Source organism: Halopenitus sp. H-Gu1 (genome assembly GCF_041821145.1).
In the GTDB taxonomy this organism is placed as follows: domain Archaea; phylum Halobacteriota; class Halobacteria; order Halobacteriales; family Haloferacaceae; genus Halopenitus.
Genome location: NZ_JBGUBC010000005.1, coordinates 1 through 54,986 on the forward strand (window position 1 = coordinate 1; position 54,986 = coordinate 54,986).

The 54,986-nt window shown below is 56.9% G+C and carries 57 protein-coding genes, 2 tRNA genes and 3 pseudogenes (1 of these 62 running past the window's edge); 28 read left to right on the plus strand and 34 right to left on the minus strand.

Features of this window, described 5'->3' with window-relative positions; translation table 11 throughout:
* Positions 1–312 precede the first annotated feature (312 nt).
* The 3 genes from ACERIT_RS05070 to ACERIT_RS05080 form a co-directional block, all read right to left on the minus strand.
* Positions 313–1,494: a hypothetical protein gene (locus tag ACERIT_RS05070; protein WP_373673752.1), complete on the minus strand. Its 1,182-nt coding sequence runs from the start codon at positions 1,492–1,494 to the stop codon at positions 313–315.
* Positions 1,495–1,613: 119 nt separating this feature from the next.
* Positions 1,614–1,970 (minus strand): hypothetical protein, encoded by a 357-nt coding sequence (locus ACERIT_RS05075; protein ID WP_373673753.1) that lies wholly within the window; start codon positions 1,968–1,970, stop codon positions 1,614–1,616.
* A gap of 76 nt (positions 1,971–2,046) precedes the next feature.
* Complete coding sequence (locus ACERIT_RS05080; RefSeq protein WP_373673754.1) at positions 2,047–2,784, minus strand: TrmB family transcriptional regulator; 738 nt, start codon at positions 2,782–2,784, stop codon at positions 2,047–2,049.
* A 131-nt stretch (positions 2,785–2,915) separates the two neighbouring features.
* Here ACERIT_RS05080 and ACERIT_RS05085 point away from each other — a divergent pair, with 131 nt between their 5' ends.
* The 5 genes from ACERIT_RS05085 to ACERIT_RS05105 are packed head-to-tail and all read left to right on the plus strand — an operon-like array spanning position 2,916 to position 6,642.
* The gene (locus ACERIT_RS05085; RefSeq protein ID WP_373673755.1) at positions 2,916–3,173 is read left to right on the plus strand and encodes an EsaB/YukD family protein; all 258 of its coding nucleotides are present in this window, start codon (positions 2,916–2,918) and stop codon (positions 3,171–3,173) included.
* Between the two features lie 20 nt (positions 3,174–3,193).
* A complete protein-coding gene (locus ACERIT_RS05090; RefSeq protein WP_373673756.1) occupies positions 3,194–3,568 on the plus strand; it encodes a hypothetical protein in 375 nt (124 codons plus the stop codon).
* Positions 3,565–4,194, plus strand: coding sequence for a hypothetical protein (locus ACERIT_RS05095; protein WP_373673757.1), 630 nt, complete (start codon positions 3,565–3,567; stop codon positions 4,192–4,194). Before ACERIT_RS05090 ends, ACERIT_RS05095 begins: the two co-directional genes overlap by 4 nt.
* Before the next feature lie 3 nt (positions 4,195–4,197).
* On the plus strand, positions 4,198–6,378 hold the full coding sequence (locus ACERIT_RS05100) for a ThiF family adenylyltransferase (protein WP_373673758.1): 2,181 nt from the start codon (positions 4,198–4,200) through the stop codon (positions 6,376–6,378).
* Positions 6,379–6,642 (plus strand): hypothetical protein, encoded by a 264-nt coding sequence (locus tag ACERIT_RS05105; protein WP_373673759.1) that lies wholly within the window; start codon positions 6,379–6,381, stop codon positions 6,640–6,642.
* Positions 6,643–6,778: 136 nt separating this feature from the next.
* Here the strand turns inward: ACERIT_RS05105 and ACERIT_RS05110 are convergent, their stop codons facing one another.
* Together ACERIT_RS05110 and ACERIT_RS05115 are read right to left on the minus strand one after the other, a co-directional pair.
* Positions 6,779–7,615, minus strand: coding sequence for a SprT-like domain-containing protein (locus ACERIT_RS05110; RefSeq protein WP_373673760.1), 837 nt, complete (start codon positions 7,613–7,615; stop codon positions 6,779–6,781).
* A gap of 298 nt (positions 7,616–7,913) precedes the next feature.
* Positions 7,914–8,672 (minus strand): helix-turn-helix domain-containing protein, encoded by a 759-nt coding sequence (locus ACERIT_RS05115; RefSeq protein WP_373673762.1) that lies wholly within the window; start codon positions 8,670–8,672, stop codon positions 7,914–7,916.
* A 103-nt stretch (positions 8,673–8,775) separates the two neighbouring features.
* On the opposite strand from ACERIT_RS05115, the gene ACERIT_RS05120 reads away from it, so the two are divergent.
* Complete coding sequence (locus tag ACERIT_RS05120; protein WP_373673763.1) at positions 8,776–9,387, plus strand: hypothetical protein; 612 nt, start codon at positions 8,776–8,778, stop codon at positions 9,385–9,387.
* Between the two features lie 209 nt (positions 9,388–9,596).
* On the opposite strand, the gene ACERIT_RS05125 is transcribed toward ACERIT_RS05120, so the two are convergent.
* Together ACERIT_RS05125 and ACERIT_RS05130 are read right to left on the minus strand one after the other, a co-directional pair.
* Positions 9,597–10,370 (minus strand): CBS domain-containing protein, encoded by a 774-nt coding sequence (locus tag ACERIT_RS05125; RefSeq protein ID WP_373673764.1) that lies wholly within the window; start codon positions 10,368–10,370, stop codon positions 9,597–9,599.
* Between the two features lie 263 nt (positions 10,371–10,633).
* Positions 10,634–11,791 carry a hypothetical protein gene (locus ACERIT_RS05130; RefSeq protein ID WP_373673765.1) on the minus strand — a complete coding sequence of 386 codons (1,158 nt, stop codon included), beginning with the start codon at positions 11,789–11,791 and terminating at the stop codon, positions 10,634–10,636.
* A 200-nt stretch (positions 11,792–11,991) separates the two neighbouring features.
* Here ACERIT_RS05130 and ACERIT_RS05135 point away from each other — a divergent pair, with 200 nt between their 5' ends.
* On the plus strand, positions 11,992–12,492 hold the full coding sequence (locus ACERIT_RS05135; RefSeq protein ID WP_373673766.1) for a hypothetical protein: 501 nt from the start codon (positions 11,992–11,994) through the stop codon (positions 12,490–12,492).
* 209 nt (positions 12,493–12,701) lie between these two features.
* Positions 12,702–12,965, plus strand: a pseudogene (locus tag ACERIT_RS05140) (DUF234 domain-containing protein); the annotation flags it as partial.
* A 98-nt stretch (positions 12,966–13,063) separates the two neighbouring features.
* Here ACERIT_RS05140 and ACERIT_RS05145 read toward each other — a convergent pair.
* Positions 13,064–13,945: a hypothetical protein gene (locus ACERIT_RS05145; protein WP_373673767.1), complete on the minus strand. Its 882-nt coding sequence runs from the start codon at positions 13,943–13,945 to the stop codon at positions 13,064–13,066.
* A gap of 72 nt (positions 13,946–14,017) precedes the next feature.
* Positions 14,018–14,347, minus strand: a complete 330-nt coding sequence (locus ACERIT_RS05150) for a YbjQ family protein (protein ID WP_373673768.1) — start codon at positions 14,345–14,347, stop codon at positions 14,018–14,020.
* A 208-nt stretch (positions 14,348–14,555) separates the two neighbouring features.
* Here ACERIT_RS05150 and ACERIT_RS05155 point away from each other — a divergent pair, with 208 nt between their 5' ends.
* From ACERIT_RS05155 to ACERIT_RS05165, 3 genes are all read left to right on the plus strand, one after another.
* Positions 14,556–14,993, plus strand: a complete 438-nt coding sequence (locus tag ACERIT_RS05155; protein ID WP_373673769.1) for a hypothetical protein — start codon at positions 14,556–14,558, stop codon at positions 14,991–14,993.
* A gap of 105 nt (positions 14,994–15,098) precedes the next feature.
* On the plus strand, positions 15,099–15,266 hold the full coding sequence (locus ACERIT_RS05160; RefSeq protein ID WP_373673770.1) for a DUF1931 domain-containing protein: 168 nt from the start codon (positions 15,099–15,101) through the stop codon (positions 15,264–15,266).
* A 102-nt stretch (positions 15,267–15,368) separates the two neighbouring features.
* Positions 15,369–15,752, plus strand: a complete 384-nt coding sequence (locus tag ACERIT_RS05165; protein WP_373673771.1) for a hypothetical protein — start codon at positions 15,369–15,371, stop codon at positions 15,750–15,752.
* Between the two features lie 537 nt (positions 15,753–16,289).
* Here ACERIT_RS05165 and ACERIT_RS05170 read toward each other — a convergent pair.
* Positions 16,290–16,514 carry a zinc ribbon domain-containing protein gene (locus ACERIT_RS05170; RefSeq protein ID WP_373673772.1) on the minus strand — a complete coding sequence of 75 codons (225 nt, stop codon included), beginning with the start codon at positions 16,512–16,514 and terminating at the stop codon, positions 16,290–16,292.
* A 358-nt stretch (positions 16,515–16,872) separates the two neighbouring features.
* Complete coding sequence (locus tag ACERIT_RS05175) at positions 16,873–17,031, minus strand: pyridoxamine 5'-phosphate oxidase family protein (RefSeq protein WP_373673773.1); 159 nt, start codon at positions 17,029–17,031, stop codon at positions 16,873–16,875.
* 256 nt (positions 17,032–17,287) lie between these two features.
* Here ACERIT_RS05175 and ACERIT_RS05180 point away from each other — a divergent pair, with 256 nt between their 5' ends.
* On the plus strand, positions 17,288–17,542 hold the full coding sequence (locus ACERIT_RS05180) for a hypothetical protein (RefSeq protein ID WP_373673774.1): 255 nt from the start codon (positions 17,288–17,290) through the stop codon (positions 17,540–17,542).
* On the opposite strand, the gene ACERIT_RS05185 is transcribed toward ACERIT_RS05180, so the two are convergent.
* Entirely contained in the window at positions 17,539–18,393 is an 855-nt protein-coding gene (locus ACERIT_RS05185) for a hypothetical protein (RefSeq protein ID WP_373673775.1), read from the minus strand. The two genes, ACERIT_RS05180 and ACERIT_RS05185, sit on opposite strands and share 4 nt — an antisense overlap.
* 255 nt (positions 18,394–18,648) lie before the next feature.
* Between ACERIT_RS05185 and ACERIT_RS05190 the strand changes: the two genes are divergently transcribed.
* Complete coding sequence (locus ACERIT_RS05190) at positions 18,649–19,485, plus strand: hypothetical protein (RefSeq protein WP_373673776.1); 837 nt, start codon at positions 18,649–18,651, stop codon at positions 19,483–19,485.
* Between the two features lie 108 nt (positions 19,486–19,593).
* Here the strand turns inward: ACERIT_RS05190 and ACERIT_RS05195 are convergent, their stop codons facing one another.
* The 3 genes and pseudogenes from ACERIT_RS05195 to ACERIT_RS05205 all read right to left on the minus strand — a co-directional run.
* A complete protein-coding gene (locus ACERIT_RS05195) occupies positions 19,594–20,769 on the minus strand; it encodes a PQQ-binding-like beta-propeller repeat protein (protein WP_373673777.1) in 1,176 nt (391 codons plus the stop codon).
* A gap of 158 nt (positions 20,770–20,927) precedes the next feature.
* Entirely contained in the window at positions 20,928–22,127 is a 1,200-nt protein-coding gene (locus ACERIT_RS05200) for a PQQ-binding-like beta-propeller repeat protein (RefSeq protein ID WP_373673778.1), read from the minus strand.
* A gap of 114 nt (positions 22,128–22,241) precedes the next feature.
* A pseudogene (locus ACERIT_RS05205) lies at positions 22,242–22,405 on the minus strand (RNA-guided endonuclease TnpB family protein); the annotation flags it as partial.
* A gap of 317 nt (positions 22,406–22,722) precedes the next feature.
* Between ACERIT_RS05205 and ACERIT_RS05210 the strand changes: the two are divergent.
* From ACERIT_RS05210 to ACERIT_RS05235, 6 genes and pseudogenes are all read left to right on the plus strand, one after another.
* Entirely contained in the window at positions 22,723–23,670 is a 948-nt protein-coding gene (locus tag ACERIT_RS05210) for a hypothetical protein (RefSeq protein ID WP_373673779.1), read from the plus strand.
* Entirely contained in the window at positions 23,670–25,952 is a 2,283-nt protein-coding gene (locus ACERIT_RS05215; RefSeq protein ID WP_373673780.1) for an Eco57I restriction-modification methylase domain-containing protein, read from the plus strand. The genes ACERIT_RS05210 and ACERIT_RS05215 overlap by 1 nt, the downstream gene beginning before the upstream one ends.
* 73 nt (positions 25,953–26,025) lie before the next feature.
* Positions 26,026–26,571 carry a winged helix-turn-helix domain-containing protein gene (locus tag ACERIT_RS05220; RefSeq protein WP_373673781.1) on the plus strand — a complete coding sequence of 182 codons (546 nt, stop codon included), beginning with the start codon at positions 26,026–26,028 and terminating at the stop codon, positions 26,569–26,571.
* A gap of 420 nt (positions 26,572–26,991) precedes the next feature.
* Positions 26,992–27,393, plus strand: a complete 402-nt coding sequence (locus ACERIT_RS05225; protein WP_373673782.1) for a hypothetical protein — start codon at positions 26,992–26,994, stop codon at positions 27,391–27,393.
* Positions 27,394–27,439: 46 nt separating this feature from the next.
* Positions 27,440–27,664, plus strand: a pseudogene (locus tag ACERIT_RS05230) (IS5/IS1182 family transposase); the annotation flags it as partial.
* Between the two features lie 77 nt (positions 27,665–27,741).
* Positions 27,742–28,140 carry a hypothetical protein gene (locus ACERIT_RS05235; RefSeq protein ID WP_373673783.1) on the plus strand — a complete coding sequence of 133 codons (399 nt, stop codon included), beginning with the start codon at positions 27,742–27,744 and terminating at the stop codon, positions 28,138–28,140.
* Positions 28,141–28,173: 33 nt separating this feature from the next.
* On the opposite strand, the gene ACERIT_RS05240 is transcribed toward ACERIT_RS05235, so the two are convergent.
* Entirely contained in the window at positions 28,174–29,628 is a 1,455-nt protein-coding gene (locus ACERIT_RS05240) for an amidohydrolase family protein (protein WP_373673784.1), read from the minus strand.
* A gap of 224 nt (positions 29,629–29,852) precedes the next feature.
* On the opposite strand from ACERIT_RS05240, the gene ACERIT_RS05245 reads away from it, so the two are divergent.
* The gene (locus ACERIT_RS05245; protein WP_373673785.1) at positions 29,853–30,767 is read left to right on the plus strand and encodes a CPBP family intramembrane glutamic endopeptidase; all 915 of its coding nucleotides are present in this window, start codon (positions 29,853–29,855) and stop codon (positions 30,765–30,767) included.
* 523 nt (positions 30,768–31,290) lie between these two features.
* On the opposite strand, the gene ACERIT_RS05250 is transcribed toward ACERIT_RS05245, so the two are convergent.
* Positions 31,291–31,743: a DUF5518 domain-containing protein gene (locus ACERIT_RS05250; RefSeq protein WP_373673786.1), complete on the minus strand. Its 453-nt coding sequence runs from the start codon at positions 31,741–31,743 to the stop codon at positions 31,291–31,293.
* A 104-nt stretch (positions 31,744–31,847) separates the two neighbouring features.
* Between ACERIT_RS05250 and ACERIT_RS05255 the strand changes: the two genes are divergently transcribed.
* The 3 genes from ACERIT_RS05255 (at position 31,848) to ACERIT_RS05265 (ending at position 33,721) form a co-directional block, all read left to right on the plus strand.
* A complete protein-coding gene (locus ACERIT_RS05255; RefSeq protein ID WP_373673787.1) occupies positions 31,848–32,306 on the plus strand; it encodes an RDD family protein in 459 nt (152 codons plus the stop codon).
* 93 nt (positions 32,307–32,399) lie between these two features.
* Positions 32,400–32,843, plus strand: a complete 444-nt coding sequence (locus tag ACERIT_RS05260; protein ID WP_373673788.1) for a DUF5518 domain-containing protein — start codon at positions 32,400–32,402, stop codon at positions 32,841–32,843.
* A 197-nt stretch (positions 32,844–33,040) separates the two neighbouring features.
* On the plus strand, positions 33,041–33,721 hold the full coding sequence (locus ACERIT_RS05265; RefSeq protein WP_373673789.1) for a DUF5518 domain-containing protein: 681 nt from the start codon (positions 33,041–33,043) through the stop codon (positions 33,719–33,721).
* A gap of 102 nt (positions 33,722–33,823) precedes the next feature.
* Here ACERIT_RS05265 and ACERIT_RS05270 read toward each other — a convergent pair whose 3' ends face one another.
* Together ACERIT_RS05270 and ACERIT_RS05275 are read right to left on the minus strand one after the other, a co-directional pair.
* Positions 33,824–35,476: an ATP-binding protein gene (locus tag ACERIT_RS05270; RefSeq protein ID WP_373673790.1), complete on the minus strand. Its 1,653-nt coding sequence runs from the start codon at positions 35,474–35,476 to the stop codon at positions 33,824–33,826.
* Positions 35,477–35,812: 336 nt separating this feature from the next.
* Positions 35,813–36,166 (minus strand): ArsR/SmtB family transcription factor, encoded by a 354-nt coding sequence (locus ACERIT_RS05275; RefSeq protein WP_373673791.1) that lies wholly within the window; start codon positions 36,164–36,166, stop codon positions 35,813–35,815.
* A gap of 152 nt (positions 36,167–36,318) precedes the next feature.
* Here ACERIT_RS05275 and ACERIT_RS05280 point away from each other — a divergent pair, with 152 nt between their 5' ends.
* Complete coding sequence (locus ACERIT_RS05280) at positions 36,319–36,897, plus strand: response regulator transcription factor (RefSeq protein WP_373673792.1); 579 nt, start codon at positions 36,319–36,321, stop codon at positions 36,895–36,897.
* A 43-nt stretch (positions 36,898–36,940) separates the two neighbouring features.
* On the opposite strand, the gene ACERIT_RS05285 is transcribed toward ACERIT_RS05280, so the two are convergent.
* From ACERIT_RS05285 to ACERIT_RS05295, 3 genes are all read right to left on the minus strand, one after another.
* Positions 36,941–37,396 (minus strand): hypothetical protein, encoded by a 456-nt coding sequence (locus ACERIT_RS05285; protein ID WP_373673793.1) that lies wholly within the window; start codon positions 37,394–37,396, stop codon positions 36,941–36,943.
* 111 nt (positions 37,397–37,507) lie between these two features.
* The gene (locus ACERIT_RS05290; protein ID WP_373673794.1) at positions 37,508–38,890 is read right to left on the minus strand and encodes a bacterio-opsin activator domain-containing protein; all 1,383 of its coding nucleotides are present in this window, start codon (positions 38,888–38,890) and stop codon (positions 37,508–37,510) included.
* Between the two features lie 234 nt (positions 38,891–39,124).
* Positions 39,125–40,129, minus strand: coding sequence for a sensor histidine kinase (locus ACERIT_RS05295; RefSeq protein WP_373673795.1), 1,005 nt, complete (start codon positions 40,127–40,129; stop codon positions 39,125–39,127).
* A gap of 224 nt (positions 40,130–40,353) precedes the next feature.
* Between ACERIT_RS05295 and ACERIT_RS05300 the strand changes: the two genes are divergently transcribed.
* Positions 40,354–41,019, plus strand: a complete 666-nt coding sequence (locus tag ACERIT_RS05300) for an AIM24 family protein (RefSeq protein WP_373673796.1) — start codon at positions 40,354–40,356, stop codon at positions 41,017–41,019.
* Between the two features lie 539 nt (positions 41,020–41,558).
* Here the strand turns inward: ACERIT_RS05300 and ACERIT_RS05305 are convergent.
* Both ACERIT_RS05305 and ACERIT_RS05310 read right to left on the minus strand, forming a co-directional pair.
* A complete protein-coding gene (locus tag ACERIT_RS05305) occupies positions 41,559–43,184 on the minus strand; it encodes an ATP-binding protein (protein ID WP_373673797.1) in 1,626 nt (541 codons plus the stop codon).
* Positions 43,185–43,283: 99 nt separating this feature from the next.
* Entirely contained in the window at positions 43,284–43,757 is a 474-nt protein-coding gene (locus ACERIT_RS05310) for a DUF3592 domain-containing protein (protein WP_373673798.1), read from the minus strand.
* Positions 43,758–44,158: 401 nt separating this feature from the next.
* Here ACERIT_RS05310 and ACERIT_RS05315 point away from each other — a divergent pair, with 401 nt between their 5' ends.
* Positions 44,159–44,713: a type II CAAX prenyl endopeptidase Rce1 family protein gene (locus ACERIT_RS05315; protein ID WP_373673799.1), complete on the plus strand. Its 555-nt coding sequence runs from the start codon at positions 44,159–44,161 to the stop codon at positions 44,711–44,713.
* A gap of 45 nt (positions 44,714–44,758) precedes the next feature.
* On the opposite strand, the gene ACERIT_RS05320 is transcribed toward ACERIT_RS05315, so the two are convergent.
* The 8 genes from ACERIT_RS05320 to ACERIT_RS05355 form a co-directional block, all read right to left on the minus strand.
* On the minus strand, positions 44,759–46,324 hold the full coding sequence (locus ACERIT_RS05320) for an ABC transporter permease (RefSeq protein ID WP_373673800.1): 1,566 nt from the start codon (positions 46,322–46,324) through the stop codon (positions 44,759–44,761).
* Positions 46,321–47,211, minus strand: a complete 891-nt coding sequence (locus ACERIT_RS05325; protein WP_373673801.1) for an ABC transporter ATP-binding protein — start codon at positions 47,209–47,211, stop codon at positions 46,321–46,323. The genes ACERIT_RS05320 and ACERIT_RS05325 overlap by 4 nt, the downstream gene beginning before the upstream one ends.
* A gap of 395 nt (positions 47,212–47,606) precedes the next feature.
* A complete protein-coding gene (locus tag ACERIT_RS05330) occupies positions 47,607–47,840 on the minus strand; it encodes a hypothetical protein (RefSeq protein WP_373673802.1) in 234 nt (77 codons plus the stop codon).
* 77 nt (positions 47,841–47,917) lie between these two features.
* Entirely contained in the window at positions 47,918–48,325 is a 408-nt protein-coding gene (locus ACERIT_RS05335) for a lysostaphin resistance A-like protein (protein ID WP_373673803.1), read from the minus strand.
* Between the two features lie 364 nt (positions 48,326–48,689).
* A complete protein-coding gene (locus tag ACERIT_RS05340; RefSeq protein ID WP_373673804.1) occupies positions 48,690–49,040 on the minus strand; it encodes a hypothetical protein in 351 nt (116 codons plus the stop codon).
* A 313-nt stretch (positions 49,041–49,353) separates the two neighbouring features.
* A tRNA-Phe gene (locus ACERIT_RS05345) sits at positions 49,354–49,427 on the minus strand.
* A gap of 224 nt (positions 49,428–49,651) precedes the next feature.
* Positions 49,652–49,724, minus strand: a tRNA-Pro gene (locus ACERIT_RS05350).
* A gap of 74 nt (positions 49,725–49,798) precedes the next feature.
* A complete protein-coding gene (locus tag ACERIT_RS05355; protein ID WP_373673805.1) occupies positions 49,799–51,877 on the minus strand; it encodes a DEAD/DEAH box helicase in 2,079 nt (692 codons plus the stop codon).
* Between the two features lie 135 nt (positions 51,878–52,012).
* Here ACERIT_RS05355 and ACERIT_RS05360 point away from each other — a divergent pair, with 135 nt between their 5' ends.
* Complete coding sequence (locus ACERIT_RS05360; RefSeq protein ID WP_373673806.1) at positions 52,013–53,104, plus strand: geranylgeranyl reductase family protein; 1,092 nt, start codon at positions 52,013–52,015, stop codon at positions 53,102–53,104.
* Between the two features lie 45 nt (positions 53,105–53,149).
* On the opposite strand, the gene ACERIT_RS05365 is transcribed toward ACERIT_RS05360, so the two are convergent.
* Positions 53,150–54,286: an aminomethyltransferase family protein gene (locus tag ACERIT_RS05365; RefSeq protein ID WP_373673807.1), complete on the minus strand. Its 1,137-nt coding sequence runs from the start codon at positions 54,284–54,286 to the stop codon at positions 53,150–53,152.
* 60 nt (positions 54,287–54,346) lie between these two features.
* Positions 54,347–54,643 carry a DUF6432 family protein gene (locus ACERIT_RS05370; protein WP_373673808.1) on the minus strand — a complete coding sequence of 99 codons (297 nt, stop codon included), beginning with the start codon at positions 54,641–54,643 and terminating at the stop codon, positions 54,347–54,349.
* Positions 54,644–54,769: 126 nt separating this feature from the next.
* On the opposite strand from ACERIT_RS05370, the gene ACERIT_RS05375 reads away from it, so the two are divergent.
* Positions 54,770–54,986 carry the 5' portion of a dihydroneopterin aldolase family protein gene (locus ACERIT_RS05375; RefSeq protein WP_373673809.1) on the plus strand. Its footprint extends 125 nt past the window's final position, so the window shows 217 of its 342 coding nt (coding positions 1–217); the start codon lies at positions 54,770–54,772; its stop codon lies off the right edge, out of view.

Here is a 54,986-nt window from a genome sequence, read left to right on the forward strand (position 1 = left end):
AAAAAATACTACCCGGCAATTCTACCGTACAGGGTAAAACCGGTATCACTGACGTAGAATCTGAAGAAGACGCTTTTGACGTAGCTGATGGGAGTGAAAAATCTGAACGCAGTGTTCCCGAAGAAAGGAAATACAACTTTATGACACCGAAGACAAATCCTATTCGGTAGTGTCGCGTCGAACAAAGCGTCAACAAAACCTAGCTTGGAAACTGTCGTAGCTATAGCCCCAATAGATCCGGACTGTCGTTTAGGTGAACAAGTTCTCTCTCTCTCTCATGAATCGGAGGTTAACCAAATCAGTGTTGCACAGCTAATGTGCATGGCCACCCCAATCCAACAATATCCACGGTTTCTCCTCGGCGCTGTACTCACTGATCGCGCCGCTGTGACTGCGGGTTTCCGAGGCGAGGATGCCGATGTGTTTGAGCTGCTGGACGAAGTTGAAGAGGACGTTTGTTCGGATGATGTCTTTCCAGACGCGTTCTCCGGTGTAGATGCGTTCGGTCTGCCCAGTTTCGATGTGTTCCCGAGCCGTGGCGCGGCCGGATCGGGTGCAGAAGGCGTTGAGGAAGACGTTCGGGTACTCGTGGACGAGCCGCTCTAGCAAATCGGGGAAGTGAATCTCGGGGCCTTCTTTGCGGAGTGCGTCGAGAAGGAGTCGGAACTCGGGGTGGCGTTCGAAGCAGTTTCGCAGCAGGATGGCGAGCGGGTGGTGTTCTGCTGCGACGGTGGAGCCGCGTACTTCCGTTTTTGCTTCGTCGAGGTCGGATAGCTCGTGGATGTGGTGCCCATGAAGCACGGCTGCTGCGAGTGCTCCCTGGTCGGTTCGTTCGTATCGATCATCGCCCCTGAGTTCGACGAGTCCGAGAGATGTTGCACCGTCGAGTGTGCCGTCGCCAGCGCCGAACGCGTACTCGGTGGCAAGTACGTTGATGAGTTCGTCGTGTGTGAGCGGACCGTGCTCTGTGATCGCCAGCACGGGGGCGAGATAGTTCAGCGGTTGGGCCAATGAAAGGGAGGCGATGTCGCCGGAGATGTCGCTTCGGCGGAAGCGAACGGAGAGTAGCCCTTCGATATCGACGACCTGTTCGTGCGATTCGACGGTTGGTGGGTGCGCCCACCGCGTGATTCCGGTCGTGTTTGTACCGATCACGCCAACGCCTTTCGACCGGAGCAAGTCGGTGTGCTGGTCAACCGTGTCCTCTGCAGCCGCCAGGTACGAAACGTGCGCGCCTTGTTGATACGTGAGTGCCTGCCCGATCCCACGGAGGATGCCGCTCGATCCTTTGACTTCGATAGCGAACACGCGATCAGTATTCGTGAAGCCCAACACGTCGGGATAGCGACCACCAATCGTGATCGAATGCGGCTCGCACTTATCGAGGACATCTTCGTACGTCTCCCGATGCGAGCCCGGAACGTGAACGAGCGGTTGGTATTCGCGCTCGTGTAGTTCGTCTACGACGTGTTCGAAGACGGCCGATTCGTCCATTACGCTCGTTTTCTAAGCTGCCGGTATTGAAACTATGCCACGGTTTTCCACGACCGTATTGATCACCCTGTAATTTTAACCGTGAACTGACAGCCTTGGTGTGGTGGTTGAATGGAGCATTAGAGCACGCTGTTTTCGGCGTACTCTGGATATTCGCTGTAGACGTAGTCCAGAAGGCTCGGTAGGGGTACTTCGTTGAACTGGTCCTTGATGTGCTCGGCCATATCCAGGACGCGGTCGACCTCGTCCGAAGACCAGTTATTCAGGTATTCGTCCGCATTCTGACCAAGAGAATAGTAATAGACGACCTTGTCGTCCATTGTAACGCGGTTTTCAGTGATGACACCGCGTTCTTCGAGGAAGTCAAGATCGTCGTACAGCTTCTTGGCAAACGGGCCGTAGTCGTAAGGGATGTAACTGTACTCGCCGGGGAGCTCGTCCGTGTCGCCGAATTGCTGCTGGATGAGGAATACCATCTTCTGAAGACGGGTACGCCCTCGGATATTTTGTTCCTCGCTAGCGCGTAGCAAGGCTAGCGGCAGCAGTTGTCGATCAATCATCGGTGGACACCTCGGATGCCTCCTTAAATGTTTCTTCGAAGTCCCGGCTTATAATTGTTGCAATGTCGGCATCTTCGACCATGACGGCCACGTCACCGCTCGATAACCGCATCAGGGCCTTGTCTCCGTCAACGATGTAGTAGGAGGAGCGGGTGAGTTCGGTCAATTCTCGTGCGTCGATACCAGCGCGTTGCAGCAGTTCCAACCGGGTGAGGGCCTGCGACCCACTGACGAGTCGGATGTCGATCTCCTCGGCACGTTTTTCCAGCGTGTCAATGACATCCCGAGAGACATGCGCAAACCGGTTGTCGAACGCATCGATGGATTCCTCGGCGTCATCGAAGAGCCGACTAAGTTCCATGCTCGCACCGTCGCGTCCTTTGACGACCCAGGCGTGGTCGTCGTCGGAGCCGAGTTCCTCCTGAATCTCCCATGCTTCTTGCAGCTTTTCGAGGACTTGCTTCGACTCCTGCTCGAACTGCTGGCGTTCCAGTTCCATCACGTACCGCGGGTTCTGTGCGGAGTACACCTTCGGGTTGTCGTCCGTAACCTTCACGAAGCCGTCCTCTTCCAGTCGGTTCAGTGGTTCGTACACCTTCGATTTCCGGATATCGGTCTCCGAGGCCACACGGCTCGCCTTCATCGCGCCGAAGCGGACCAGCGCGGCGTAGCAGGCCGCCTCGTAGTTCGTCCATCCGAACTTCGCCAGTTCATCACGAAGTTGTCCCATGGGATGTCAACTCAATTGTGGTAGTAAGGTACTCCATACTCAGAGTAGTCACCCACTACTTCTGAATTGTAGTTGTTAGAACGAGCTTAAATACCTATCGGACCAACTGTCTCGCGTACGGTGACAAACAGATGAGCGGAAACAACAACAAGGTCACGTTGACCATCGTCAGCAGTAGCGGCGATATCGAGGACGACTTCCCATCAAACCAGAAAGTAAAGGCACTGAAGACGTCGGTCATGGGCCGGCTGGACATCGACCCGTCGAAGGCGAAACAGTACCAGCTCGTCTACGACGGCGACCCCCTGCCGGGGAACAAGACCCTCGCCGAACTTGGCATCGGCGACGGTGCGGAGCTCGTGCTGGAACCCGAACCCGAGGTCATCTAACTCCGGAGGTGGCGGATTCCATGGACGACGAACTTTCGAAGGCGAAGATGGCGGATCAGGTCGAGCGGTTGGAGGCCACGTCGCTCGTCGAGCGGAACGGGTGGGCGGTCGAGGTCGACGACATGGACGTGTTCGTCGACATGCCGGTGGATGGCACGGAGTACACCCTGGCGGTGAATTTCGACAATTTCCCGCAGCAGGCCCCGTCGTACCAGTTCGACGGGGAGTGGCCGGACCACGCCCGTGGAATCCGTAGCGACAAGGGCATCTGCATCGACGGCACCCGGGAGTGCTACACCAACTACAACCATGACGAGCGGGAGGACGACTGGGATCCGGAAAAGTACGACCTCCCGAGCATGGTGCACAAGATCCACGGGATGATCCGCTCATGACTGGGGTTATCGCGTGGCTCCGCGACCGGTTCGGACGGGCCCCGCCGGAGCCGAACGACGACGAAGAGGAGGACGGGGGCCGGGCGCGGCTCTCGCGGCCGTATGTCTCCCCCGGGAACAGCCGGCGGACACGTGGTATCTCGGGTCCCATCGAGAAATTCTACGTCCCGACAGCGGTCCTCCGCGAGACGCAACGGTTCATCGAGGCCCACGGTGCCGAGGAGACGGAAGCGTACGTATTCTGGGCGGGTGCGGTCACCGACGGTGAGGCGTACATCACCACGTGCGTCTACCCGACCGCGAACGCGCGACACGGCGGCGTGAAGGTGCCGTTGCGGAAGATGACCGAGATCAACCTGGAGCTCCGGGACCGCGACCAGCTCGTCCTGGCACAGGTGCACTCCCATCCCGGGGTCGCGCGACATTCGCCGGTGGACGAGGAGAAGGCCGTCAGCTTCCACGAGGGTTTCGTCTCCATCGTCGTCCCGGATTTTGGGGAAACGCCGGTGTACGACCTGCGGGACTGCGGGGTGTACGTCTACACCGCGACCGAGGGGTGGCGGCTGCTGGACGACGGAGAGATCGAGGACCAGTTCGTTATCGAGGAGACCGTCTTGGAGGTCTAATATATGGCTAGCGAGACACCATCCTGGAACTCGGATCGAACGGAGACCGCGCTCGCGTCCTTCGTGGACGGCGGCCCGGATGAGGGCGTCGCCGCGGTCGCGGACCGGCACGTGACGGTCAGCGTCGCGGAGCCAGCGAATGAGAACTGCCAGCACGCCCTGTTCACGACGGTCAACCTGCTTGCGCGTCTGCACCCCATCGTCGACGAAGTCACAGTGGCACTCCCGCGTGATGCGGACCGCGAGGTCCACGTGCCAGGCGTCGACGCAGGCACGGTCGGCGAGGCGATCGCGGACCTCGCTACACTCATTGACTCGCCGGTCACGGTCCGGCAGACCGTGGATCCCGATGAGGCCGATGCCACGCTGCACTTAGGCGCGGGGGCGGAGGACGCGACGGTGTCGGTCGGGTCGAACGGGTGGCTCGTCCACGTCACGACGGACGGGTCGCCGACGCCGTTCAGCGGTCAAGTAAACCCGGTCGGCAGTTACACGGCTGCCTGCATGGGTGTGGCCGAGGTGTTCAAGACGATGCTCCGCGAGTCTGTCGGCGCAGAGAACGTCCGAGGACGAGTGACCCCGGTCGAGTCGGTGACGTTCTCGACGTACGACTACACCGTCGATCGGGCCGACCCGGCGAACCCCGAGCTGCCGGACGTCGTCAACCTTCACAATCTGAACGTGGTCGGCGTGGGTGCCGGTGGTGGTGCCCTCGTGCAGACGTTGAGCGCGTTGGACGCGGTAAGGGGGACTATCCGGCTGGTGGACAGCGACGAGGTGTCGGCGTCGAACCTGAACCGGTACATCTGGGCGTACCGGCGGGACGTGGGGTCGATGAAGGCGGAGGTCGGGAAGCGGGTCGTGGTCGAGGCGCACCCGGCGTTGACGTTCTCGGTTCAGGCCCATCCCGAGCCGTACATCCAGTTTTCTGACCAGGTCGATGCGGACTCGTTGGAGCTGGTAGTGTCGGCGGTGGACACGGTGCGCGCGAGGAAGCAGATCCAGTGGGATTTCCCGGAGACGATCCTGGATGCGGCGACGAACCAGCAGGGCGACTACGTTGTGCTGCGCGTGGCGTTCGGCGAGGGGCAGTGCCTAGCGTGCAAGCACCAAGGCCGGCAGGACGGAGTGACACGCGAGATGTCCGTGTTGTCTGACCAGATCGGGCTGGAAACGGAGACGCTCGTCGAGATGAACACGGACAATGCGGCGTTCACCCGGGAGCAGGTGGACCAAGTCGCGGCGTACGTCGACGGCGACAACGATATCACGGTGCCGGAGCCGGGGGAGCGGTTCAGTGACTGGTTCCGGCTGCACTGTGGCCACATAGATCTCGGCGGGGCGGACATGGAGGTGCCGGTGCCGTTCCTCCCGGTCACTGCGGGGGTGCTACTCGCGGGCGAGGTCATCAAACAGCGCCACTTCCCTGAGGCGATGGTCGACAACCGGTTCACCCACAATATGCTGGGGGTGCCTGTGGAGAGGATGCACCGGTTCACGAACCCGCATCCCGACTGCGAGGTATGTGGCGACCCGGACGCAGTGGCGCGGTACGAGGAGAAGTGGGAGGCAGCGGGGAAGCCGGCCGTCATCAACTTCATCAACGAGGAGTATCCTGCGAACCGGAGCGCCGAGGGGCAGGCCGATATCGTGGCGTACCTGTATAGGCAGGACGCGTTGCCGGGGACCGACCCGGAGGTCAGGACACGACAGATCCTTGAGGGCGTGCCGACGGCCACACGGAACCACATCGACAACCTGGCGAACGAGGTGGGACTGGTCGAACAGCACGAGCCACAGGGCGGCCGGTCGTTCATCTTCCACGAGCGGACGGAAGAACGGCTCTACGACGAGGACCTCGGCCCCATTGTGGACGAGGAGATTGAGCGTCTCATAGCTCACGTTGAGGATGATGCGGAGGTCCGGCAGTTCGTCGCCGCCCTGCTGGACATCGACACGACGGACCTAGAGCCGGAGGAGGTTGTGGAGGCTATTCGTGACCAGCTCTTCGCGGTTGGCGACGAGGAGGATCGGATGGACCTGTTCGACGAGATTGCGCAGGAGATCGAGGCCGCGGACGTCGAAAAGGACGACCACGACTACGCGCCGATCGGGTGGCGGCGGACCTCGAACCGGTACACGCTGACGCAACGAGCGGTCGACCTATACGAGGGTGAACGATAGATGGGGTACATCACAGGACTTCTGAAGTATTGGTTGAAAGGGCCGTTCAAGAACCCAATCGCGTTCTACATCTACGGTGCGGGCCTGCTGGCACTGCTCAACTCGGCCCCGCACCTCGTACAGGGCGAGTTCATCCAGATGACGTTGGAGTATTTCGTCACGAAGTACCTGCCGCCGACCTCGGTGGGACAAGTGATTGGACAGGTGCTGATCGGGACGTTCGTGGCCGGCGTCAAGTGGTTCGTGTTCACGCCGCGGCGATAGGACTCCGAACGTTCGGACTTCCTAACCGCGTGGAACAAACTTAACGGTATAACCACCAGACCGCAATCAGCATCTACCTAACGGCTGTTCCAGCGGGAACGTTGAACGACAATAGGTTTTCAACAGAACCAAAGGCTCAGATAGTGGGTTTCAATCGCTGTTCGACCCGCTGAAGTTCTCGGTACAGCCTCCGGAAGCGTCGAGGGAGTTCACCGGTACAGTTCACCAAAGACTCATTGATCTCCCCGTTTTCTATCTGGAGTCGGAACTGCACCGACAGAACTGGTTCAGGTGGCAGATCGGTGCGTCTCAGTGGATCATCTGCCTCGAGATCATGCGCCAGTAAATGATTCGAGTCGGCTCCACAGAAGTCACAGCGAGCCTCCGTTTCCACTACCGTGCGGACGTCCTCACAGAGGCACGCATATGTCTTGACGCGTCCACAATGATCGCATTCGATCATGTACCGGCTATCCGTCACAGCGGGGCCTCCTTTCCTGATGTCGAGCACATCCATCCACTGCTCGAATGACGGATGGTCGTGGATGTCGGTCTCAGTGGGCTTCTCTCGGTACACCTGTTCTTGTTGCCATGCGTGAACCAGTTCGTGGCGAACCGTTTCCATGAGTTTTGCCCATCCATTTCTCTGCAGGCTCAACATCGAGAGCGTGATGACGTGACGCCCGTCACCCGCTGAATACGTACCGTGGGATGAGTTCATTGTTGAGTCTGCTTTCCAGACGACTCTGTTGAGCTCAACTGCTAATTCAGTTCGAGAGAGGACCTGTCTGGCGTGGATTTTTGCAATTCGACAGAGTTCCTCTCCTGATGCTACGTCCTTTCTGTACCGAATATACGGTTGGATCAGTTCGAACCAGTCGTGTGTGCCAGAGCTGACGAAAACACGAAGATCGAGTTGCTGGCTGCTCGGTGTTTCAGACCCGATCGGTGGGTGGCTTGTTCGTGTCGACATACGGTGGTTTTCCTGGTCTTGATAATACTCTTTGTGATCGTCAATATCAGCTCGAATTTGGCTTCATAATTTTCTAAAAGACAATCTAATCCTCGAAATTATATCGCTCTGCAGAATGATTCAACATCTTTCGTGTAGACCTTGAGATGGGATACGATAGTTAAGAAATCGGATTGTAGGATCGGTTGTCCACCTCTTCTTCATCCCCCGTCCTATCCCGAGCTTCTACTTAGCTCTGGTAACCAGCTCCACGGCTAACTAGAAATCAGGAGAGGTTCTAATCAGGGGAGGCAGTCGGTTAAATCCACTCGGGAGTTGGTCGATGCTCCCACTCTTCGATCTGCTGGATATCGTCTGGGCGGTCGAGAGATGAGTAGAGTTGGTAAAGCATCCCGAGATTGTCCCAGAGCCCGATTTGTTTGAGCAGTTCGATTGCGAGTGGGGATGCAGCGTAGAACGTTCTGGGCATCTCATTGGGGATCGTGTCTACGTCTGGCTCAAGCTTCTCGACGAACCCTTGGTCTGTAAGGGTGCGGAGATGATCGCGGACGGTTGACTCAGAGATGACGCCTCTGTTGCGGAATGCGACTTCTTTTGGGCTTAATGCGCCGGTTTCAGATGCTAACAACTGCTGGACAATCCGGAGATTATGCTCCTCAAGCAGTTCGCGCATAGCTGCAAGCCGATCCTCATCGTAGAGGTCCGCGATCGTCTCGGCTACGTCCTCGGGTTCTTGAACGAGTTCCGTTTGCTCGGTGGACTCTTGGGTGTTATTGATCCGGGTAATCGCCTCCACTACCTCTGGATCAATTGCCTCGTCGAACTCCTCGATTTCAGCCTCTTCTAACGCATTGACAGCGCTCTGAATCCCTTCGATCTGGTCAGTGACAGCCGCTATTTGGCTGAGTTCTCCGGCAGATGCTTTACTGATCGCTTGCAGGGCACCAGTGTCGAGTACCTCGTTGAGCGCGCGGATACTGTCGCTGAATTCTGCGACAGCCTCCCCCGCTGTCTCAAGGTCTTCCAAGTCCTCGTCCGCTGGTGCCTCTTGACCCATACGTGTTCTTTGCCGGGTGCGACAATAAGTATTGCGACGGATATCGCAACAGATCCGGAGAGATGTGATAATTGTTAAAATAGCGCGTATTCGGTACTCACACATGGGAGACCAGTTGCCACCACATCTACAGGGCCTACCGAAAGTTCGGGACTGGGATTTGCTCACAGAGGCATATAGCGACGCTGAACTCATTGAATTCCATCACAAGGGGAACAACCTCTTACGAAGTAATGGGCTGACAGATGATCCCGTTGCTCCGAGTTACCTGCTGTTGGGGAATTATGATGCAGGGCCCAGTACGAGAGATGGGCCTAAGGATCGACTCGAAACCGTCAGACAAATTATTAATTTGAATCAGGTCACGAATTTCGCTATCTTGCTTGAGGATCTCGACCCAGCAAATGACAGGTGGGATAATTGGTACCTGAAATTCCAATTTACTCTCCTTTCCACAGACTACAACATACTCATTGCCGAAGATAATGACGGTGGGCACGAACTGGAACTCGGGGAAATCCCGCTTGAAGAGACGTACGTAGCAAAGCGGGAATATACGCATGCATCTCTCGACAAAGACCTTGAATACGAGAAATTCGATGGCATGATGGCAACCCTCTTCGACTTTTTAGACCGAGCCGGGCACTTGTATCGGTGGCAGGATACAACCGAACTTGCTGACGCTACCGTTCAAATCTGTATCGAAACGTCCTGAATGCACAGGTATCCCGGGTATTCCTGCTTCGGTCTCTACACTACCGGCTCCGTGCTTGAACTGAGATTGATGTCAATGCTTGAGAGTCTCATAACGCAACTCGTGAGAGTGCTGAAAAGCGATCAAGCTCCACTCGGTGGCTCGATGAATTATTCTAAGTAAATGGGTGAAATCTCCCAAGGTGGGACTGTCCGTCCAAGGACAATGAGCTACGCGGTGCTGGCGATGCCGGTGAAGTATCCGTGGGCCATGTCTAGTTGGTCGCGGTCAACTTCATCGGCCTCGGCGCGGAAATGGAAGAGTGCATTCCGTGTCTCGCGGATGTCCTCAAGCAGGCTTTCGATCATGTCTCGTTCCTGCGAGAGACGTGGCGGAAGCTGATCGAGGTTTCGCATCATGAACATCCGATACTCGTCGAAGGAGAAGTCCTCCAGCCGTTCAGGAGGCTCGTAGCTCTCGTCATGCTCGGCGCGGTCGGCGAACGTGTCCTTGATCCGCTGATCCAAGTCATTACAGGAGGCACGGAACAGGTAGCGGAGACTTTCCTCGATTCCGGCGATTTTGAGGAACGGTTCGACTTGGTGTTCGAGGAAGTAGAAGACGTCGTACCGGGTTAGGATCCCTTCCAGTTGCTCCCGATCTCGATCACCGATCAGGACGTAGTCGTCTTTTGCGAGTGTATCGAATAGCTCGAAGAGATCGTGATCGCGGGTGACGAATTCGGGATTGGTGTTCAGGGCGATTTTGACCGATGTGTCCTCGACGCGGGGTTCCTCAATCGATTTCACGTATTTTGCGACCGATTTGTATGTAACGGCCCCCTCAACGCCATGATCGCTCACCACGGGGAGCTGGTCAAAATCGTTCTCCAGCATAAGTTCCAAGGCCTTCTGGATCGAGTCATCAAGGTGGACGGTCACCGGGTCATCTGGTGTTGCTGCTGTACTGTGACTGAGGACATCGTCTGCAGTGAAGAACTCCATACTACGGTAAGGTAGTACGAGTTCTTTTAGATTCGGGGATAGCGTCGAAACAACGGTAAGACAAAGTGCGTCCGGTCTGCTGATGGGGTAGGGAGTAACGGTTATTCGAGCAACAGACTCTGGAACAGGGATGACCGGCCATGGAACGGCAACCGGAACTCTTGTCGTATCAGGTGTGTGGCTGGAACAATCACGATCGGCGGATCCCGGGAATAGATGGCCGAACGTATGCTGAGGAGCTACTTACCTAATTTGTGCCGTCGCTATAGATCTGTCTTGAGATTCTGTTGGATGAGGTCTGCAAATTCGCTCTCGGGTTGCTCTTGGGTGAGGAAATTAGCCATTGTGTCATAGACTTGCCCCCTTTTGTGTTCGTCAAATAGGCAGTGTCCGACGAGATCACCGAACGGAGTTGTCTCCCACTGACGTCCGCGTCTGCCAGCAGCGGTTTCTTCGACGAGTGGATGTTCAGTCCATAATGCGTTGTCTTTCCCACCAGCCAACGTCTCAAGCAGAAATGACACGAGTCCCTTGCTAGAGCCGATAATCGTGGAAATGTCGTCCGAACTCTGCTGACCCTCTGCATTGTATAGCGCGCGGAACGCGTCTGTAGCAGCTACTTTTTTGCGATGCGTTGCATTGACTTCGCGGACGCTTCTATGGATCCGTTCGGTCAATTCGGCAATAGCACGTATCTCGTTCGGTGAAGCAGTGATGACCTTGTCTAATAATTGGAAGAAGTCAGGGTGATCCGTATTGGTGGAACGGTGTTTATATCGTGTTCTGGCTTCTTCTGCGGCTTCGCTGAATTCTTGGATGACGCTGTTCTCCGAGAGAGTTTGAGAATCATATGCTTGCGTGATCTCCCGTTCAAGTCGTGCTTTTTCGCTCGATATGCTTTGCTCCGCCGCTGCATTTTTGCGCTCTGAAAATCGCCGGTTGAGGCCGTTCAGAATGTCGGTGATGTTTCGGTGTTCGATTTTGTATGCACCTTGTGGTTGACCAGCGGTTCCGAGGAGGAACCCCCAGTTTAGTCTCTCTGGAAAGTAACTTGGGCCAAGATTGGAGATCAGGTCCCGAGTGAATTGTCCGACGACGAATCCAATTTGGGTGTGGCCAGTCAGCTCTGTTTGCGGGAGCCAGACTGGCGCGTCTTGGAACTCCCGATCCACCTCTACGTTCTGTAGTTGGTGCCAACCGTCTTCCCAGCAGTCTGGTGTGAGGAAATCCTTGTTGGTGAGCAGTGTTACGTCGTCCAGTAGATGCTGTATTCGCGTTGCAAGTAGAGGAAGTCGGTCGTTCGTAATGCGGTTTCGAATTTGACCTTCCGTGTATGATCCAGTATCGCCCGCGTATAGGTATGTTCTCTCGGTCTCTTGAAGGTGGTATTTCTGTGGATTTCGGGACGCAGTGGGGTCCATGTATGTATGACACCCCCAGATTCGACCCATATATACTCATCGCTCACCCCGGGGTTGGGAGAGCGTCGAAGAAGGTCATAGACTAACCTGAATGTGTGGTTCGAATAACCAGCCAACGCCCGGGTCCCCGGGTCAAAATGCCCGTGCACCAGCGTACGAACAACCGATCGCATTCCCAAACCCTGTAGAGGAATCTGCCCATGAACAATCAAATAACGCAAAACCCATACGAACCTGATGAAGAACTTGCAACCCTTCTCATAGAGGTGTTAGATGGCACAGAGGTCCGATACGACGATTCGGCCCTCAAGACGGATTCCAAGGGGCAAATGTTCACGCAACGCTCGTACACAGCTGAACTTGGAGAAACGGAACTGGCCGGATTTGAAACTGTCAGTCCTGTAGGAGTATCCCTCAGTCTGCGTGGCGACTTCGGGTTCGCGTCGACGATCGTATTGGGGCACGCGATGCACCTCGGAACCGTAACGCTAGCATACATAGATGAAATTGAGGTACTGTCACTCGATGTGAAATCATACCGAGATCTGACTGCAGAATGGAACCCACCGGCAGTAGTTGAAAACGGGTTTCACGAGGAACGATTAGAGAACCGTACTGTTGAGTACGAGACCGAAGTCCTTGATCTCGCTGAACTCGAAAAGCGTGCTCAAATGTGGCTTTCGGAGAGACTTGACCAGTAGGACCACTCTTGTGAAGCAGATCGTTCGTCGTGACGGTGAAGGATGAGCTGAGATGATCTTCGGTCCGGGTCAATCCGAAGCAACTGAGTTCTGGATTCTGAAGAGTGTTTGTAGGTCACTCCTGGTCTCAGAGATTAGAAGAGGTCGGTTGTATCGAACGTCGGATCTTGGTGGTACTGGATGACAGTGATAAGCGCTTCGAGGTACTCGACTTTGAACCGCACTCGGAGGTCGGCCGCTGGTGGTACGGTGAAGACGAGATCGATATTGTCGGTCTCGCGCCGAACGACGACCGGATCCTGTTCGCCGAGTGCAAGTAGACGTCGGATCCAGTCGGTGCCACACTCTTCGAGAACCTGTGAGAAAAAGCAGCGAACGTCGGATGGGGGCCAACTGATCGGGACGAGTACTTCGCGCTGTTCTCGAAGAGTGGCATCGACGAGGAACTCGAAGGCCAGATCGACGAAACCTGATCGCTGCGTAGCCTTGTAGAGATGGACGATTTCCTCGCACCGTCCGGAAGGGTGCTGATCGTAGAGTGCCTCGTATTCGGGTACGTAATGGCCGGTTGCTAGCTACTCGCATTCCGCAGTCGCGGAGCCGTTGTCTGTCCGAACGAAAGCCCGTCAGTCGCTGCGAGGGCTTCGTCTACCCAGTCAGGACGGGGGATGTCCGTCGTTCCGAGTTCCCGGTATCGAACGCTGGCTTGATCGCGGAAGTGAGCGATCGGTCGGCCGTTCGATCTGATCGAGTCGTTCGCGGCTACGGGCAGCGGACGATCACCGGAAACGGTCGTGTTGAGCGACGACACAAGACCATCCTCACGGATGGTTGCCGTGGCAGTGCGTCTCGTCGTGAGGTTCACGGCCGTCCCGTTTGATGCCTGCCAGCGGCGTGTCTCCGATGTATTAGCGTGAACGCGGCGGTATGCGGTGCCCGATTCGTTCCATGTAGTTGTGACGAGTGCTCCGCGGAGTGCTCTCGAAACATCGTTGTGTGTCGCGTTGGCTGCCGAGTACGGTTCGGGTGGCCGGTAGCGCGTATACGTGACCGATCCATTCCGGACGTTAATCGTCCGCGTTACGGCGATACTGCCGTTGGCCCAGACGCCGTCGATATGCTCCGAGGGATGTTCGCCGCCGGTGACGACGCCGCGGTGGTGATAGAGGAACGAGCCGTCCGCGCCAACCCACACGCGAGTGTCGTGGTTGACCGCGTAGTGATACCCTTCGGTATCGACTCGCTGGGTGTAGTTACGGACGTATGTATAGGAGGTGTTCTGCAGGATTGCGCGGTTGGCTGCCGCGAGGGTTGCTGCATCCGTGACGCGTTCGTTCGACACGCCTGGTGCGAACGTGGACGGTTCCTGGGCGGTCGGTCCGAAGATACCGCTACAGCCAGCGAGCGGTATCAGAATAACCAGCGCGAGAACAGCAGCAGAAACGAGTCGCATACCGTCTCAGTCCTCCGTCAGGCAAAAGGGGTTCTGGCTTGTCGGCGTTACAGAATCCCTCGGCACGAGACGTTATTCACTCCGCGTTTTAACTGCAGTTCCAGAGAGATTGACCCAGAGCATCCCCTCGGCCATCTCTTCGTAATCGAATGAGGCTCCAATAACAGCGTCCGCGCCGAGGTCTGCCGCTTCAGCTTCGAGATCGTTGATCGCTTCTCGTCGTCCCGTCTCGATTTTCTTCTCGTAGGAGCCGCTCCGTCCGCCGACAACGTCCCGGATTCCGGCTGCGATATCGCTGACGACATTCGCGCCGATGACTGCTTCGCCGGATACGACACCGAGATACTCGGTAACAGAGTGACCCTCAAGACTATCCGTGGTCGTGATGATGAGTTCTGCCATCATCTCTGGATTCGATGCAGACAACCTTCAACACACCTATGACTCATATGGGGATTTTAGCCACTTGCTTGCCGGTCAACCAGTATCAAAGATCGTTTTCATCAAGGATTGATTTAAACGGGACCGTGAGGCGACTGACGTTCGGTCAGATGGGACAGTCGCTGACCGCGACACACCTTTTTCACCTCGTCAGGCGAACGTCGACAGGATGCCTTCCGAGACGCTCCCGAATGCAGATGCGTTGGTCCGACCACGTGTCTTTCTCTATCCGCTCGGCCTGTGGCTGCTAATGGCGGTCGTCGCCGTGGCGAACGGCGTGTTCCGGGAAACAGTCATCATCCCCCGAATCGGCGACTACCCGGGACACGTCGTCAGCACCGTCATCCTCGTCGCCGCTATCCTCGTCATCGCCTTCCTCTACTTCACGAACACAGGAATCGCCTACACACGGGCGGAACTGTTGCTTGTCGGCCTCGGCTGGGCAGTACTGACTGTCGGGTTCGAATTTCTGGTCGGCTACCTAGAGGACACTCCGGTCTCCGTCACGCTCGGTCAGTACAACGTCTTCGCCGGCCAGGTCTGGATTCTCGTCCCACTGACGCTCTTCGTCTCTCCGTTGCTATTCGGCTGGTATCTCACCAGCTGAGGGCGCGACTCTACCAAGCACCATACTCGGAATGAGCAAGTTTGACGCTCTACCCGACTATTTCAGCAATTCTTTATAGCCGAGGCAGAGAACCAAGGAACTGTCATGACGGACCTGATCGTGAAATCCGCAGTGAAGGATGCGCTCGAAGGAAACAACGTCTCGGCCGACTTCTACGATGCGCTTGACGCGGAAGTCGAAGAGCTGCTAGAGGATGCAGCACGTCGAGCTGAGGCGAACGACCGTCGAACCGTCCAGCCCCGCGACCTGTAACCCCGACTAATTCACCATTATTGGGGTTAGATGAAGGAAGAATCGCATGACTGCGGTTAACTGTTAGACCGCTTTTATACGTGGACGTATAACGATAGGGAGATGAGTAGAAGTAACAGACAGGGGTTGCTCAAAGAACGGTATCACGTGCATGAGCACCCCTTTGAACCGTACGAGGAGGCGCTACGCCGATCCGACCAGTCGAAGATGGACGTGCCGAAGACCGAGGTTCCGTCGCTGCCGGCACGGTTCAAGGAGCATTACCCCGCGAACGGGATGCAAGACGAGAATGCACAGGCTTCCTACCGTGATGACCGGAAGGAAGACAGCACCCACGTCATCGAATACTCGGACCAGTGGGAGATCCACATCGACGATTCCAACCCACGGTTCCCAGACCAACGGTTCGACCACCTGGTGAATGACGCACCCGTCACCCTTGTCCTCCTCGTAGCTGTCATCGTCCTCAGCTACCACTACAACTGACAGCCGCCATCACAGAAGCGAAATTCGGTCCGTCTCAGCTGATTCACTTGGAACTCCGATGAGTTTCGACGTAACGGATTCGTTTGAGATGCCGTGTTCCACTGGCCTGTGAGCTGTTCACCCCCGTATGGTGGCAGCGATCCCACGTTCTTTGTTTTCGTTCTGGTGCAGTCATAATGTTGCCCGCTTGTTTCATGGTGCTGCGACCGGCCGAGTGGATGCAGTAGTAGCGGATCTTTTTATATATAAATTCGCTATTCTTGCACAGTACGATGCTGACCGAAGCCGATCTCCGCATTCTCGCTGCGCTGGTTCCATTCGGCGTCGTGTAGCCGGAGGAGTGTATACGGATCGCACTTATTGTTCGTCATCGGAGGTATCCCGGCGAGCGGTTCGTTCCGCTTGGTCTCGCTGCATCACTTGACGATCATCGTGTTCGCTTCGAACGAGTACATACAGGAGGAGACCACCACCGATTCCGATGAGTACGAACAAGACGACAAGAAACATACCTGCGGCCATTCGTATCGCCGAGGATTACCCCAGGAAGATATCTACAATATCACTGGTCCCGGGCGTGTCGTCACGGTAGAGTTCCGAATAGCCGCAGTTCGTACACGAGACGACTTTGAACTGATTCGTTTGAATATCGAACATCTTACTGAGACCGCCACCGGTCGTTGAGATGGTTCCAACGTCGGTTTCTGTGTGGCCGCATTTCGGACATCCTCGATCGTCACGGGTGGATTCGGATGTTTCCATAGTCGTCAAGTAAACAGGTTTCATAAGAAATGTACCGATAAGTCAAAACCCGCCTGTAATTACGCGCTGCTGCCAGCTTTTTCGATTGTTTGGTCGCTTACGTGCCTCACACCATTATTGAGGGGCAGTCTGTGAAATGTGTCTGGACAACTTCGACGGATCGGTCGCCGAGCGCAAACGTCAGTCACTCGTAGACGTTCCACTACGCAGAGCCGATGGTGACTTCAACGAGTGCATAGTCTGTTTCCGGATCGTCTGACTCGCCGCCATCTGACTGTGCACCGTCGTCAGAATCGATTGTGTCGTCGTCATTACCGTCGTCTCCCACTACTTCTTCGTCATCATACTTGTCGTAGATTCACTCGGACGCCCAGTCGATTCGACCGGGATCCTCATGGACCGTGGCCCGGCCGAGTAGCGTGACGTTCCACTTGACATCACCACCGCGAGCATCCTCGATCGAGACAGCAACTCGGGGATTACGGCGAACGTTTTCGAGCTTTTTCCCACCTGTCATGAAGTACAGCCCCCGTCTCAATGGCCATACCAGACGGGTGCGACATAGGGTCGGTCGTGGACGGTGGTACCGAGATGGACACTCACGGGGGAATTTGCGATAAGGGACTCAACTTCAGCGGGAACGGCCATACAGCTCGTACGGGCCGTATGTAGATAAGTCGTCAAGGAGAAATTGAACAAGCAATCCTTGTGGAAATGCTTATCTACCGTATCCTTATCTGGCCACCTTGCAACCGTGTATCAGAGATGAAGCGATGAGTGATGAGTTCCAGATCGAAGGTGTGGTCGGAACAATAGGCGGCGGGATGTTCCTTGTTCTTGGCCATTCGCTAAATTTCATTGGGAATACTCCAGCAGGAACCACCCCCGGAAAGGCGCTTGTTTTCGCTGGCCACGTTGTTCTCGTTTTCGGGTTCATCAGCCTGTCATTCCATAATTTGGTTGCCGCCTCTCTGAGTTCACCCATAGTCATTATCGTGATGGAGGACCGCTTCGCTGCTCTGTACTAGTCCGCCTGTTCGTCTACTTCATTCTCCCACGAGAGAGCGATTACCGATCCAGAGTCGATGTCCGCCACGAAACGCATCGTCGTAAGATTCGCTGTTAGGCCAAGGATCCCGCCTCCGATGATTCCAATCGGAAGACCGAGAACTGGGATGTTCACGACTAGTGCGGTTGCGATCGGTGATACGCCGAGGGCAAATAATGCAAATCCAACCGCGTATGCGAAATATGGTCTGCACTGGATTGCAAGTCCGTAGGAACGCCGAGCGGCGTCGACGATGCCTTCCTCTCGGAGGACGATCAGATACGGTGTGGCGTAGAACAGGTAGCCTGCAATCAGGAAGCCAACCAGCGCGACGAGGAGGAGTACGATACTCACCGCGCCGAAGCCACCGGTTAGAACACTTGCTCCGAAGACTCCCAGCGCGACTGGCAGCAGGAAGAGGAATGGCAAGACCGTAATGATGAGAAACGGAATGAAATACCGCCTGCAACTTGCCACGAACCCGTATGGTTCGTTATTGAGAACGTTTCGAATACTTCCGAAGTACCCGGCCGTCAGTACTGCCTGTACAACCAGCAACACCGGGACTGTGACGATTGCGATCGGCAGCATGTCCAATGGAATCCCCGTGTTCACGGCGACACCAGAATTTGGAACACTCACGAATAGCCAGATCGTGACAACGGAAATCGGGAGACCAAGTCTGAATCCGATGTGACCGCCGTCGAATTGGAGAATGGCGAGAATCTTGTTCGTATCAAACAGCGCGAGTACGATGGGGACTAGCGCTAATGAGAGGTGTGCCCAAGCACGGTGCCATCCGTCTGCGAGTCGTGTCGTGAACCCTGGCATTAGAGATTCCCGATTGATGTCACACTATTGTCGGGATATGTGCCTGCCCCACGAGATCTCGTGGATAGTTCGTTTCTTGGAACAATCTGTGCAACGACTATTCTCTCGAATTGAGGGACCATGGGTATCTTCGATACAACTTCACTGGTGGAAAAAGCTGACTTTAGCTACAATAGCAAGTGATGTCTCTCCTCGTCTGATGTTCTGCAATCAACAAGTCAGAAAGTACTTGTTCTCTAGTAGGTGAGGTTCGCCATGGACCGCCGTGCCCTCCTCTCCACACTTGGCGGCGTCGGGCTATTAACCCTCGCAGGCTGTGCTGATAGTGACTCTCCTGCACGAGCGTCGACAACAACTGGTCAACTGAATTCCGATCAACAGTACCCCGACGGGGTAGGACCGAACCATATCAACTTCTCCAAGCTCGACGCGGACGACAACACGCTGTTGCACACCCCCCGAACACACTGGGATTCATATGCGATCATCTTCACTGAACCACCCAACCGTCGACGTGTCGAAGGAGACTACTACATCAACTCTTCCACCGGAGCGGTGATCTCTGATCTCTGGTACGGTGCGAAGGACTATCGCAATGGGGATACGTACGCATACGTCCAGCCTGCAGACCAGATTCCAAATGACCACCAACGCGAAGAGTTGGAATCAGACCCAGCGTTCGTCTACGACAACGCTACCAACGCGTACTATCGGTATGACCGTCAATACGGTCAGATCGCTCCCACAAATATTGGTCGGCATACGGAGATCCTCAGATACTACGACTGGGAAGCGACTAACACGACGACACACCACGGTGTCTCCGTCATTACCTACCAACTTGCCGATACAGTGCCGAACGACTCCCGTGCCCCGTCAGCGATCACAGGATCGCTCCAACTCGGCGTCGAAAACGGAATCATCTATGCGTTCAACATCACACTTGACGATGACGAGGGGGAGGCTCGCTACACCTACAGCGTGCGTCCAGCCCCATTCCCGGAACACAGTTGGGTAGAGACGGCCCGAACGGTCGCCGCCGCGAACACTACCGATGACAGTACTGAATCCAAACGCCTGCAGGCGACGTAGTCTTTCCCTCCTGATTGGTACGTCGTTCAGCCAGCCTCTCACTGTTCGATTACCGCAGCAAGACACGGTTCGACAGAGAACGTGAGTTGGCATCGAGATTTGATGCCGTTACCGGAGCAAAGCGAGTCCGGATGTCGTGCCCCCGCGGATGATGAAGCCATCTTCGACTGGAACGAGACCGCTGATCGTTCCAAGATCGTATGTTTCGCGCGACCAGGTAGTCCGGTGGTCGCCGGTTTTTCGGTCGTAGACTGAGACACCGGTGTTCGTTCTGCCCAGCGCGATCCAAGCATCTCCAATCAAGGGACGACCGGTGACGATTCCGGTCTCGACGCTCCACCGTGTTTCACCTGAGCCAGCGTCAAGAACGAGGCTCGTCTCGCCGGTCCCAGCGGGTACGACGACGTCCTGCCCGTGGACCGCGAGTCCTGAGTGAATCTTGCTGACGCCGTCAAGTGCGCGTGACCAGTGCGTCTCCCCGGTCAACGCGTCGATCGCGTATACTGTACTGTGAGTATCCGCGACGAACACCGTTCCGTCGTAGACTGAGGCTGACCCCACGATTTTGCCGAGCGCGAGATGCCAACGTTCCTTGCCGTCAAGGTCGTGTGCGAAGATACCGCCAGTGCCATTGACGTTCTGCGTCGTGTAGACGCCGTCGGTGTCCAGAGCAAGCGTATCGCCACCGCTGGCGTTCCATTTGACATCACCAGTACGGATGTCGAGAGAGGTGGGCGTGACGCCAGCGACGTAGACCGTTTCGTCGAGAGCGGCGACGGTCGTCTCGCCGTGCCCGCCGACGTCAGCCTGCCAGTACGTCTCCCCCGTCCCAGGATCGAGCGCAGTCAGCTTGTTCAAGCTGGGGACGAGGACGGCGCCACAGGCGAGTGCGGGGACTGTAGCGTCGTCGTCGAGATCGTGAGTCCAGAGCGGATCCTCCGTGGGGGCATCGTAATCGAGGGCGACGATTCCCCCGCTTGCGGGGACGTACGCGGTGCCGTCCGCGACGACAGGGAGTGAAGAGGCGAGCCGTTGGCGGCCATCGGTACGGGCTCCAGCGAGGACGTTCACGACATCCGCATCAGGGTTGGGTGGAGCGGTGTCCGTCCATCCAGTTCGGCCCGGATCACCACCGGCGGTGGGCCACTGTCCTGTTGAATCGTCACAGGGACCTTCGACAGGCGGCTTGTTGGAGAACACGTCGGAGGCACGACCAGCACAGCCGGCGACGCCGGCGGTCGTGGCAGCAGTCAGAGCGGAAAGGAGGGCTCTGCGGGAGGGCATCGTCTAGACCACAGACGTTCCGAGTAAGAAGATGTCGTTGGATGAAACGGTAGTGACTGGTTTCCGGTTCCTCAACGAACAGCCAAAACCACCGGCGAGTAGTCGGGAAGAACGCATCCTACTCACAGCCAATCGACACGGGAACCACTTTTCGAATGTCAGGCAGACTCCAACGCATACACCCGCGACGGCGACTCGTCTAACCCCTGTGTGACCGCGAAGACGGCTCCATCAGCGACAGCCAGCCCCTCCATGACCGCGCTTTCGACCGGGAAACGCCATCGCCGACCACCAAACGTCAGCGGGTCGATCCCGGTTCCGCCCGAGAGAGCGTAGGCTTCGACGAACCCGTTTCCATTTTCGCCTTTCTCACCACCCCCAATATAGACTGTATCACCAGCGATAGCAGGGGCCGCGTCGTAGCGCCCCTCTCGTTCCCAATCAATACTGCCGGTGCGTGCGTCAAACGTCTGGAGCCCGCCGCCGTAACTTCCGACGACGTGCCGTCCAGTCGCCGCGAGATGTGTGGGTCCGTGTTCGACTTCCCACTGGCTGGATCCCACATCCGCACCGTCCTGCAGGCGATAGACGGGCCCGCCGAAGGTTCCGACGTAGATGTCGCCGTTATGGGTGGTGATGGTGGTCACCCATCCGTCGACTTTCCGACGCCAGAGACCTGTGAACCCCTCGTGGTGCACGAACAACTCGTACACCTCACCGCTCTCAGTCCCGACCAGGAGTGAGCGGCCCTGTGCGAGCGCCGTCACGGGTCCGAATACCTCACCGCGAAGCGTGACGTCGCCAGTCGTTGCGTCAATCCGGTAGATGCGGCCCGTATCGTCACCGAGGAAGAGTGTGTCATAATTATGATCGAAGGTGGGAGCGGCTTTGATGCTTCCGCGCGTTTCGAGACGCCATTGCTCGTCGCCAGTTTCGACATCTAACGCAACAAAAGCGCGTTCGTCCGCGAATCCGACGTAGACAGTACCATTCCTGACGGCAGGAGCGCTCGACCACGGTTGCTCTTGACCGTGCCGCCAACGTTCTTCTCCTGTTTCGAGATCGAGCGCCACGAGTGCGCCGGACGTGGGGACCAGTACACGGCCAGCTGCGACGACAGGGCGAGCGGACGGTCCAAGACCGGACAGTTCGGTTGCCCAGCGTTCAGTCACCTCGTCACGAGGTGCCGCGGCATCTGGATTGTAGGCGGAGAACCCGCGGTCGTAGGCCGGCATCGGCCATTCTGTCGTATCATCCGTTCCGGGCGAATACTTCGACCCGCCGATACCGGTGCATCCGGCGAACCCAGCTGTACTGGCTACACCCAGGGTTGTCAGGAAACGTCGTCTGGAGGGCATGATGTAGGGGTCGTGTGACGAGTCGCAAAATCTTTCCGACAGTCATATCTCGTGCCAACTACCCCTCCCTGACGCTCGTTTTGCTCGCGTCTGAGAATGGGGCTTGTCCGTGAGCTAGACCTCGAACCCATCGAAGTAGACGTGAACCGCCTCGGGGTCATTATTCCAGACTACAGAGTCAGCTGACTGGCACCCATCAGCATAGACGACTGATGGCCTCGACAAACATACCGTAGTCCGATGTTCTTCGCCAAGTTATAATCCGCGTTCACGCTGGAGAGCAGAAGTATCAGAATAGAATCTCTTTGGTCTGAATGGATTATTAGGAAGTCCCAGACCATACTTTCTTCACCAATCTCTAAATTACTCTCAAATGTCTGAATAAGGCAGTAGAGGCGCTGAGAGAGCTATTTTCCGCCACTAACCTTTAAACGTGGAACGCTCATAGACCGGTTGCCGAACATATGACAGGGATACAGAACCACGTGAACGATTCGGTTGGTCCCAGGACCACCGTTCAAGCGCGTGAGGTCATCACCTGCGTTGGTGACGTTGGACCTCGACCGGCGCAAAAACCAAACAAGAGGCAAAGCAAATGGTGACGAATATCGACAGCGGACTACGATCCGCACGCGAGCACTTGAATCAGATCGCAGCGCACCGCCAAGGAGAAGCCGAATGCTCAGTCAACGAGTGGCAAGCGGACGTACGGGATTACGGGCAGATCCTTCATCGAAGACTCGAAGATCAGATTCGCACGTATAGCGAGAACACGTCGCTCACCCAACTCGAAGCGGAAGTTTGGGTGCTGCACAGAGCAGATAACGAGGAGACGAATTTCCTGACGTTCGCCGCCATTTCGCTCCTCTATTCGACCCCCGGAACGGGATTCGAGACAAATCGGCTAGCCGATGATGAGGCTAGTGCCGTTGATAGCGAGGATGTAAAGTGCATCTACAGTGATGCGAGAAAGAAATACAGAGAAGGGAACAACTTCGTCGAGGAAGTGTTCTCTTCGGAAAACGACCATGAGATCGACCTTCCAAGGAAAGTGTGGCTAGGGCTGTTCACGCTCAAGCGCCTAGAGAAGCGTCGCCAGCCCGGAGAACAAACAGTTGAGGAAATCGTCACGCGGCTCCTCGCTGAAAGTCGAACTCGTCGCCCATTAGACGAATTCATCGAAGAGTACATTCAGGCCCGAGGCCGGGAGAATGTCCTTGAGATTACGATCGAGCTGCACGACTTCGTATTCGGAGAGATCTGGATTAAGTCGTACACGAGTGTTGACGATGAGTTGCCGGATGTCGTGCTGGATACGGATGTCGTCACGATCGAAGGCCATCCGCACTTGCTCCAATTCGAAGAGGAGCCCTCAACTGACGTGGACCTCAGTCACTGGAAGTTGTACGTGTCAGATCGCGTTCTCGGTAGGGATAGCGTCGAGTTGGAAACCGGGATCGCGGCGATGGAAGATCACGTGCGCACCTTGATGGATGAGGAATCAATCATCAGCCAGGCCGAAAAGCAAATCGAGATCTCCTAATGGCGACCGATCTCGGGCCCACGAATCTCCTCCGCCGCCACACTGGAGATTCTGATTTGAGAACGCCGTGCATTGAGAGCCAAACGATCCCGGGGGTGGATGATATCGCCGCCGAGTCGCCTATCACCGTTGAACAACCCCAGTACTCGTCAAACGGTGAAGGGAGCGCTATTCCCTACCAGACGTGCTCCATTGTCGACGAAGAAACCATTGATACCATCACAACGACAGCCGAGACGGTAGCACCCGTCATCGCTGACTTGCCTGATCCGATGCGAACCCGAATCGAGGGATGGTGTGATCTTCACGGGTTCAATACCGAGGGTGGGCTTCCAGAGACGACCCTTGCTCGACAAGCGGTTTATTACATCTTGCTAAAGATCACTCTCTACGAGTGGCATCACCGATACGGGCACCTTCCGGAACTTCCGGAGAACATGCGGGACGGACTTCGTACTGCCGGAACGCAGACAGGTAATCCGGCATTCGAGGAGTGCGTCCTTGACGACCTCATTTGGCTCGCCGGAGAGACTGCTGTTGAAGGTGTTGTCGAGATCCGCGATCGATTACTGGAGTCCACACAACCCGCGGAGGACATTGGGGCGCTCTATGAAGCAATCCTATCCAACGAAGTGCGGCGGCCTCTCGGTCAGTTCAGAACGCCACCCGCCATCGGGAAGACTATGCGTACCTGGGCGGCCAACGAGGACGACACCGTCCTTGACCCTGGAGTAGGAGCAGGTGGACTTTCAACTCCAGCTCATCATCCACAGTGGAGTGTCAACACAGATCCAACTTATGTCAGCGGGATTGATCGCAGTCCTCTGTCGCTCCTTATGGGTTCAACAGCGTTGACACTCGCTCGACAGTCTCACGATCCGCACAGAGCAGATTTTCTCTCCATCTCTCCAGAGGATTTGTCGGAAGATGTGGATTCGATCGTCTGTAACCCACCGTACACCCGGCACCAAGCGCTCCCTGCAGACTACAAAGAATCAATTAATTTGCAAGCAGAACAGGAGACTGGACTTGAGATCAGTACAGCGACCCCGCTGTACGCCTACTTCATATATCATACGAGGGACTTCCTCACGGAGGGAAATTGGGCAGCGTTTCTGATACCACCCAATTTTCTTGCTGCTGACTACGGTGACGCGCTGAAGCAGTTTTTACTGGCGGAATTCGACATCAAGGCTCTGCTCTTGTTCGATTTGGCTGACGGGCCGGTCTTTGACGATGCACTCACAACGGTTCTCATCGCGTTCCTAGAAGTGTCAGATGAAACGGCGGAATCCGAAACGCGATTCATTCGCGTCGAGGATCAATGGGAGAAGATCCCGATTCAGGAAATCGTACGCGACGGGAAACAGGGACGCAGAGACTGGGGGTTCGTAAACTGTGTTCCGCAGGAGAGTCTCACGCCTGCGGAAAACTGGCGGTCGCTCTTCGAGCCACTCGATTTTGATACAAGCTTGCTTACGCCGTTTTCGGAGATTGCGGAGATCCATCGCGGAATCATGACGGGCGAAAACGACTTTTTTAGACTCTCACAAGCCGACATCGACGAGGTCAGGATCAAGGAACGATATCTGTCGCAGTTAGCTCCGAGTCCGAGAGTCGTCCACGGGTTGGATTTCCGTCAGGAGGACTGGGAACGGCATCGTGACAACGGGGAAGCTGTGTGGCTGCTCTATCATCTTGACGCTATCGACGGAGTTCCACGAACAATCGAAGCCGTCGAAAACGGCTGCTCTGAGGGTATCCTTACGCCGGAGGCAGCCTCGTCACCATCGCTTGTCGCGTACTTACAGTCAGGCCTGGTTGAACACCCAACCCTGGCCAGTCGATACACTATCCGAACCCGGTCACCGTGGTATCGTGTTGATCGACGAGATCCACCCCCGATCCTCATCCCGTATATGTACCGATCCGGATTCCGCGCCTTGCTCAACGAGACCGACGCCCGGTACGTGAACAACTATCTCGGGGTCTATCCTGATGGCTCGCTCAGTCGAACACAAGTTAAGGCGCTGCTGGCCTATCTGAACAGTTCGCTGGCGGATAAGGTCGTTCGTCGAGATGCCCGCCTCTACGGAGGGATGGACAAACTCGAACCTGGTGATCTCGCAGATGTTCCAGTGCTTGATCCACAATCGGTCACTGAGGAGACCGTCACAGCTCTCGCCAACCAATTCGATGAACTGCGAGAAACTGCGCGCCGTAACGGCTCCTGTACAGCAGTCGTCAGCCGTATCGATGCCATTCTCGAACAGGAACTGTGACTGTGCCGGTTGCGGAAACCGCAATAATTTGCAGTGGAGTAGAATTATTGTGCTAAACTGGGTATGACAGCATATGCCGCCCGGAAACGCGTCCGACGACGAGCCCGAGTGGGTGGAGACGTGGGAGGAGCACACGTCGGCGTTCGATCGGGTGACGTCAGTCACGATGACGCTTTCGGAGTTTCAGTCCGCCTCATGGATCGCCGAGGAGGCGGCCGTCTCCCCGAATACGGCGCGGAACCATCTAGACCGGCTCATTGATCTCGGCGTCGTGACGACGAGTGAGCAGGACGGAACTCGCCACTACTATCCGGATCCACTGTACACTCGTCTCCGAGATATTCAGGAGCTACTTGAAGACTCGTCGAAACAGGAACTCTCGGAGCAGGCCACCGCGTTGAAAGACGATATAGAGGCCTGGAAAGGCAAGTACGACGCCGACTCACCGGACATGCTCCGAGAACGAGCGGCCGTCGATGGCGTTTCCGCCGAGCAAGCGTACGAACTCACACAGGCCGCGAGCGACTGGGACCTCACCCGGTATCGACTCTCTCTTGTGCGGGACGCCATTAGGAACTACGACACCTGGCCATCCGACAGGTCGTCGAATACAGTGTAACCGGCGAACGGACCCCGTCGAGAAAACCCTCTAACATAACGGTCACCGACACGCTTCTCCCTGGCTCCTCCCGAGAACGTGTCCGCTCCAATGGGGGTACTGATCCGGGTTGTGATTTCAGATGTGGAGACAACGTCCTGTACTTTACCACTCAGTTCCACTTTCACCGCGCTTGGCCGAAGTTTATGGATCTTACCGCTAGAATAGAAGACGAGGGCTGCTCCCCCCACCCTCAGTGTCACACGTTCCCCGGTTATCACCCATGAGCATCCATACTCAACCGATCGGCTCATGTCCGCATTGCAGGACACAGATCCCGGGATCTCGATTGCTGATCGAGTACGAAACGGCTTCCGGATCGGCAGTATACGCGGAATGTCCGGACTGCAAAGATGTCGTCCATCCCGAATAGGCCAACCGATGCCTCAGTTCGATGTTGATGCTGAACGGATCAATCTTTTCGAGATTGACGGTCAGTATCTGTTCAAGCAGTACTTCGAACGAACCGATCTTTTCGAAGAGTTCCGTGAGTACTATAACGATGATGCCTACCGATTCGAAATTCCACAAGACGACCTCGATGTAGTACGCGAGCGGCTGACCGAGGCATACTTCGAACCCGTGATCGTCGACGATCTGGAATCGTTCTGCGTTGTCAAGGAAAAGTACACCGAGCACGCCGAAATTCTCAAACATTCGGTCACGCATTGGGAACGCCGCGGCCACCTGTTCTTCATTATGAAGGACGAACTCGCTGTCAAAGAAGCAGTTGAACGGGGTGCTGACCAGCTTGAAGAGACAGAGTTCGTTCTCGGACTCTGAGCAGGCACTTTAGCATTCAAATCCTGACGATACTCCCGATTGACAACAGCCAGTAATCAAATACCGGGAGTTCTTTTTGCTGGATATGGCGCATAACGCCCGCCATAACGACGATACCTATCACCGGAGGTCAATCGTAGAGGCCGTGTTCTTCGCCCTCAAGCAGCGGTACGGTGGCACGCTGCGGGAACGAACATTGTGCGGACAATTTCGAGAACTTGTTCTGAAAGCGTCAGTGAGAAATGTTGAGCTTGCCCCCTATTTCGGTTAGTGGAGATAGTAGCACAGGTATATGGCCGGTTGAGCGTCCGACATCAATATAAATCATCCAACCTGGATAGTACCCACATGAAGCGGCGTGCCCTCCTCTTACTCGGTGTGACTTCGCTGTTCGGCGGCTGTCTTGGAATTGGCGAGAACCAGCCCCAACCTCAGCTCGCATGGATTTGGTTACAGAACGACCGTGAGGAAGAGTACGAAGTTGACGTGGTCGTCGAAGAGGACGGTGAGTCGGTGTTTTCCGAAACGTACCCGTTGGGAGCGACGTCGGATACTGCAAACATCAACGTGGACAACCCTGTCGATGAGCCAGGACACTACGTCGTTCGGGCCACGATGGGTGGCGAAACGCGCGAGGTCGATATAGCTGAGTTCGTTGACGGCGATGAGAACTGCGTCGGAGTTCGATTCTCGTTACTCAACAATGGGAGTGTAGATTACTGGACGAAGTCTATGCAACAATGTTAGGATGTGAACCCGGACGTTCGTACGAGGTTCTGATCACCAGAAGTGTTGGTTGACAACGCCGCGCCCGTATTGTTTCATCGCGCGCAGCAATGGTCGTGTGGAGACGCGCCGAAGGATCGATTTCTCGGGCGGTGCACTGCCTGCAAGTGACGTTTCCCAGCCGGTATGTGTCTGTAAGCGTTCTCGCTCCCGTGTTGCGGCTGCGCGGACGCTCTCGACATCCATTGATTCGACCGACCGTTCCTCCATCAGGACCTCACCGTCGACGACGACTGTCTCGATATCGCCTGCAGTCACCGAGTTCATCAGCACCGACGGGAGATTGCTGTATGGCTTGTGGCGCGGGGTGTTAACGTCAGCAACGATGAAGTCGGCGCGCTTCCCGGGTTCGAGGCTCCCGACGTGGTCGTCGAGTCCGAGTGCACGTGCGGCGTCGATTGTGAGCGTTTTGAGCAGGTCGTACGAGGACCACTGCTGAGCACCGTACTCGAAATTCGACAACAGCCGGGCGTGTTTGGCTTCCTGAATGAGATCCCAGGAGTCGAACCAGAACGGGTCGTCCAGACCGATGACGACATTCGCACCGTACTCTTGGAGTGCCGGGAGCGGGAACCAGGTTCGCTTCCCGGCCTGGAAGTAACTGTACACAGTCGGACAGTGAAGGACGTGTGCGCCGGCATCGGCGATTCGCCGCGCGTCGTCCCGGTCAGCGTGCAGCAGGTGGGTTAGCAGCGTTCGCTCATCAAGGAGGCCGAACCGGTCGAGCAGGTCGAGTGGGTCGTCAGCGCCACTCCCTGCCGCCATCGTGTCTGCCTCGGCAGAGTCGTACAAATGTGTGTGGAGCCGCAAGTCGGGATAGTCTGCCCGGAGCTCAGCGACGCCCTCCCAGAGTTTCCGTGAACAGCCGGCCTCACCGCCCGGTGCGATACTCGCCGTGACACGCCCGTCGTAGGTGTCGTGGTAGGTTTCAATGAATCGACGGGCGTCCGCGAGCTGTTCGGCCGCGGGGGCGGGATTGACGAAGTCTGCGAGCTCCGGTCCGATCACACCCCGCAACCCGGACTCACCGATGGCTTCCGCCCCGAGTTCCGGCGTGAAGTCCATCGCGTTGACGGTCGTGACGCCATGGGTGAGTTGCCGTAGGCACGCGAGTTGCCACGCGGCCTCGAAGAATGATTCTCCCAGCATCGGTTCGGCAGTGTGGTACAACGCGAAGGCCTCTTTGAGCAGTTCACTGCCGTCGAGTTCGCTGAACAGACCCTGGACGAGGGTAAAATCGGTATGACGATGAGCATCGATGAGGCCAGGTATCACGACCTTGCCGCTGGCATCAATCACGCGCTCCGCAGTTGGGTCCCGATCTGCGGGCTCAGTTGATTCGACCGATGAAATGGTTCCGTCCGTCACTCGGATGGAGCCATTCTTCAGAATCTGGTTCTCTTGATTCACCGTGACGACGACCGCATCGTGAATCAGGAGATCAGTCATTACTCAATACAGATTAGTCGAATTAGGAAAGCAATTTTGGAAGCGACGACGGACTACGGCGACTCTACAGCAAGGTAGGACGAGCACCTTGCGCTATGGTTCCAGTCGGGTAACTCGCGGGCAGCGAACAAGCTGCCCAGAATTTATCTGAGTTGTGTGACTATTTCCGGTATGATCAGGCCTGGCGCGAGTACGTTACCCGGAGATGGATAGGTGAATAGATGATGAGCGCCTCCGCTCACGATTCGGGTGTTCGGGCGTGGATCAACCGGCATCGAATCGCCGCCTTCCTCGGGATCACGTACGCGTTCACGTGGCTCATTCAAGGGGCGCTTCTCGCTAGCGGGATGGAGGCGTCGTGGACACATTCGATACTCATCGGGTTCGGTGGCTTCGGACCGCCGGTCGGAGCAGCCGTAGTCATCTGGGCGAGTGATGGCGATCTCCGAAAGTGGATTGGGCAGTTCTTCCGCTGGCGCATCGGCCTCAAGTGGTGGGTCATCGCACTCGGGTTACCCTTCGTCATCCTCGTCCTCGGGGTCCTCCTGTTCGTCGCGTTCGGCGGACCGATTGATCTGGGTTCGTTCCCGTTCGTGGGCATCTATCTGTTCGTGTTGGCTTGGGGTACCATCTGGGGTGGCGGGCAAGAAGATCTGGGCTGGCGCGGGTTTCTCCTTCCGTTGCTTCAGGACAGGTATAGCGCGTTCGTGTCGAGCCTACTAGTCGGCGTCGCGTGGGCCGGTTGGCACCTTCCCCTGTTTTTGAACCCGACGACGACCCACGGCGGTTGGCCGCTCTCCCAGCAACTCATCTGGATCGTCTCGATCTTGGCCGGCTCTGTGCTCTGGACGTGGATGTACAACAGCACGGGCGGGAGCGTCCTCGCGGTCGCCGTGTTCCATGCCGGTGTCAACGGGATGGGCGTGTTCCACCCGGCCGATACCGCCGCGATGGCACCCGGGGGCGTTCCCGACCCGTGGTTGACACTCCTTTCGGAGATTACTGGAGCGCTTCCGCTAGTCGCTATTGCGCTTCTCTTGGTGATCGTGTACGGACCAGATCGTCTCACGAATCGGGAGATTCCGGGTCGGGAAGTAGTCGGGCTCAAGGAACCCGCCGTCGACGAACGAAACGAGTGAGTATCAATGGCGACTGGGCCGACCGAACAGCCAGTAGACAACACGACGTTCCGGAGTAGGCTTTGGGCACTTGACGTCGCTAGACTGCGAGAGGCGTCGTGGTTCACGCTCACAGTCGTTGTTGTCGCTGCGGCGACGGCGGTAACGGTCTTCAATCTATATGTTAACGCGATTCTCGGTGCCGTACAGCCGATATTCGACGCGACAGGTGGGCTCGTTCAAACCACGCTTCTGGTCAATGTCTTGCTCCTCGGGGGTATCGTCGGTGGACTGATTCTCCGACTCGGCGGGCTTCGCCCGCGAGATGTTGGAATCAAACGAGAGGGGCTCTGGATCGGCGTATCGATCACGGTCGGGACGTGGCTCAGTATGCAGACCGTCGGGGCTCTCGCGGCCATCGTCCAAGGACGACCGCTCGGTTTCAATGACGCTTGGACGACGTTGGGGGCCTTTACGGTGGTCGGTGGATTTCTTGCGCAGGTCTTCGGGAACGCCCTCTACGAGGAGCTGGTCTATTTTGCTGTTAGTTACTCAGAAAAGAATGTTGCTGGAAGAAGTCTTTCTCGGCGAGCCAACCACCGACCTTCGCTCCGAGGAAGCCTACGAGCGCCCCAAGACCAAAGAGAACCACCGCAATTGTCCCGATGACAAGGACGAGCGCGGCGCTGCGGAACCACAGCGGTCCCGATACCACTGTGAACGCTTCAAACACATCGACGAGAAACCATAATCCAGGTGCTGCTCCGACAATCCCGGCGCGGAGACCAGCAGCCGCACCGTTAGCGTCAATCACCCGTGTTTTGGCGAGGAATCCCGCGATGAGACCGCCAACGAACACCATATTGAGGGACAGTTCATTACCCATTCCTGACAGCCAGTAGAGGCCGATTGTGAGTGGGAGTGAGATGATTCCACCGATGAGAGCGCATTGCCACGTCGCGGAGACGCGTCTTTGAAGGAAATCAATCCAGGTCATAGTTCGAAAACGCATCTCCAGAATCATAGTATTTCAGCGGCATTTCCGGGAGAGAAACACTGCTCTCGGTTGTTTATGCCTGTCAGTCTACGCACCAAGTAGGCATGGAAGAGACAGATCGTGCCGAATACTGTGGCATCGGTATTCGAGGTGTCGCAATCGGAATCGATTCGTTTGTGTGGATTGCACTCTTGTTCGTTGCAATCTTCCTCACGGGTGTGTTCACGGGACAACTCGAAACCGGGGCACAAGGCATAGACACGAATCTAACCGGTACTCCTGCGTCAATCGCGCTGGGGCTGTGGTTCGTACTGGCGCTCGGCTACCACACAGTCTTCGAGTGGCAGTTTGGGAAGACAATCGGGAAAGCATTGGTAAATATCCGTGTGGCGAGCGTCGACGGATCCCCGCTCACTCTCGGATCCTCCTTGATACGAAACGTCTTGCGCCTCGTCGATTGGCTGCCCGGGTTGTATCTCGTCGGGATTGTGGGAGCAGTGGTTTCGGAGCGGAAGCAACGTCTTGGTGACAGACTAGCGGGGACGACGGTCGTTAGTTCGTGATATCATAGGTCACGTTGAAGAAGACACGGAACCCCGCATCGTTTGGCCTTACAAGTGATCAAATCCGTGTCTCAAATCACTCCTGAAATAAATATGCCATCACCCATCAACGTACGTACTCTCTCCACACCATGGCGATTCGCGCTCATCGGCGCAGTAGCCTCGCTACCAGTCGCTGGTGTTCTAAACTGGCTGCCGAACTCGGAGGCGACCATCGGCGGTAGTATCATGGTGATCGGAGCGTTTATCGCAGGAGCCTTCGCAGAAATCCGCTCGGGGGACTCAGGTGCAGCCGGACTTCGCGCTGGTTTCATCGGTGGTGTTCTCGCAGTACTCCTGTTCGTTATAACAGTGGTCAGCACCGCGGCCAATGGTATGATGGGAGGATGGCCACTTTCCAGATTCATATTCTGGGCCTTCGCCTGTGGGTTATTCCTGTGCGTCGCCCCGATCTTCGGGTTTGGATTCGGACGTGTCGGTGGGTGGGTGGTAAATACTGTTACTTCACTATGGACGACCGAGACGAATAGGTCATAATCATTCTACGACGTGTCGTTCGTCGGATTTCCAGTCCACAAGGCCAATGTCGAGCGGAGCTTGGATATTTTACAGAATGGTGGTTTCAACCGGAGGTATTGACTGAAGCGTAGTATCGAACAGTAGTCCACCAGCCGTGTTACGGAGAGAGAAACACGGACTCACCATCCACAACCACGGAACTCGCTAGGTCGGGTATGGGAGATCATACGCCATCCAACCCGGCCACCGCGAAAACCGCGATAGCGTTCAGTCGTCCGATTGATTGGGCAATTGGCGCGATTCTAAGCTTTGCTGGCACCCTCATCGCACTCAGTGGAACAGCACTGTACTACGGCGTCACCCGTCCCGATATCACCGACTACGTCCACAGTTCGGAGTTCCAATCGGAGGTATTGACTGACGGTGAAGCGATTGACGCTCTCATTGCTCTCGGCCAGTGGAGTGGTATTGGCCTTCTCGCGGCGGGTGGACTGCTGATATTGATTGGGACCGCCGTCGTGGTCGCTCACCGTCGCGCTCGGCTCGACGACCGGAGCACTCCGAACTGGGTTCTTGGCGTAGTCGGCGCTCTAATTGGATCGCTCCTCAGTTTCATTCCGCTGTCACCGATTCTGGGCGGGTTAGCTGCCGGGTATCTCAATCGGAATCCGGAAACGAGCGGTCTGGGTACAGGAACACTTGCGGGGGTGTTCGGAAGCCTGCCGTTGTTCGTCGTCATCGTCGTCGCAAGCATCGGGCTGATCGTGAGCGTTCCCAACGAGACGGCGACTGCCGTCGTTACGGTTGTCAGCATTTCCCTATTCCTGATATTACCCTATTTCGTTGGACTGAGTGCAATCGGCGGCTATCTTGGAGGATGGGTTCGAAAGTTCTGACAGATACTCATAAGATCAATTTGACCAATTGACGGTTGGCGACCTTCAGTGAAAGGTGGCTATTCTATGACGATAGGATGATTGACAGTCGACGGGGACGGTTTAGGTTGCCGTGTCGTAGAGGCGGATCGTGACGATACTTCCTTTTGGGTCGTTCTGCTCGAACTGAAGGTCTCCCCCCAACTGGGAGACAGCCCAGTTGACGAACCACAGCCCAATCCCCTGCCCGTGCTTGAGTTGTGTCTCAGTGCCAGTCGCCAAGATTTCCTGTTCTCGTTCGGGGAGACCAGGCCCGTTGTCCTTGACGGCGATTTCGGCTGCTCCATTCCTATCTTCTCGAATGCTGATTTCGACTTGTGGTGAGTCCCTATCTGTGTGACTGAATGCGTTGTCGACGAGTTCAGTGAGCGTTTGTTGAATCACAGTTTGATGGGATGTAATCAGTAGCTCGTCGGGACCGGTGAGCGAGATGTTGCCTGGATTGTCGCCGGTTCTGAATTGGTCGACGACCGTTTCCGCGATGGGTATGAGATCGACCGTTTCCGGCGGATCCGTGCTTGCCGTCATAACTTCCTCTGCCTTTCTGGCTTTCTTGCTAAGGTCCAGGAGGTCAGCCGTGCTGTCTTGAATCCCCGATTGTATTTCCTCGTCGTCGATGTGGTCGGCATACGCGAGTACGACATCCAAATCATTCCGGACGTTGTGCCGGAGGATTCGGTTGAGCACCGTGAGGCGTTGTTCCCGCGTTTGCTGATCGGTTACGTCTCGGAAGAGCACCGTTCTGGCGACCGGGTTATCCTCGTCATCGGCTGGGGATTCGGTTACAGCGGAGACACTGAACTGAAACTGTCGTCGGCCTCTGGACGTTTGGAGTGCAACGGTTCCCGTGGCACCCACAGGGAAGTGCGTCTGTTCGAGACCGTCAACAACTGACCGGATCGGCTCACCGACCATCGTCGCCGCCGGACTATCGAATACCTCTGCTGCGGTCTTATTGACATCGAGAATGTGGTCGTCCCAGTCGAGGACAAAGATTGGCTCCTGCAGAGTCTCAACAACGCGTGTTCGCGCCACGTAATCGGCCTTCGGGAAGCCAGTCATAACTGGGTATCGTCGTACGGCCACGGCAAGGAGTACGCCGGACAAGAGCAGGCCAATCGTTGAACTGCTCGTGAGGGATGTATTGTTTCCGATCAAGCTAATCAGGTAGGGAGCCGAGACACCGCCGACGACGACCGCAATATGTGTGTTCGAAATCCGGGGATGGCTGCTACCGAAATCGACCAGGAGGTACGTCGCATATATAAACAATATGAAGACGTACATGACTTCCCAGCCGATTAACGGTGCAAGCATACGCTCGACGGCACTTTCCGATGGACCGACTGCGATTACAAGGCCACTCAAGAGTACCGGGATCACAATGCCGGCGAACAGAATGATTCGTTTCCACGTTAGACCTGTTCCGCGGCCAGTGTAACTGAGTGCGTAGACAATCCAAATACCCGGGATGATCAAAGCAGCACCGAATTGGCCCAGCGAAAAGCTCGCGGATAGCAGCCCTATAGACGATACGCCCGGGAGTTCAGAGCCGAACGCGAATACTGCCCAGAGCGTCAGCACCGCGAGGAGCGAAATGAACGGTTCTGCACTAGGCCGCTCCCGAGATTGGAACGCTGTCCAAGTCGTCCAACCAAGTAGAGCGGCCGCAACAGCGGTGAGAGCGAGTACGCCGAGTCTCTCCAAGAGGGCCATATTTCGAGTTCTCCGGTGAATCTTGCTCGTCGTGTGTTATGAACGCGGTGATGATTCGCTTTGAGTTGTATAGAAAATGATATCAAACGGCGATCGGTTCAGGCTAAATGTCCCAGCCATTATATTCAGGCAGTAGATCGTGACACACTACAAAGTGGAAACCGTCGCAGTTTCCGAACGGAGGGCCGAAACGCGTTGCGAGGGTGGGGGCGGGGATGGGGTGCCAGTCGGGTACCCGTCTGGGGGCAAGACGGGTATGTGGATTATGCACCACTCAGATAATAATTGGTAGTTCCGTGTTTCTGGATTAGAAACAATCAGAGCGTAGCTTTGGGATTAGTCTGCGACACGAACCATCGCATCCATACCACCTTCGTCGAGAGAGAGCGAGAGCGAGGTAGCGACAGCCTCGAATCGTTCTCGGTGGTGGCCATCTTCACAGATGGTCATCTCAGTACGGACGAGCCCTGCGTCACGAAGGTCGTTGAGGCGGCGGTATGCCGTCGGCCGTGAGACACCGGCGGCTTCGGCGACGTCACGACCCCCCCGCGGTTGCTCGGCGACGACTTCGTAAACGCGTCGAGTGTACTCATCTCCGAAGAGATCGAGGAGTTCGGCCGTCGTGAGGTCGTTGGTCTCGGTGCGTTCGGATGGATGCTTCGACTGGGGAGCCTTGGGGTGGGCGGACATACTATTGAAGAGAATCCCTATCCTACTGGATGGCGGTGCTAGGAATGCAGACTCCTCCATCACCGCAACTCTAGGAGTGCAGATGAACTGCGAAGAGAAGCCCATCAGTTATAGGGATTCAGCCACGACACCCAGATAAGCAGACGAAACAGATGCCCGGAACCGACGATGTAGATAACGTACGCGCGCTTGTTGTTGATGACGAACAGGAAGTAGCGGATGCGTATGCGTTGCGACTCCGAGGATTCTGCGGGGTCGAAACCGCGTACGGTGGCGCGGAAGCGCTCTCGATCATCGAGGATTCACCAATCGATATCGTCCTCTTAGATCGCCATATGCCGGGTATGTCTGGTGATGACGTGCTGTCGGAACTCGACGAACGGGGCTTCTATGGCCGAGTCGTTATGGTGACTGCGGTCGATCCGGGAGTCGAAGTCTTGGATATGCCGTTCGACGATTATCTGTGTAAGCCTGTTGAGCGAGAAGATGTGCGTGCAGTGGTCAATCAGCAGCGGCAGATTCTCGCCTACGAAACGCTGGGGGAATTCTTTAGCGCCGAAGCCAAGCGTACAGTACTCGATGCGGAGATGAGCCCAGAGAAGCGCCGTGAGCATAGTGGATACGCAGAGATCCCAGAGCAAGCTGAACATCTCGAACAACGAGCGCGGCGACTACTGACTGACGATAGCATACTCGATCAGTTCGACCAAATCGAACGGGAAGAGAGGTGACCTGCCAGACACTCACCGCTCGATAATTGCTTCGAAGACGGTGTTACGTTGGCAGATTTGCGAACATAAGCACGAGTCCGATAAAAACGAATCCAACAGACGTAATGACGGCATACCAAATAACGCCGATTCCGAGGGCGATGCGGCCGCCCAGTCCGACACCGTTGGGCGTCCAATAGCCTCGTGCAGGTAGGATTCGGAGGGCGGTAAGTGCGATGGCTCCGGGGAACAGTAGATTGGCAGCAAGAACGCCACCAACGATACCAACTGCGTCACCCCCTGTGACTGTCCCAGTCCCTGCGATAAGGAGCATAATGACGAGGTATGAGAACGACTGTACCACGATTATACCGGCACCGATGAGCAGATAGTTCACGACGAGCCAGTTGGTAGGCCAGCGAAACAACTCACGGAGACGTGTAATCGCCAGGAGCGGCGACCAGAACAGAAGAACGATGACTGCGAAGCCAGCGACGACGCATAGTTGCTGGAAGGCCATATTGAGTCTTGCATCCTTGGAAGCATATCATTCCAGTCTGTGTTTCTCTACCTGAAGCGCAATTCGAGTGATGACAACACTTGATCTGGCCAGAATAGCGGCAGTCAATTGTTAACGGTCCTCGGATCGTTCAGTATTCTCGCCAAGATACGCATCGAGTAGCTTCCGCTGTCCAGCTCGCAGGTGATACAGCAGCGTCGAACCGGTAATGTCGAGGGATGCAGCGACTTCTTCCGCTGTACTTCCCCGGGGGGATTCGAAGTAGTCCGCGAGGTACGCAGTCTGCAGCACAGTCTGTTGTCGTTCAGTCAAAGCATCATTTAACGCGTCCCGGAATTCACGAGCGGTCGTCACCGATCGCTCTCGTTCCTCCTTCGCAACAAATTCCATATCGTAATCGCGGCTGACGGTATCTGCAATCCGCCGAACGTCGCCGTCTGGTGGAAGCTCGACGACGAGTTGGCCGGATCCACTATCGAAGTTCGCTTGTCGAATAGTCCCGCCGAGGGACGAGATTGCGAGTAGTGGTGTGGAGGCCTGTACCGTGAGTTCGATAGTCCCATCCGAATCGGATTCACGAATGGCTCTGGTCTCGACAATCCCATCGATAGCAGCCACCGCATCCTCAACGGCGCGGACGTCAGCGTCCTCGACCGAGACGAAGCACAGTAACGCATCATCCCCATGAGGGACTAATCCTTCTAGTAGCAACGTCGAGTCGAGGGACTGGCTAAGCTTCGATAAGACCGAGTTATCTCCGACTTCGAACGTAAGTTCAGCGACTGTGTCGGAGAGTAGTAGATTCCGATTCCGGGCAGCGGTGACGGCGAAACCAGCGACTTCACCTAATGTCTCAAAAGTCGTGCGTTCTCGATCAGAGAATGCCTCGGTTCCCGCCGCATAGACGCCGACCACACCGTGTACGTTCGAACCGTACACGAGCGGAATGGCCAGTGCTGATTGAACGCCGTCCGCGAATCCAGCCGTCCAGACTGATTCCGGTACTTGATGGTTATCTGCGAGTGGTTGCGCAGACTGCAACCGGCCGCTCTCGATTGCACGCTCTTCGAGAGTCTTCGCTGCATCGTCGTCAAGCGAATCCCGTACCGCCGCAAATGTCTTGTCGGCCTCGCCCCCAACAGCGTGGATAACGAGATCGTCGCTCCCAATCTCGCGCTCGCCAACCCACGCAAATTCGTAGATGTCAGCGTCGCCGAGGCTGCGGGAGATCGTTTCAGCGATCTCCTCGCGGGAGGTGGCACCGACGAGCTCCGCAAGGATCTCGGAGAGTACGTCCTCAATGACAGCCGTTCGTTTGCGCTCGGTTCGCAGCTGTTCAATAGACTGCTCGTAGCGTCTCCGCTCCGTTACGTCTTGGAGATAGACCGTGACACCCTCGTCAGTAGATGCGACTGAGACATCGAGCCAGCGTTCCAAATCAGGGTAGTACTCCTCGAAAGACATTTCAGTGAGCGAATCGCCTTCAAACGTCACCAAGAGAGAGTCCTCGACAGAACGAGGGAAAATCTCCGCGAGAGGTGTCCCGATCGCATCGTCCCCAGAATCGATCAGTGACTCAGCAACCTCATTGATATCAACCAATATCCCATCTGGAGAGACGATGAGGACACCGACAGGAGCGTTCTGAAGCCGGTCATCCATAGCTACTAGCACCGTGTTCGTTCGATAATGGTCTATTGGTTCTGACGACAGGGTACGTCATCGGAGTCAGAAGCGGATCTCGAACCGTGCACCACCGTTCGTGGCGGTCATGAGCGTCAACTCCCAGCCGTGGGCAGCGACGATGCGATCGACTATTGCAAGCCCGAGGCCTGTTCCGCCGTCCCGGGTTGAGTAGCCCGGATCGAACACCTGGCTCTGTTCTTCCGAAGGGATTCCTTGACCGTCATCAGCGACGTAGAAGCCATCCTCCAACCTACCAATGGAGACAACCACCTCACCTCCTGAATCGGTCTCCTGTTCTGATTTCCTCAATCGATCGTCGATGTCCGAACCGTGTTCGATGGCATTCCGGAACAAATTCTCGAACAGTCTCTGAAGACGGTCAGCGTCGGCAGTGGCAGTCGGCAGTTCCTCCCGAATATTCAGAGCCGCATGATCAGTATCGACAGATTGCCATGCATCCTTTGCAGCGGATTCGATTGAGACGTTCTCCGACGGATCCACAGCAGTCTGATCTCGGGTAATGGTGAGTACGTCTCGGATTATCTGCTCCATCCGGTCGTGGGCGTCGGCTACGGCGTCGAAGTGCTCGGCATCTCCAGTCTCCCGTGCTGCTCTGAGGTGCGCTTTGGCGACGTCTAACGGATTACGTAGGTCGTGGCTGATCACACTGCTAACCTGGTCGATAGCAGGTGTCTCCGCGATATCGAGGCACTCAGTTAAATCTGAGAAAACAAGGTAACCGGAGTCATCGTCAGCAATGATTATCCGAGCGAAGAATGGTCCTTCCTCACCGATTCCGTCGAGATAAATACCGACAGGATCGCTGTGAATGAGGTGTTTTACCGGCTCCTCGCTACCTGTTGAGCTGACAACGTTAAACTGATCGAATATGGTTGCGACCGGCTTTCCGGACGAGATACTCTCAAAAACCGACGTAGAGGCATCGTTGAGTGCTGTGATACGAGGTACGCCATCTTCTACAGTATAAGCGATGACTGGACCCGGAAATTCGTCAAGCGCGATTGCAATACTGTGATCGTCTGTCATCGAAGCCTTACACTCCTATAACGTGCCAGGCGATGTTTATCAAGATCGATGGTCGCTGGTTGATCCATCGATTGAGAGCGTTTCGATAACCGCGCATATTCCATCGTTGGTTCGGAGAGACGTATAGTGTTACTTGCCGATTCTGGCTCGGAAACACAGCCCCTCGATTAACACGGTTCCCCCAAGAATCGCTAACGAAGTCAGTCAAAGCAGACTTCGTAACCATGGATATTGAGCAATTCGCATCCGAGCACATCACGACGGAGACCGATGCACCGTTCCAACTGGAAAATAGTTACACACTCGACGTCGCCGTCGACGGGGCAGTACAAGCGAAAGCAGGTTCGATGATCGCGTTCACGGGCGATCTATCGTTCACCGGGAAAGCATCCGCAGAGGGCGGGATTACCGGGTTCATCAAGCAGGCTGCGACCGGCGAAGGAACGCCGGTTATGTCCATCGAAGGTCAGGGACACGCCTATCTCGCCGATAGGGAGAAAAAAGTCCAGCTCCTCGAACTCGGTGCCGACGATTCAATCACGGTGAACGGCGAGGATGTCCTCGCGTTCGACCCCAGTGTTTCATACGAAATTTCCTCGATGGACACGCTCGCCGGAGCATTCGCCGGTGGGTTCACGAACGTCTTCCTCGAAGGCCCCGGGTACGTCGCCATCACCACGCACGCCGATCCGATCGTTCTGGAACCACTGGTTTCGACCGACCCGAGTGCAACGGTCGCTTGGAGTGGGACCTCACCGAACGTTCAGGTCAACAAGAATCTCTCCGATATGATCGGTCAGGAATCCGGCGAGCGATTCCAGATGAACTTCGATGGCGACTCCGGCTACGTCGTCGTTCAACCGTACGAAGAACACGCCGGAGAAAACTAAATCCGGCTAGCATTACCTCCGAGGATTACAACAACGGAACGGTCTACTGACGGCCCGGAGATACTTTATCGGAACAGGACTGAACTGATCCACTACGAAGAATGCTGAAATTTGTACAGAATATTTGGGAGCGCCCTCTCGGTCGGGTTTTGATACAACTCCTCGGTGTGTTCCTTGTCGCGGGGACGGTGACTCTGTATCCCCCACTTCGAAACGTTATTCGGTGGTTCTTCCCGTTGGGCCTCCTTATCTGGGGAGGCTCTCGGGTATATCTTTACGGAAGAACCAACCCTCTGAGTCTGGTTGCGGGTTGTTTGCTTATTCTCGGCGGAATCTCGCGCGCGTTGTTTCAACTGATTCCGATGTATGAACTCACTGGGACCGTGGCTAATCTCATTCCCCTTGCTGGGATTTTTGCGGAACTGTTCGCTCAGCACTACCGAAAACAGGAGTAGCTGTGTCTGAATTCGAGAGACACGCTCACCACTTCGGACAATAATTGGTGCGAGACGCCTCACTCTTGATACCGGACAAGATAGTCACACAGATCGATCGAGGACTTCGATTCGGATGGTTGTCCCATCTGTAACGTCGAAAGAGAGGTCACCGTTGAGCTTGGTGACGCTCCATTTGAGTTGCCACAGGTCGAGCCCGGTGCTGTGTTGAAGCGAGGTTTCGGTTTCGGCGTTGAGCGACGCGAGCTCGGAGTCTGGGATCCCCGGTCCGTCGTCACTGATTCTGATTGAAAAGCCATCGGGAAGCGGTTCAACTGCGATGGTGACTGACTCCTCTGCGTGTTTGATAGCGTTCTCGATTGCACTCTTGAGTGCAGTACGGAGGACTTCCCAGTCGGTGTCCAATGCTGCCGTGTCTGGAGCATTGAGCGTTACCGCCACGTCAGTGTCCCTAGGTATTAGATCTCGGATGGCATCAGTTAAATCGCCGTGTGATGCAGTTAGTTGGCGAGAAAGCAGTTTGTCCATTGCGCGCGCTGTAGTGCTGAGATCCGCGAGTTCGTCTGCCGAGTTTCCAATCGCGGTGGCGTAGTCGCTGTCGATCTCGTCGGTGAGGGCCTCCGTATTGCTCTTTATTACGTCTATCCTGTTGCGAAGGTTGTGTCTGAGAACGCGGTTCAGTACTTCGAGGCGCTGTTTGCGGAGCTCTCGTCCCGTGACGTCACGCAGACTGAGAAGGGAGCCGAGCTGACGATCGTGCTGGTCGGTGAATGAAGTCACTTGTGGGTCGAATTTTCGCCTGCCAGTGTTTGTTTCCAGTTCCACTGTCTCAGCTTGCTTAAGCGACGAAACCGAGAAACTGGTCAGTGTCTCGAATGACTCACCAAGTGGCCGGCTTGGTGAATCAGTAAGCGTCTCTGCGGCTGCTTCGTTGAGTTTTATAATCCGATCGTCACGGTCAACGACGATTATGAGGTCGTCGGTTTCACGCGGGATGGCGCGTTCGCCGAGTGCACCGATAGCAGGTGTTGACTCGAACATCTGGTACCGGAACACGGCCAGCGAGAGACCCCCAGCTGGCAACACGTATGCCACCGCGAACACGCCAAAGACGAGTAGATCCCTTGTTTCGCCAGCCATCATACTGGTCGAATTAACCAGAACGAGGGGTGCGATACCGGCCACTGATAGACTGACCCCCTGCGACAACGAGAGATGTCCGTACTCGTAGGTCGTACGTAAGAGTAAGTAACACCCGACAGCAGCAAGGGCGACGATATACAGTAGCGAGAACGTTCCGACCAGATTGGCTATGACATTCACCCCACCGAACTCGGCTACGCGCAACACAACGATTAAACCGATACCGGCAACAGGCACAGAAACTGCAAGGACGGTTCGCCAGCCAAAGTCGATTTTACGGCCAGTGTACTTGAGGGCAAAGAGAAACCACGGAACCATTGCAACTGCCCACGCGATGAGCCCGATGTCTGTCCATAATGGAACATTCGTTTCAGGAACGTCCGCATTCCCAGTAATGATTACCAAGAAGGCGCTGATAGCTCCAACGCCAAGTATGATTGCCACAGCTGCAAATGAACCAGTACCTGGCTCATCCCATCGTCGATAACTAAAGACGCCAATCCAGCACAACCCAATCCCGGACAGCAATAGCAGGGCCAAGAATCCCTCCCAAAGCGGGATCATCATATATCGAGTTCACAACCCCATCGTAAAAACAGCTCCTCACTCATCCGCCGTCTCATCTCACCATATGAACGGTTTGTTCTATTATTCAGTCGAAGAGAGTTAGCTTCGAATGATGGAGGCGAGGGTACTGAGTACGACAATACCACCAAGTCCGAGGATGTATAGTGGTTTATTGCTACTCTCGTGCTTGAGGAAAGCATTGTCCGGAGAATCTGTGGGCACGTACGCCGTCACCGTGGCTCCCGTCTCGTAGCCCTCTAATTGCGCGCTCGCCTTTTCTTTGGTTCCGAATTCGTGTGAGACGTCGCCCGGGTACATGTTCGAGGACGTATAGGGTTCTCCGTTGAAGGTATAGTTGAAGGTCGCTTGAGGGCTATAGTCGTCCGTTCCCCGTCGTTCGTCGATCCGTTCGATCGAGGTAGAGACGATAGTGGCGTCTACGGTCTCTGTGGAGTCTAACGCCGCGGATTGAGCCGAATAACTGTATCCACCGTATCCCACTGCTCCAAGCCCGACGATCAGCGCGAGTGTGATCTGTAGCGGCCCGGATGGTCCATTGAAGTTGAATTCCATAGCTCTTGTTCGAAGTAGTAGAACAGTAAAGGGGAACTCAGTGTTTCTCAGTCTGTAACGCCCACCCAACAGACATACTCGCCGTTGTAGAAGCACGTATCATATCGATGCACCTTCGTGAGACAATCCGGCGACACCAGCTTGTATCGTTTTTCCTCATCGCATTCGGATGGTCGTGGGTATATGATAGCATCGTCTTCCTGACGGTAGGGTCATCTCCAGGAATCCTGGTTCGGGGGCTCGTTCGAGCGTGGGGGCCATTGATCGCAGGAGTTACTGTGACATGGGCAAGCGACGGAGATTTACGGACGTATTTCGGCCAAGTTACGAAGTGGCGAGTCAAACCCCGGTGGTACGTCTTAGCGGTCGTTTTACCGTTTGTTCTTAATGGCACCCTTGCTGTGAGCGTCGTGCACCTGTTCAACGGTGGTGACATCCAGATTGCGCCGTCACCGTGGTGGCACTATATCGTTGGATTCCTTGTGGTCCTGTTTCTCGCGGGCTCACTCGAAGAGTTTGGGTGGCGAGGATTCGCCCAACCAAGACTCCAAGAACGCTATACGGCACTAACAGCGGCAACCGGAATCGGGATCGCGTGGGCGCTCTGGCATCTCCCCTTGTTCTATCTCATCGACGTTGCAGCCTACGACGCCTCCGGGTTCTGGACGAGCTACTTGTTCACCCTCGTTGTTGAGTCGATCATCTACGCGTGGTTGTTCAACAGCACCAGTGGCGGACTCCTGTTTCCGATGCTCGCTCACTCGCTCGGGAACCTTCCCCCACTCATTACACCGGTCGGAGACATCGGAAGGCTCGCCCAGTACACTCCCGAGCTTCTGTCAGTACTCCTCGTAGCTGGACTTGTCTCATATTACGGACGGGAATACCTCTCTTCCTCGGTACCAGAACCACGCATCCCAGGAGCAACTACAGAAACGATTGCAGACTATCCCTGATCGCGGATGAGCAATTGGTGTCTGCCACTCGACGGACCACCGTGCCTATCCCCACTGATGACTCCGACCAACGGCTGCTGTCCCCAACGCGAGAACGGTAAGTCCGAGATAGATGGCTGGAATCGTGAGAGTAGTAATGTGTGCGCCGACGTAGTCGAGTGGGCGGAAGTTATTCATCGGACCAACGTACCATGCCACGAGATATCCCAGTTCGAAAATTCGGGGACGTCCTGTCCAGACACCGAGCGCGACCGCTGCCGCCGGCAGGGAGAGAACACCTATGAGGACGCCAGCGACTGCTGGCCACATACCCGTGGTTATGAATCGAAGTAGCGCAGGCAGGACGAGTGTGATGCCTGCGAACGCGCCGATGAGGTAGGAGACGCCAAGTAATCGAGTAGGACCACCCGTGACGAAGACGAGTTCTTCAGTTCGGTACCGTCGTTCTCGCGTGCCAAGATGAGACCAAAGAGGGAGCAGGAGAAGAAGCGAGATTGGTACGACCAGTGAACGGACTGTGTAGAGTGGAGCGACGGCGGTAGCGACGAATCCGGCGACATAGCTGAGATACCACCACCACGCTCGGCCGCGGAGCGAAAGGCGAAGTTCTCCGAGGAATACGGGAAGTAACGAGAACGTGCCAATCGTGACGGGGGTAAGCGAAAGATCATCTGGGGAGATATGTAGTTCTCCTGCTTCCGTTGATGATGCTCCGGCTACCTCCTCATTATCATCTATAGGGCTTGAATCGCTACGCGATCCATCGCCTGACTCCCCGAATCGGTCGAACGTGACACCAGCAACGACGAGTAGAGCGAACGCGGTTCCCAAAACGGGGAGCCGAGAGACGAAAATCCCCGGGGTCCACTCAAGCCCACTCCAAGTGAAGGTTTCAACGCCGCTTCGTCCCGTTGAGTACGCAAAGCTTCCGACCGGTCCTTCAAATCCCGAATACTGTGTGGCGATAGACGAGGCCATACTTTCGCGGAGAGCGACGAGTCCGGTGAAATCGAGTGGCGAGTGCGGCGGGACACTTGCGACAATGAGAGCGAACACAGACACGAAATAGACCACAGTGCCGAGCGTTCCGCGCAGTGGGCTGATTGTTTCAAAACAGACGGCAGCTGCGGCGACGACGGCCATCGTCGGCATCGTCAGGAGGAGGAACGGAGAGATGAGTGCGGCGAGGTTCAGGGAACCGGTTCCCTGAAGGAGGAACGAGACAGTGGTCGCTGCTACAAGTATTGTGGTGGCGACAGTTAAGACAGCGAAGTTACTGAGCCACTTTCCGAGTAGATAGCTCGTGTTCGAGAGTGGCGAGGCCGCGAGTAGTTCGCCGACCCCTGTTTCTCGATCCCGTCTGATACTCCCAGTAGTGAGTGGATAGCCGAACAGCAGGAAGACGAGCGTCGCAATTCCAGCGACGACACCGCCAAACCATGCGGCATTCGGTGTTCCCGTGTACTGACCGGCGACATAGAGCGTTGCGTCCACGGTTGCGAGCTTGACGAAATACGCGATCACCACTGGAACGACGAGAAGCGTCAGCGACCGCGAACGTTCTCGAAAGTCTGCGAGCGCGACACCAAGGATGGCTCGACATCGAGTCATGACGACCGATCCTCCGCTAGGAGGGCGAGATATGCGTCTTCAAGCGTCGGTTCAACAGATGTCGCTTCGGACGTGGGCTGTGTATCGGCAATAATTCGGACGCGGACACCGTCTTGGCCGTGGCTTGTACTACTGACGGTGTACTCGCGGCGGAGGGCGGCGAGATCTGCACTCGGTGCTGTCCACTCCCAGACCGTTCCAGTGGCGCGAGCGATTAATTCGCTGGGTGAGGTGTGTGCGCGAAGGTGACCGTTGTGGAGGACGGCGACATCGTTGGCAGTGGCTTCGACATCGGGAACGATATGCGTCGAGAGGACGACCACGCGTTCATCTGCAAGATCAGCGAGGACATTTCGAAATCGGACACGTTCTGTTGGGTCGAGCCCGACCGTCGGTTCGTCGACGATCAACAGGTCTGGGTCAGAGAGTAGGGCCTGCGCGATACCGACACGTTGGCGCATTCCACCGGAGAAATCACCAAGTCGCTTCTCATGTACATCACTGAGATTAACCAGCTCAAGGAGATCGGTAATCCGATCATCGGGGTTATTGAGACCACGAATGGCAGCGAGATACGAGAGGAACTCTCTCGCAGTTAGGTTCGGATAGACACCGAAATCCTGTGGCAGATAGCCGACATCCTGACGGATTACCTGCGGCTTGTCCGTCACGTCGGTGCCATTCCAGTAGACGGTTCCCTCGGTCGGGTCAATAACGCCGGTTACAATCCGCATTAGCGTCGATTTTCCCGCGCCATTGGATCCGAGGAGACCAGTGACCCCGGTATCCAGTGTGAGATCGACATTCCGGAGCGCCAACGTCTCACCAAAGTGCTTGTCCAAGTTCTCGATACGCAATTCGAGTGAGCCGTCGGTCTGTACCGTCATCTCAAACCACCATCTGATGTAACGATCCCTCTGTCGATTCGCTTAGTACGATTCCCCATCTTGAAGGCAAGTCCATCCACGTGCGTGGAGGACCTCTGCTGGGGTTGCAGGTCGTTGGTTGAGGTCAAACCTATCTTCAGCTGAGGCACGACCATATCAGGTCAGCATCGACGCTCAACTACGGTAAACAAAAAGGGACAGTTTCCGCGTGCGAAACACACCACCACACAAGTAACGCAGAATCATTCCGTCTTCCGAAGTTCACCGAGAGCAATGAGAACGTAGAGAAGCCCCACGAGACGAGTCCCTGTATACACCCACGGTTTCCACTCGCAGGTTGAGGTGTCTCTGTACGCTAATTTGGCACCGTAGTCCACGTAACTACGCGGGTAGAGCTATGCGAGCATTCCAATAATTCCGAGGAACTTCTTGAACGACGAATACGAGGCTTCGCTTCGCCACATCATAATCAAGAATGCCAACCCCTCAAAACGAGCGCCGGGGAGAACCCACGACTGCAACTCACACTCGTCTGGATTCTCCAGAGCCATCTGCTCGGCAGTATCGATGAGAGCGTCGGGTGCAAGAACCTCCACAGCACAGATCGTGGTGAGCAGTTTTCGGAGCATTATTCGTCAGTTGGTCGTGCCAGAAGTTAAAACACGTAGCCAGTTTCGTTCTGAAGAAAGCCTCTGCAGCGCTATACTCACCCGAGTAGTAATGGCAGAGTAGTCGTGAGTGAATTGAACCCGCCGTGTGCGAGCGCCGGAACGACGAGGTTGTCAGTTCGTTCGTACACCCATCCCAAGATGACACCGAGACCCGAAAGAGCGACGAGCCAGAGAATGTCGCCCGGGGTCGTCGCCGCGAGGTCAATGTGACCGAATCCGAATACAAACCCGGCAATGAGGATTGACGGCCAGCCCCCGAGGGTATCACGCAGACCACGTTGAATCACACCGCGGAAGATCAATTCCTCAGCCGGACCAACAAGGACGAGAAGCGTAATTGTCCGCGAGTAGAGGACGGTCGTAGCGAGTGACGACCCCGTCGTTGTCCGCTCTAATCCGAGAGCTTGGAGCAGTAAGAGCGATCCGATTAGCGTGACGACCATAAAAACCACCCCCAGAAGCATGTACCCCCACTCCCAGCCAACGGGGCGTCGAATACCCATCCATTCGAAAGGCGACGAAACACCCAGAATCCGGACTGCAGCGGCTGCGATTCCTACCGCATAGGGGACGCGGAGCAGTTGAATGAGGACATCTCGAACAACTGGGAAACCAGTCAGAATCAATGGGTTCGCTGATCCCATAACCGTTTGAATGAGGTTAAGCCAGATCCAGAGGCCAGCCGCGATTAAGATCCCTGCTGCGATTCGAGGTCCGATTCTTCGATTTGTCACTTGAATGCCCGACGTGATCCAGCTCATAGCGGGGGGAGTACAGTGTATATCGGAGTTGATTCAGCCTCGTAGGTTAGATCACGCCTTCAACGACGCTTACCAGGCCATTTCCGACTTCTACGAGTGCCGTCTCGTCGGGACCGCTACCGATCAGGCATTCGGCACGGTCCGTTTTCCCCCCATTGAGACAGGCCTCGACGACGTACACGCCACGATCGAGCCGAACGTGGATACTTTTTGACGATCCTGGCCGTAGGGCATACGTCCCGTCGAAGGTGACTGATTCGTCCGAATCAACGAGTCGAATGGTCACCTCGTTTGCCTCAGTGCCGTCGTAGTTCCTGAGAACCAGACTCTCCTGACTGACGTAAGGGAACTCATCGGTTTCGGTGGTGGAATCTGTTTGAGCGAGTTCGAGGGCCATGCGAGTTGCTACAGCTGTCGTTCACCTATAATGGCAGTCCGTGTTTCCAGCCCTGAAATACCGAAAAACCGACTCTGATGGTACCTCACATTGGGTTGAATCTGTTTGTTAACTGATTCCTGTTCACGTGAGCGGTCCTTGGTGACCCGTGGAAGACATAGCCGTCTCGTCGATGGAGTTGTTGCGCCTCGTGGGAACGCTTATACTTTGATCCAGAGGCGAGATCGCTCCCACGCAGCTGACGAACGTGACTATCCGAAGGAAGCCTGGCGCGCGCATCCCGCGCTCACAGGCATTTGAACTCTGAGTCTAATGCCGCCTCCCGGATTTGAACCGGGGACAGCTCGATCTTCAGTCGAGTGCTCTCCCAATCTGAGCTAAGGCGGCGTGCACCCGAACCAACGCCCATTCCGGACAAAAGGATTTCGAAACCCGGCGCGGGGATCCCTTCCTTGCGTCCGCTGCGGACCCCGACGTCGCTCGCTTGAGCCCGATCGGATCGAACGAGTGATCCAGCGGCGACGCCGATCGAGCGCCGACAACCGATCGCCGCCGATGATCTCGACGCATGCTTGCGGCGCTCGGGGATAACTCACACCACAGCAACGGTATGGGACCGCCCGGATTCGAACCGGGGTCACGGGCACCCAAGGCCCGAAGTATACCAGGCTAACCCACGGTCCCTCGCCTCCTACTACTGCGATCACGCGCTAAAGGGTTTCGTTCGCGATCCCCGTGACCGACTGTTCGGGGGTCGCCTATCGGTCGTCCTCGCGGAGCTCCAGATCGGCGACGATCTCGTACGGATCCGTTCCGTTCCGGATCCCGTCGAGGATGAAGAACGCATCCGACGGCGAGAGGAAGTGCCGAGTGATCGCTCTTCCCAGCGGCGTCGGATCGAACCCGTCGATGAAGTTCCACTCCAACAGCCTGCCGACCGCGTGTTTGGTCGGGACGTCGCCGATCATCCGGTCGTTGAGACGCTTTGCGTGGTTGCCGGCGACGGTCACGTTCGCAAGCGTCTCCTCGACGGCGGCGGTTTCGTCGTAGATCGTCGCGACGTCCTCCATCTCGCCTTTCAACAGGCCGAACGCGACCTCGTCTTCGGTCCGTTCCATCGAGTTGTGGTAGCTACAGTCGGGCTCGACGAGCAAGTAGACGGTGCCGCGGTCGTGGTAGTCGGGCCGGCCCGCCCGCCCGAGCATCTGGGAGAACTCCTGAACCGAGAGCCACTCGATCCCCATCGCCAGCGAGTCGAAGATCACCTGTGAGGCGGGAAAGTCGACGCCGGCTGCCAGCGCCGCCGTGGTGACGACCGCCGACAGATCCTGATTGAGGAACTGCCGTTCGACCTGCTTGCGGCGGCCATACTCGAGACCGGCGTGATAGGGGGCCGAGGCGTACTCGAGTTTCCGGCTGATCTCGTGACACCGGCGGCGGGAGTTGGTAAAGATGATCGTCTGGCCGCGATACCCCTTCGAGGATTCGCGATCGAACTCGCGCCTGACGAGCTTGTTCGCGATCCGGGTCTTCTCGCGGCCGTCGGCGAACGTGACGTGGCGTTCGATCGGCACGGGCCGCTCCTCGAACTCGATGAGCGTCGCCTCCAATTTCGAGGCGAGCCAGTTGGGGTTCCCGACGGTTGCCGACAGATAGACCCACTGGGCCCCGTCGTAGCTCCTCCGCTTTGCGGCACGCTGCTCGCTGTAGTACTTCAGCCGCGAGATGAGCCCATCGAGGCGGTGGCCGCGCTCGCCCTCCTTGAGGGTGTGGACCTCGTCGATCACGACCGTCCCGACGTCGCCGAGATCCTTGCCGGTCCGTAGCGCGTGGTCGATCCCCTCGTAGGTCCCGACGATCACGTCCGCGCTCGGGTCGAACCGGGTCCCGTCGTCGTCGATCCGCGAGGATCCGACACGGATCGTGACGTCGAGGCGGTCGCCGTATCGCTCCGTCAAGTCCTCGTGTTTCTGATTGGCGAGTGCGACGAGCGGGACGAGGAACAGGAGTTTCCCGTCTCCTTTCAGGGCCCGGTCGATCCCGGCCAGTTCGCCGATGAGCGTCTTGCCGGTCGCGGTGGCGCTTACGACGAGTTGGTCTTGTCCATCCAACAGCCCGTTTCGCACCGCGAGGCTCTGGACGGGAAGCAGTTCCTCGAAACGGCGTTGTGTGCGATCGGCCAGTTCGGGATGGAGATCGAGTTCGTCGGTCCGGACGGGACTGACGTCGTCGACGGTCGCCGACACCTCGTCGTATTTCGTCAGATCGGGATCGAGTCCGCCCGAAAGTAGGTTCGCGATCCGATCGAGGTCCTGCACCTCCAGGAGCAATTCCTCCAGGCGGTCCTCGGCGGCACTCGTGAACCCGCCGCCGTTCGTCCCGCCAGCACCGCTGGCAAACGAGAGTTCGCGATCGAGTTCCCGTTTTGCACAGTCCGGACAGATGTGCTCGTCGTTGTGGACGATCGCCGTCTCCTCGGTGATCGGCGAGTACCGACCGTCGTTCGCACAGCGGCGACAGGTTCGCACGACGGCCGCCTCGAGTTGATAGCCGTCGAGGGCGTCTCGGAGTCGCTCGCGTCCCTCCCGAGAGGTCTGCTGGGAGATCCGGATCCGCGAGGCTCCCCGTGCCAGTTCTACGAACTCCTCGGGGCGGCGCGGCTCGGTCTCATCCCCGCGAACGGCGTGGAACTTCCCCGGTCGGGGGCCGGCCGAGGTGTCCTTGAGTTCCAGGCGACCCTGGAGAACACGAGAGCCGTCGCGGATCGCCGCGACGACGTAGTGACTACCCGCCCCGTGAAGAAATAGCGTTTCGACGTCCACCAGCTGCTTTGACACTGCCCCTATGTAGGTAATCGGGCTACTTCAGCGGTTCGTCTCGGGGGTCCGCGTGCGTTCCCGTCTCCGGCGACTGCGGCGATCGCGGATCCGACGAGAAAGCCCTTTTACCGCCGGGAACCTCTCTTTCGGTGTATGTACGATTTCGCCGTGGTCGGCGTCGGCCCCGCCGGTGCCCGATTTGCCCGCCGGGCCGCCGAGGCCGGCCACGACGTCATCGCCCTGGAGAAAGGCGAGATCGGCACCCCACTTGCCTGTTCGGGACACGTCTCCACGGATCTGTGGGAATACGTTCCCGACGCCGCAAAGTCCGACCTCCTTCAGAACCGGGTCCGTGGCGCGCGATTTCACGTCGGCGGTCCCGGGTCGCGTTCGTACCCCTTCTACAAACGCGAGGCGGTCTCCAACGTCGTCGACCGGGTGGAACTCGATCGCATCCTGGCCGCGTGTGCCCGTGAGGCCGGTGCCGACGTTCGCGAGGGGCACACGGTCACCGGGATCGACGAGCGATCCGACCGGGTCGTTCTCGAGGTCTCGCTCGCGGAGGCCACAGGGGGCGGAACCGAAACGATCGAGGCTCGGATGGTCGCCGGCTGTGACGGCCCCGTTTCTCGCGTCCGTCGCTCCCTCGATCTCCCCGAACCCGAGGAGACGCTCCACGGCGTGCTTGCGTTCGATGCGGCGCCCGACGACGGCGATTTCGTCGACGTCCATCTCACGGCGCCGACCTTCTTCGCCTGGCGGATCCCTCGCGGCGAGGCAGGCGTCGAGTATGGGCTCGCGGCACCGCCGAGCGCGGACGTGACGGACATGTTCGAGGCGCTCACGGACGCCTACGGTGTCGAAACGGACCACTTCTGCTCGGGGGCGATCCCCATCGGTCCGCCGGAGACGGTCACGAGCGACCGCGCGTTCCTGATCGGTGATGCGGCCGCCCAGACGAAGCCATTCACCGGCGGGGGAATTCTCTACGGAATGACCGCCGCCGATGCCGCTGCCGACCGGATCGATCCCGCGGACCCCAGCACCCTCGCCGACTACGAATCGGCCTGGCGTGAAACGCTCGCCACGGAGATACGTCTCGGCAAGCTGATTCGCGCCTGTTACTCGCTTCCCGAGCCGATCCAGCGCGTCGGCCTTCGTGCGCTCTCGGGGGAGATCGGCGTCCACATGGATCGTCCCTCTTCGTTCTTCTCCCGCGAGCAGTTCAGACAGCTGTTTTCATAGGACTTCCTTCCTTCAATTCTCCCCGTGGACCGGTCGGAGACTCCCTCACTCGGAATATCTCGGCAGCCGAGACGATCCCGCGCTTCCCTCGTGGAAGGGGAGTTCGGCCCGCGTCGCCGGAACGTCGACGCCCTCGGCACGAACCGCGAGCGGCGCTCCCGGTTCGATCGCGCCGTACTCGACGAACCCGAGTGCGATCGGTCCGCCGAGCGTCGGGCTCTCGACCACGCGCGTGAGTTCGCCGATCGCCGCATCGCCGTCGACGATCGCGGCGCCGGTACTCGGGATCGGCGCGTCGGCATCCTCGTCTCCTTTCGATTTACCCGTCGACTCGGATAAGTCGATTCCGATCAGTTGGCGGCTCGGCCGTCCCTGATTCTCCACGCGTGAGACGACCTCCTGACCGACGTAACACCCCTTCTCGAAGTCGAGTGCATTGCGAATTCCCGCCACGTTGGGGATCCGGCCCCTCAACTCGTATTCGAAAAGCGGCGTGCCGGCCTCCGCAGTTAGTGCGTCCCAACTTCGGTAGCCGAACGGAGCCGAGTTCAGACCGCGGGTGAGAAGCGTGTCGAACACGCGAGGCGCCTCCTCTGCGGCGCAGACGACCTCGTATCCCTCCTCCCCGAGCGGGGCATCGCTCGCGATCACCGTCACGCCGGCATCGACCATCGTGCCCCGGACGAACGTGAGTGCGGGCTCCGGCGCTCCGGCTCCGTTGAGCACCGAAGCGATCTTCTCCGTCGCCGTCGGACCGTGAACGCCGAAGACGCCGAACTCCCCGGAGGCGTCCCGTATCTCGACGTCCTGGATGAACACGTTCTCGCGCCACTCGGAGACGAGGGGATCGATGCGATCCGGCGGGGTGAACACAAGCAGGCGCTCGCCGGCGTTATAGACGTACATGTCCGTCTCGATCCCGCCTTGCGGATCGAGCAACAGCGCGTAGACCCCCTCGCCATCCCTCTCGGGGACGCGGTTGGAGACCGCGTTGTCAACGAACGCCACGCGGTCGTCGCCGCTCACGACGGCGATCCCGTAGCCCATCTCGATCGTCCCGACCCCGTTTCGAACCGCACGCCCGACGCTTTGGGGGCGGCCGTACTGTTCGACGACCTCCCGCCCGCCGCGCTCGACGAAGACGGCCCCGTGATCGGTGTGTGCGCCACTGACCAACGTCATATCGATCGGGAGTCGCGGCGGGGACAAAAGCCCGCTGGATGTGGTGGTCCCGGAACGTGTTTACAACCCCAACTTCGTTCGGATCCGCTCTATCAGCCCCCGGTCGCCCGGCTCCGGCGTCGGCTCAGGGACGACGCGATCATGTGGGTGGACGCGAAGGCGCGTCTCCGTTTGATCGACGGTGATCAGTCCGTCATCCTTCAGATTGCTGAGTGCCTCCTCGATCCGGTCGATATCGGCGTCGACGGCGGCTCGCAGCTCGAACACCGTCATTCCCTCATCGCCACGATCGACGAGCGCATCGAGGATCGCGACCTCCACCTCCGGCCGGTCGCGATACGCCGACTTCGCTGCCATATCGGACCCACGTTCGGATCCGGTTTACGTGTACCGGCGTTCGCGCCGGGCGATCGCTTCCAGGACACTGCGTCCGTCCCCACCGACCGGGGTTTATAACCGATCGGCGGCCGATCGTCCCGGAAAATGCCCACCGACGCCCAACAAGCCTGCTTCGAGGCCGGGATCAAGTTCGGATCGCTGTATCACCAGTTCGCGGGCACGCCCGTGAGTCCGGCGAACACGCGCAGCCTCGAGCGCGCGATGGCCGAGTCGATCGAAAATCAGCCGTTCTGTGAATCGGTGACGGTCACGATTCACGACGATCGCGTGCGTGAGGCGATCGATCACGGCAACGGCTACA

What these genes read in the sequence shown, in the direction of transcription:
- ACERIT_RS05070 (WP_373673752.1), bottom strand. Translation starts at nt 1,494, where the DNA reads ATGGACGAATCGGCCGTCTTCGAACACGTCGTAGACGAACTACACGAG.
- ACERIT_RS05075 (WP_373673753.1), bottom strand. Translation starts at nt 1,970, where the DNA reads ATGGTATTCCTCATCCAGCAGCAATTCGGCGACACGGACGAGCTCCCC.
- ACERIT_RS05080 (WP_373673754.1), bottom strand. Translation starts at nt 2,784, where the DNA reads ATGGGACAACTTCGTGATGAACTGGCGAAGTTCGGATGGACGAACTAC.
- ACERIT_RS05085 (WP_373673755.1), top strand. Translation starts at nt 2,916, where the DNA reads ATGAGCGGAAACAACAACAAGGTCACGTTGACCATCGTCAGCAGTAGC.
- ACERIT_RS05090 (WP_373673756.1), top strand. Translation starts at nt 3,194, where the DNA reads ATGGACGACGAACTTTCGAAGGCGAAGATGGCGGATCAGGTCGAGCGG.
- ACERIT_RS05095 (WP_373673757.1), top strand. Translation starts at nt 3,565, where the DNA reads ATGACTGGGGTTATCGCGTGGCTCCGCGACCGGTTCGGACGGGCCCCG.
- ACERIT_RS05100 (WP_373673758.1), top strand. Translation starts at nt 4,198, where the DNA reads ATGGCTAGCGAGACACCATCCTGGAACTCGGATCGAACGGAGACCGCG.
- ACERIT_RS05105 (WP_373673759.1), top strand. Translation starts at nt 6,379, where the DNA reads ATGGGGTACATCACAGGACTTCTGAAGTATTGGTTGAAAGGGCCGTTC.
- ACERIT_RS05110 (WP_373673760.1), bottom strand. Translation starts at nt 7,615, where the DNA reads ATGTCGACACGAACAAGCCACCCACCGATCGGGTCTGAAACACCGAGC.
- ACERIT_RS05115 (WP_373673762.1), bottom strand. Translation starts at nt 8,672, where the DNA reads ATGGGTCAAGAGGCACCAGCGGACGAGGACTTGGAAGACCTTGAGACA.
- ACERIT_RS05120 (WP_373673763.1), top strand. Translation starts at nt 8,776, where the DNA reads ATGGGAGACCAGTTGCCACCACATCTACAGGGCCTACCGAAAGTTCGG.
- ACERIT_RS05125 (WP_373673764.1), bottom strand. Translation starts at nt 10,370, where the DNA reads ATGGAGTTCTTCACTGCAGACGATGTCCTCAGTCACAGTACAGCAGCA.
- ACERIT_RS05130 (WP_373673765.1), bottom strand. Translation starts at nt 11,791, where the DNA reads ATGGACCCCACTGCGTCCCGAAATCCACAGAAATACCACCTTCAAGAG.
- ACERIT_RS05135 (WP_373673766.1), top strand. Translation starts at nt 11,992, where the DNA reads ATGAACAATCAAATAACGCAAAACCCATACGAACCTGATGAAGAACTT.
- ACERIT_RS05145 (WP_373673767.1), bottom strand. Translation starts at nt 13,945, where the DNA reads ATGCGACTCGTTTCTGCTGCTGTTCTCGCGCTGGTTATTCTGATACCG.
- ACERIT_RS05150 (WP_373673768.1), bottom strand. Translation starts at nt 14,347, where the DNA reads ATGGCAGAACTCATCATCACGACCACGGATAGTCTTGAGGGTCACTCT.
- ACERIT_RS05155 (WP_373673769.1), top strand. Translation starts at nt 14,556, where the DNA reads ATGCCTTCCGAGACGCTCCCGAATGCAGATGCGTTGGTCCGACCACGT.
- ACERIT_RS05160 (WP_373673770.1), top strand. Translation starts at nt 15,099, where the DNA reads ATGACGGACCTGATCGTGAAATCCGCAGTGAAGGATGCGCTCGAAGGA.
- ACERIT_RS05165 (WP_373673771.1), top strand. Translation starts at nt 15,369, where the DNA reads ATGAGTAGAAGTAACAGACAGGGGTTGCTCAAAGAACGGTATCACGTG.
- ACERIT_RS05170 (WP_373673772.1), bottom strand. Translation starts at nt 16,514, where the DNA reads ATGGAAACATCCGAATCCACCCGTGACGATCGAGGATGTCCGAAATGC.
- ACERIT_RS05175 (WP_373673773.1), bottom strand. Translation starts at nt 17,031, where the DNA reads ATGACAGGTGGGAAAAAGCTCGAAAACGTTCGCCGTAATCCCCGAGTT.
- ACERIT_RS05180 (WP_373673774.1), top strand. Translation starts at nt 17,288, where the DNA reads ATGAGTGATGAGTTCCAGATCGAAGGTGTGGTCGGAACAATAGGCGGC.
- ACERIT_RS05185 (WP_373673775.1), bottom strand. Translation starts at nt 18,393, where the DNA reads ATGCCAGGGTTCACGACACGACTCGCAGACGGATGGCACCGTGCTTGG.
- ACERIT_RS05190 (WP_373673776.1), top strand. Translation starts at nt 18,649, where the DNA reads ATGGACCGCCGTGCCCTCCTCTCCACACTTGGCGGCGTCGGGCTATTA.
- ACERIT_RS05195 (WP_373673777.1), bottom strand. Translation starts at nt 20,769, where the DNA reads ATGCCCTCCCGCAGAGCCCTCCTTTCCGCTCTGACTGCTGCCACGACC.
- ACERIT_RS05200 (WP_373673778.1), bottom strand. Translation starts at nt 22,127, where the DNA reads ATGCCCTCCAGACGACGTTTCCTGACAACCCTGGGTGTAGCCAGTACA.
- ACERIT_RS05210 (WP_373673779.1), top strand. Translation starts at nt 22,723, where the DNA reads ATGGTGACGAATATCGACAGCGGACTACGATCCGCACGCGAGCACTTG.
- ACERIT_RS05215 (WP_373673780.1), top strand. Translation starts at nt 23,670, where the DNA reads ATGGCGACCGATCTCGGGCCCACGAATCTCCTCCGCCGCCACACTGGA.
- ACERIT_RS05220 (WP_373673781.1), top strand. Translation starts at nt 26,026, where the DNA reads ATGCCGCCCGGAAACGCGTCCGACGACGAGCCCGAGTGGGTGGAGACG.
- ACERIT_RS05225 (WP_373673782.1), top strand. Translation starts at nt 26,992, where the DNA reads ATGCCTCAGTTCGATGTTGATGCTGAACGGATCAATCTTTTCGAGATT.
- ACERIT_RS05235 (WP_373673783.1), top strand. Translation starts at nt 27,742, where the DNA reads ATGAAGCGGCGTGCCCTCCTCTTACTCGGTGTGACTTCGCTGTTCGGC.
- ACERIT_RS05240 (WP_373673784.1), bottom strand. Translation starts at nt 29,628, where the DNA reads ATGACTGATCTCCTGATTCACGATGCGGTCGTCGTCACGGTGAATCAA.
- ACERIT_RS05245 (WP_373673785.1), top strand. Translation starts at nt 29,853, where the DNA reads ATGAGCGCCTCCGCTCACGATTCGGGTGTTCGGGCGTGGATCAACCGG.
- ACERIT_RS05250 (WP_373673786.1), bottom strand. Translation starts at nt 31,743, where the DNA reads ATGACCTGGATTGATTTCCTTCAAAGACGCGTCTCCGCGACGTGGCAA.
- ACERIT_RS05255 (WP_373673787.1), top strand. Translation starts at nt 31,848, where the DNA reads ATGGAAGAGACAGATCGTGCCGAATACTGTGGCATCGGTATTCGAGGT.
- ACERIT_RS05260 (WP_373673788.1), top strand. Translation starts at nt 32,400, where the DNA reads ATGCCATCACCCATCAACGTACGTACTCTCTCCACACCATGGCGATTC.
- ACERIT_RS05265 (WP_373673789.1), top strand. Translation starts at nt 33,041, where the DNA reads ATGGGAGATCATACGCCATCCAACCCGGCCACCGCGAAAACCGCGATA.
- ACERIT_RS05270 (WP_373673790.1), bottom strand. Translation starts at nt 35,476, where the DNA reads ATGGCCCTCTTGGAGAGACTCGGCGTACTCGCTCTCACCGCTGTTGCG.
- ACERIT_RS05275 (WP_373673791.1), bottom strand. Translation starts at nt 36,166, where the DNA reads ATGTCCGCCCACCCCAAGGCTCCCCAGTCGAAGCATCCATCCGAACGC.
- ACERIT_RS05280 (WP_373673792.1), top strand. Translation starts at nt 36,319, where the DNA reads ATGCCCGGAACCGACGATGTAGATAACGTACGCGCGCTTGTTGTTGAT.
- ACERIT_RS05285 (WP_373673793.1), bottom strand. Translation starts at nt 37,396, where the DNA reads ATGGCCTTCCAGCAACTATGCGTCGTCGCTGGCTTCGCAGTCATCGTT.
- ACERIT_RS05295 (WP_373673795.1), bottom strand. Translation starts at nt 40,129, where the DNA reads ATGACAGACGATCACAGTATTGCAATCGCGCTTGACGAATTTCCGGGT.
- ACERIT_RS05300 (WP_373673796.1), top strand. Translation starts at nt 40,354, where the DNA reads ATGGATATTGAGCAATTCGCATCCGAGCACATCACGACGGAGACCGAT.
- ACERIT_RS05305 (WP_373673797.1), bottom strand. Translation starts at nt 43,184, where the DNA reads ATGATGATCCCGCTTTGGGAGGGATTCTTGGCCCTGCTATTGCTGTCC.
- ACERIT_RS05310 (WP_373673798.1), bottom strand. Translation starts at nt 43,757, where the DNA reads ATGGAATTCAACTTCAATGGACCATCCGGGCCGCTACAGATCACACTC.
- ACERIT_RS05320 (WP_373673800.1), bottom strand. Translation starts at nt 46,324, where the DNA reads ATGACTCGATGTCGAGCCATCCTTGGTGTCGCGCTCGCAGACTTTCGA.
- ACERIT_RS05325 (WP_373673801.1), bottom strand. Translation starts at nt 47,211, where the DNA reads ATGACGGTACAGACCGACGGCTCACTCGAATTGCGTATCGAGAACTTG.
- ACERIT_RS05330 (WP_373673802.1), bottom strand. Translation starts at nt 47,840, where the DNA reads ATGCTCCGAAAACTGCTCACCACGATCTGTGCTGTGGAGGTTCTTGCA.
- ACERIT_RS05335 (WP_373673803.1), bottom strand. Translation starts at nt 48,325, where the DNA reads ATGGTCGTCACGCTAATCGGATCGCTCTTACTGCTCCAAGCTCTCGGA.
- ACERIT_RS05340 (WP_373673804.1), bottom strand. Translation starts at nt 49,040, where the DNA reads ATGGCCCTCGAACTCGCTCAAACAGATTCCACCACCGAAACCGATGAG.
- ACERIT_RS05360 (WP_373673806.1), top strand. Translation starts at nt 52,013, where the DNA reads ATGTACGATTTCGCCGTGGTCGGCGTCGGCCCCGCCGGTGCCCGATTT.
- ACERIT_RS05365 (WP_373673807.1), bottom strand. Translation starts at nt 54,286, where the DNA reads ATGACGTTGGTCAGTGGCGCACACACCGATCACGGGGCCGTCTTCGTC.
- ACERIT_RS05370 (WP_373673808.1), bottom strand. Translation starts at nt 54,643, where the DNA reads ATGGCAGCGAAGTCGGCGTATCGCGACCGGCCGGAGGTGGAGGTCGCG.